50 protein-coding genes, 1 tRNA gene and 1 pseudogene (1 of these 52 cut by a window edge) are annotated in these 57,439 nt (G+C 64.4%); 21 read left to right on the top strand and 31 right to left on the bottom strand.

Annotation, left to right across the window (positions count from 1 at the left end; translation table 11 throughout):
* The 8 genes from OKW78_RS10465 to OKW78_RS10430 all read right to left on the bottom strand — a co-directional run.
* Positions 1-741, bottom strand: partial view of an aminopeptidase gene (locus OKW78_RS10465; protein ID WP_281195108.1) — the 5' portion only. 393 nt of this gene lie to the left of the window's left edge; the window shows 741 of its 1,134 coding nt (coding positions 1-741); its start codon is at positions 739-741; its stop codon lies off the left edge, out of view.
* Between the two features lie 148 nt (positions 742-889).
* Complete coding sequence (locus tag OKW78_RS10460; RefSeq protein WP_281195107.1) at positions 890-8,860, bottom strand: hypothetical protein; 7,971 nt, start codon at positions 8,858-8,860, stop codon at positions 890-892.
* Positions 8,861-8,862: 2 nt separating this feature from the next.
* Positions 8,863-14,073 carry a hypothetical protein gene (locus OKW78_RS10455; protein WP_281195106.1) on the bottom strand — a complete coding sequence of 1,737 codons (5,211 nt, stop codon included), beginning with the start codon at positions 14,071-14,073 and terminating at the stop codon, positions 8,863-8,865.
* A gap of 228 nt (positions 14,074-14,301) precedes the next feature.
* Positions 14,302-16,101, bottom strand: coding sequence for an oligoendopeptidase F (gene pepF, locus OKW78_RS10450; RefSeq protein ID WP_281195105.1), 1,800 nt, complete (start codon positions 16,099-16,101; stop codon positions 14,302-14,304).
* 89 nt (positions 16,102-16,190) lie between these two features.
* A complete protein-coding gene (rimI, locus tag OKW78_RS10445) occupies positions 16,191-16,664 on the bottom strand; it encodes a ribosomal protein S18-alanine N-acetyltransferase (RefSeq protein WP_281195104.1) in 474 nt (157 codons plus the stop codon).
* 73 nt (positions 16,665-16,737) lie between these two features.
* Complete coding sequence (locus tag OKW78_RS10440; RefSeq protein WP_281195103.1) at positions 16,738-18,366, bottom strand: PAS domain-containing protein; 1,629 nt, start codon at positions 18,364-18,366, stop codon at positions 16,738-16,740.
* Between the two features lie 82 nt (positions 18,367-18,448).
* Positions 18,449-20,926 (bottom strand): RND family transporter, encoded by a 2,478-nt coding sequence (locus OKW78_RS10435; protein WP_281195102.1) that lies wholly within the window; start codon positions 20,924-20,926, stop codon positions 18,449-18,451.
* On the bottom strand, positions 20,927-22,633 hold the full coding sequence (locus OKW78_RS10430; RefSeq protein WP_281195101.1) for a COG1361 S-layer family protein: 1,707 nt from the start codon (positions 22,631-22,633) through the stop codon (positions 20,927-20,929).
* 239 nt (positions 22,634-22,872) lie between these two features.
* Here OKW78_RS10430 and OKW78_RS10425 point away from each other — a divergent pair, with 239 nt between their 5' ends.
* Both OKW78_RS10425 and OKW78_RS10420 read left to right on the top strand, forming a co-directional pair.
* Positions 22,873-23,481 (top strand): TetR/AcrR family transcriptional regulator, encoded by a 609-nt coding sequence (locus OKW78_RS10425; RefSeq protein ID WP_281195100.1) that lies wholly within the window; start codon positions 22,873-22,875, stop codon positions 23,479-23,481.
* A gap of 71 nt (positions 23,482-23,552) precedes the next feature.
* A tRNA-Arg gene (locus tag OKW78_RS10420) sits at positions 23,553-23,625 on the top strand.
* Between the two features lie 101 nt (positions 23,626-23,726).
* Here the strand turns inward: OKW78_RS10420 and OKW78_RS16940 are convergent.
* Positions 23,727-23,975, bottom strand: a pseudogene (locus OKW78_RS16940) (type II toxin-antitoxin system RelE/ParE family toxin); the annotation flags it as partial.
* Positions 23,976-24,004: 29 nt separating this feature from the next.
* Complete coding sequence (locus tag OKW78_RS16920; protein WP_321169331.1) at positions 24,005-24,214, bottom strand: ribbon-helix-helix domain-containing protein; 210 nt, start codon at positions 24,212-24,214, stop codon at positions 24,005-24,007.
* Positions 24,215-24,372: 158 nt separating this feature from the next.
* Here OKW78_RS16920 and OKW78_RS10410 point away from each other — a divergent pair, with 158 nt between their 5' ends.
* The gene (locus tag OKW78_RS10410) at positions 24,373-24,849 is read left to right on the top strand and encodes a DUF892 family protein (RefSeq protein WP_281195098.1); all 477 of its coding nucleotides are present in this window, start codon (positions 24,373-24,375) and stop codon (positions 24,847-24,849) included.
* Positions 24,850-24,932: 83 nt separating this feature from the next.
* A complete protein-coding gene (locus OKW78_RS10405; protein ID WP_281195097.1) occupies positions 24,933-25,388 on the top strand; it encodes a low molecular weight phosphatase family protein in 456 nt (151 codons plus the stop codon).
* Positions 25,389-25,438: 50 nt separating this feature from the next.
* On the opposite strand, the gene hcsS is transcribed toward OKW78_RS10405, so the two are convergent.
* The 4 genes from hcsS to arsD are packed head-to-tail and all read right to left on the bottom strand — an operon-like array spanning position 25,439 to position 28,337.
* Positions 25,439-25,660, bottom strand: a complete 222-nt coding sequence (hcsS, locus tag OKW78_RS10400; protein WP_281195096.1) for a halo-CC-star protein HcsS — start codon at positions 25,658-25,660, stop codon at positions 25,439-25,441.
* Entirely contained in the window at positions 25,651-26,067 is a 417-nt protein-coding gene (hcsL, locus tag OKW78_RS10395; protein WP_281195095.1) for a halo-CC-star protein HcsL, read from the bottom strand. The genes hcsS and hcsL overlap by 10 nt, the downstream gene beginning before the upstream one ends.
* Positions 26,064-28,004, bottom strand: coding sequence for an arsenical pump-driving ATPase (gene arsA / locus OKW78_RS10390; protein ID WP_281195094.1), 1,941 nt, complete (start codon positions 28,002-28,004; stop codon positions 26,064-26,066). Before arsA ends, hcsL begins: the two co-directional genes overlap by 4 nt.
* A 3-nt stretch (positions 28,005-28,007) precedes the next feature.
* Positions 28,008-28,337 (bottom strand): arsenite efflux transporter metallochaperone ArsD, encoded by a 330-nt coding sequence (arsD, locus tag OKW78_RS10385; RefSeq protein ID WP_281195093.1) that lies wholly within the window; start codon positions 28,335-28,337, stop codon positions 28,008-28,010.
* Positions 28,338-28,648: 311 nt separating this feature from the next.
* On the opposite strand from arsD, the gene OKW78_RS10380 reads away from it, so the two are divergent.
* Positions 28,649-29,044 carry a metalloregulator ArsR/SmtB family transcription factor gene (locus tag OKW78_RS10380; protein ID WP_281195092.1) on the top strand — a complete coding sequence of 132 codons (396 nt, stop codon included), beginning with the start codon at positions 28,649-28,651 and terminating at the stop codon, positions 29,042-29,044.
* Between the two features lie 13 nt (positions 29,045-29,057).
* On the opposite strand, the gene OKW78_RS10375 is transcribed toward OKW78_RS10380, so the two are convergent.
* The 3 genes from OKW78_RS10375 to OKW78_RS10365 are packed head-to-tail and all read right to left on the bottom strand — an operon-like array spanning position 29,058 to position 30,598.
* Positions 29,058-30,059, bottom strand: a complete 1,002-nt coding sequence (locus OKW78_RS10375) for a permease (protein ID WP_281195091.1) — start codon at positions 30,057-30,059, stop codon at positions 29,058-29,060.
* Positions 30,056-30,454: a metalloregulator ArsR/SmtB family transcription factor gene (locus OKW78_RS10370; RefSeq protein ID WP_281195090.1), complete on the bottom strand. Its 399-nt coding sequence runs from the start codon at positions 30,452-30,454 to the stop codon at positions 30,056-30,058. The genes OKW78_RS10375 and OKW78_RS10370 overlap by 4 nt, the downstream gene beginning before the upstream one ends.
* A 6-nt stretch (positions 30,455-30,460) precedes the next feature.
* Positions 30,461-30,598 carry a hypothetical protein gene (locus OKW78_RS10365; RefSeq protein ID WP_281195089.1) on the bottom strand — a complete coding sequence of 46 codons (138 nt, stop codon included), beginning with the start codon at positions 30,596-30,598 and terminating at the stop codon, positions 30,461-30,463.
* A 267-nt stretch (positions 30,599-30,865) separates the two neighbouring features.
* Here OKW78_RS10365 and OKW78_RS10360 point away from each other — a divergent pair, with 267 nt between their 5' ends.
* Positions 30,866-31,315, top strand: coding sequence for a RidA family protein (locus tag OKW78_RS10360; protein ID WP_281195088.1), 450 nt, complete (start codon positions 30,866-30,868; stop codon positions 31,313-31,315).
* 104 nt (positions 31,316-31,419) lie between these two features.
* On the top strand, positions 31,420-31,749 hold the full coding sequence (locus tag OKW78_RS10355; protein WP_281195087.1) for a helix-turn-helix transcriptional regulator: 330 nt from the start codon (positions 31,420-31,422) through the stop codon (positions 31,747-31,749).
* Between the two features lies 1 nt (position 31,750).
* On the opposite strand, the gene OKW78_RS10350 is transcribed toward OKW78_RS10355, so the two are convergent.
* A complete protein-coding gene (locus tag OKW78_RS10350) occupies positions 31,751-32,359 on the bottom strand; it encodes a molybdenum cofactor guanylyltransferase (RefSeq protein WP_281195086.1) in 609 nt (202 codons plus the stop codon).
* A 158-nt stretch (positions 32,360-32,517) separates the two neighbouring features.
* On the opposite strand from OKW78_RS10350, the gene mobB reads away from it, so the two are divergent.
* A complete protein-coding gene (gene mobB, locus OKW78_RS10345; RefSeq protein ID WP_281195085.1) occupies positions 32,518-33,249 on the top strand; it encodes a molybdopterin-guanine dinucleotide biosynthesis protein B in 732 nt (243 codons plus the stop codon).
* A gap of 38 nt (positions 33,250-33,287) precedes the next feature.
* On the opposite strand, the gene OKW78_RS10340 is transcribed toward mobB, so the two are convergent.
* The 4 genes from OKW78_RS10340 to OKW78_RS10325 form a co-directional block, all read right to left on the bottom strand.
* Positions 33,288-33,941: a helix-turn-helix domain-containing protein gene (locus tag OKW78_RS10340; RefSeq protein WP_281195084.1), complete on the bottom strand. Its 654-nt coding sequence runs from the start codon at positions 33,939-33,941 to the stop codon at positions 33,288-33,290.
* A 91-nt stretch (positions 33,942-34,032) separates the two neighbouring features.
* The gene (locus OKW78_RS10335; RefSeq protein WP_281195083.1) at positions 34,033-34,368 is read right to left on the bottom strand and encodes a carboxymuconolactone decarboxylase family protein; all 336 of its coding nucleotides are present in this window, start codon (positions 34,366-34,368) and stop codon (positions 34,033-34,035) included.
* A 77-nt stretch (positions 34,369-34,445) separates the two neighbouring features.
* Positions 34,446-34,847, bottom strand: coding sequence for a helix-turn-helix domain-containing protein (locus tag OKW78_RS10330; protein WP_281195082.1), 402 nt, complete (start codon positions 34,845-34,847; stop codon positions 34,446-34,448).
* Positions 34,848-34,944: 97 nt separating this feature from the next.
* Positions 34,945-35,427, bottom strand: a complete 483-nt coding sequence (locus OKW78_RS10325) for a halocyanin domain-containing protein (RefSeq protein ID WP_281195081.1) — start codon at positions 35,425-35,427, stop codon at positions 34,945-34,947.
* Between the two features lie 208 nt (positions 35,428-35,635).
* Here OKW78_RS10325 and OKW78_RS10320 point away from each other — a divergent pair, with 208 nt between their 5' ends.
* The 6 genes from OKW78_RS10320 (at position 35,636) to OKW78_RS10295 (ending at position 42,601) form a co-directional block, all read left to right on the top strand.
* Positions 35,636-35,881: a 4Fe-4S ferredoxin N-terminal domain-containing protein gene (locus OKW78_RS10320; protein ID WP_281195080.1), complete on the top strand. Its 246-nt coding sequence runs from the start codon at positions 35,636-35,638 to the stop codon at positions 35,879-35,881.
* Positions 35,874-38,597, top strand: coding sequence for a molybdopterin-dependent oxidoreductase (locus tag OKW78_RS10315; protein ID WP_281195079.1), 2,724 nt, complete (start codon positions 35,874-35,876; stop codon positions 38,595-38,597). Before OKW78_RS10320 ends, OKW78_RS10315 begins: the two co-directional genes overlap by 8 nt.
* Positions 38,597-39,451, top strand: coding sequence for a 4Fe-4S dicluster domain-containing protein (locus OKW78_RS10310; protein ID WP_281195078.1), 855 nt, complete (start codon positions 38,597-38,599; stop codon positions 39,449-39,451). The genes OKW78_RS10315 and OKW78_RS10310 overlap by 1 nt, the downstream gene beginning before the upstream one ends.
* A 3-nt stretch (positions 39,452-39,454) precedes the next feature.
* On the top strand, positions 39,455-40,753 hold the full coding sequence (gene nrfD, locus OKW78_RS10305) for an NrfD/PsrC family molybdoenzyme membrane anchor subunit (protein WP_281195077.1): 1,299 nt from the start codon (positions 39,455-39,457) through the stop codon (positions 40,751-40,753).
* A complete protein-coding gene (locus OKW78_RS10300) occupies positions 40,750-41,430 on the top strand; it encodes a molecular chaperone (protein ID WP_281195076.1) in 681 nt (226 codons plus the stop codon). Before nrfD ends, OKW78_RS10300 begins: the two co-directional genes overlap by 4 nt.
* A 112-nt stretch (positions 41,431-41,542) precedes the next feature.
* Positions 41,543-42,601 carry an Mrp/NBP35 family ATP-binding protein gene (locus OKW78_RS10295; RefSeq protein WP_281195075.1) on the top strand — a complete coding sequence of 353 codons (1,059 nt, stop codon included), beginning with the start codon at positions 41,543-41,545 and terminating at the stop codon, positions 42,599-42,601.
* Between the two features lie 73 nt (positions 42,602-42,674).
* Here the strand turns inward: OKW78_RS10295 and OKW78_RS10290 are convergent, their stop codons facing one another.
* Positions 42,675-43,073, bottom strand: coding sequence for a molybdopterin-dependent oxidoreductase (locus OKW78_RS10290; RefSeq protein WP_281195074.1), 399 nt, complete (start codon positions 43,071-43,073; stop codon positions 42,675-42,677).
* Positions 43,074-43,630: 557 nt separating this feature from the next.
* Here OKW78_RS10290 and OKW78_RS10285 point away from each other — a divergent pair.
* The 5 genes from OKW78_RS10285 to arsB all read left to right on the top strand — a co-directional run bounded on the left by OKW78_RS10285 (position 43,631) and on the right by arsB (position 49,405).
* Positions 43,631-44,221 (top strand): arsenate reductase (azurin) small subunit, encoded by a 591-nt coding sequence (locus OKW78_RS10285; RefSeq protein WP_281195073.1) that lies wholly within the window; start codon positions 43,631-43,633, stop codon positions 44,219-44,221.
* Between the two features lie 2 nt (positions 44,222-44,223).
* Positions 44,224-46,809, top strand: a complete 2,586-nt coding sequence (locus OKW78_RS10280; RefSeq protein WP_281195072.1) for an arsenate reductase (azurin) large subunit — start codon at positions 44,224-44,226, stop codon at positions 46,807-46,809.
* Positions 46,806-47,477, top strand: coding sequence for a peptidylprolyl isomerase (locus tag OKW78_RS10275; protein WP_281195071.1), 672 nt, complete (start codon positions 46,806-46,808; stop codon positions 47,475-47,477). Before OKW78_RS10280 ends, OKW78_RS10275 begins: the two co-directional genes overlap by 4 nt.
* A 198-nt stretch (positions 47,478-47,675) precedes the next feature.
* Positions 47,676-48,131: a RidA family protein gene (locus OKW78_RS10270; protein ID WP_281195070.1), complete on the top strand. Its 456-nt coding sequence runs from the start codon at positions 47,676-47,678 to the stop codon at positions 48,129-48,131.
* A gap of 95 nt (positions 48,132-48,226) precedes the next feature.
* Complete coding sequence (gene arsB / locus OKW78_RS10265) at positions 48,227-49,405, top strand: ACR3 family arsenite efflux transporter (protein ID WP_369335036.1); 1,179 nt, start codon at positions 48,227-48,229, stop codon at positions 49,403-49,405.
* Between the two features lie 445 nt (positions 49,406-49,850).
* On the opposite strand, the gene OKW78_RS10260 is transcribed toward arsB, so the two are convergent.
* The 3 genes from OKW78_RS10260 to OKW78_RS10250 all read right to left on the bottom strand — a co-directional run bounded on the left by OKW78_RS10260 (position 49,851) and on the right by OKW78_RS10250 (position 51,627).
* Positions 49,851-50,186, bottom strand: a complete 336-nt coding sequence (locus tag OKW78_RS10260) for a hypothetical protein (protein WP_281195068.1) — start codon at positions 50,184-50,186, stop codon at positions 49,851-49,853.
* On the bottom strand, positions 50,183-50,503 hold the full coding sequence (locus tag OKW78_RS10255) for a helix-turn-helix domain-containing protein (RefSeq protein ID WP_281195067.1): 321 nt from the start codon (positions 50,501-50,503) through the stop codon (positions 50,183-50,185). Before OKW78_RS10255 ends, OKW78_RS10260 begins: the two co-directional genes overlap by 4 nt.
* A gap of 113 nt (positions 50,504-50,616) precedes the next feature.
* Positions 50,617-51,627 carry a site-specific integrase gene (locus tag OKW78_RS10250; protein WP_281195066.1) on the bottom strand — a complete coding sequence of 337 codons (1,011 nt, stop codon included), beginning with the start codon at positions 51,625-51,627 and terminating at the stop codon, positions 50,617-50,619.
* Positions 51,628-52,765: 1,138 nt separating this feature from the next.
* Between OKW78_RS10250 and OKW78_RS10245 the strand changes: the two genes are divergently transcribed.
* Positions 52,766-53,161, top strand: a complete 396-nt coding sequence (locus tag OKW78_RS10245; RefSeq protein WP_281195065.1) for a hypothetical protein — start codon at positions 52,766-52,768, stop codon at positions 53,159-53,161.
* A 217-nt stretch (positions 53,162-53,378) separates the two neighbouring features.
* Here the strand turns inward: OKW78_RS10245 and OKW78_RS10240 are convergent, their stop codons facing one another.
* Both OKW78_RS10240 and OKW78_RS10235 read right to left on the bottom strand, forming a co-directional pair.
* Positions 53,379-53,579 (bottom strand): hypothetical protein, encoded by a 201-nt coding sequence (locus tag OKW78_RS10240; protein ID WP_281195064.1) that lies wholly within the window; start codon positions 53,577-53,579, stop codon positions 53,379-53,381.
* Positions 53,580-53,909: 330 nt separating this feature from the next.
* Positions 53,910-54,293, bottom strand: a complete 384-nt coding sequence (locus tag OKW78_RS10235) for a hypothetical protein (RefSeq protein WP_281195063.1) — start codon at positions 54,291-54,293, stop codon at positions 53,910-53,912.
* Between the two features lie 615 nt (positions 54,294-54,908).
* Between OKW78_RS10235 and OKW78_RS10230 the strand changes: the two genes are divergently transcribed.
* On the top strand, positions 54,909-55,112 hold the full coding sequence (locus tag OKW78_RS10230) for a hypothetical protein (protein WP_281195062.1): 204 nt from the start codon (positions 54,909-54,911) through the stop codon (positions 55,110-55,112).
* A 1,138-nt stretch (positions 55,113-56,250) separates the two neighbouring features.
* Here OKW78_RS10230 and OKW78_RS10225 read toward each other — a convergent pair.
* The 3 genes from OKW78_RS10225 to OKW78_RS10215 form a co-directional block, all read right to left on the bottom strand.
* Positions 56,251-56,580, bottom strand: a complete 330-nt coding sequence (locus OKW78_RS10225) for a hypothetical protein (RefSeq protein WP_281195061.1) — start codon at positions 56,578-56,580, stop codon at positions 56,251-56,253.
* A gap of 70 nt (positions 56,581-56,650) precedes the next feature.
* Positions 56,651-56,791: a hypothetical protein gene (locus OKW78_RS10220; protein WP_168654270.1), complete on the bottom strand. Its 141-nt coding sequence runs from the start codon at positions 56,789-56,791 to the stop codon at positions 56,651-56,653.
* Positions 56,792-56,816: 25 nt separating this feature from the next.
* A complete protein-coding gene (locus tag OKW78_RS10215; RefSeq protein ID WP_281195060.1) occupies positions 56,817-57,305 on the bottom strand; it encodes a type II toxin-antitoxin system death-on-curing family toxin in 489 nt (162 codons plus the stop codon).
* Positions 57,306-57,439 lie beyond the last annotated feature (134 nt).

The following is a 57,439-nucleotide window of genomic DNA, read 5'->3' as shown; positions in this document are numbered from 1 at the left end:
CATCGGCACGTCGAAGAAGACCTCGCCCTCGGCGTCGTAGGGGGCGGTGAACACCTCGCCGCTCGGCAGGTTGTGGGAGTCGTACGCGACGGACGCCGCGGAGTTGACGGCGGTCCGGCCCGCGATCGACATCCGGAGGTCGGTGTCGGGGTCGTCCTCACGCTCGGTGACGATCCGGACCTCGTCGCCGTCGTCGAGGACTCCCTTCATGTGGGCCATCTCTCCGGCCAACTCCTCCCAGTCGCGGAGGATCGCGTCGTAGACGAAGTCCTCGTACTCCTCGTGGGCCATCCCGGCCTGCTGGGCGAGGCTCCGGGTGGGGTGGACCGTCGACACCCAGTCGGTGTCCATCCGCGCCTCCCGGACGCCCTTTCTGGCTCTGGCGTAGGCCTGACGCGTCTCGCGGTCGACGTCCGCGGTCGCGGCCGTGTTGCGGCCGCCGCCCAGCCGGAGGTAGACGTCGGCAGCCTCGAAGATCGCCAGGTCGACCGCGGAGTCCTCGTCGAAGTCGGGCGTCCCGCCCTCGGCACCCGCCTCGGCTCCCTTCAGGTAGGCACGGGAGACCTCGTCGGAACCGTACAGCGTCGTCACGGTCGCGCCCCGTTCGCCGAGCGCCTCCGCGACCGCGACGCCGAGGTCGTGGGCGTCCTCGGCGACGCTCACGACGACGTGTTCTCCCGGGTCGACCCGCGCGCTCCAGTCGACGAGCACCTCCGCGTGTTCGCGTACGCGTTCGTCCATGCGTGGGGCTCGCGTGCCGGGAATATAACGGATCGGCTCCGCCGCTACTCTTCGGGCAGTCCGAAGCCGAAGCCGACGCCGCCGGCGACGATCCAGTCGACCTCGGCTCCGTGAGGTGTTCGAGCGCGTCCGCGGCGGCCTCCCCCGCTCACTCCCCCGACTCGTCGGCCGTCGGCGGCAGTGGGACGTCGATGGCCGTCTCCTCCGGTTCGTCGCTTCCGTTCCGGGTACGGACGTCGTCGTCGATCGAGCGACGATACGTCAACCGCAGACGTAGCGTGCTCACGTCGTCGTCGACGTCGGGAAACAGCACCGTTCCGGTGCCGTCCGCGCTCCGGACTACCCGCACGTCTTCACACGAATCGAAGGCGTCCGCGGGCGGGACGGTTCGACGGTGTCCGACCGTTCCCCGCGGGCCACGCAGCCTGAACGCCGTCGGCGTCGGCGGGAGCCGGCCGGCCGCGTCCCCGTTTCGCGCTCGACCGACCACGCCTGCCGGCAGGTCGGCGTCCGTCGGCGGCTGCTCGGCGATCCGGACGCGGGTGCCCGCCGGAAGCGCCGGTTCCGACTCGAAGACGTGGTACGGCACCCAGCCGTCTCCCGGTGCGGTGACGCGGACGTCCTCGAACCGCGCGCCGACGTTGGCCCGGCAGTAGACGCCGACCCTCCCGGCGTCGATGACCGGGTCGGTGACCGCGAACAGCCGTTCACCGTCGAGGTAGCCGACGATCTCGTCGTCCACGCAGTCGATCGTGAGGAGGTACTCGCGACCGACCTCGTACGGCTCGTCGTCGGCCCACAACACCGTCGTCTCACCGTTCGAACGGCGGGTGAGTCGACGGTATCCGCGCTCGTGGTCCATCGAGAACCGATAGAACTCGTCGTGACCACGGTACCGGAAGACGGCACCGATCGCGTCGTCGTCCTCGGAGCGGAGGCGAACGAAGAGCCGGTAGTCGCTCCACGCGTCGTCGCCGGTCACCGCGTACGTCCCCGGCTGTCGGAAGCGGTTCCCGACGAAGCCGTACAGGTTGCTCGTCTGTTCGAGCGTGCCGTCGCGGGTGCGCCAGCGCGAGTGACGGGTCGTGTACGGCGGCTCGTCGACCACCTGCCAGCCGGCGACGTCCTCCCCGCCGGAGGCGTACGGTTCCTCGGACGCGTCGCTCTCGGCGGTTCCGTCCGCGTCGACCGGGTCGTCCTCCGCGAACGCGTCCGCCAGGAGTCGTGCGTCGGCGACCGACGAGTGAACCGACAGCGACGTGAACGTCGCGTCGTCGGCGGTGGTGAACACCCCAGCTGTACCGCCGCCAGGGAACTCGTCGTCGACGCCGAACAGCGGAACGTCGTCGACGGAGACCCACAGCGTCGTGTCGTCCGCACGAACGCGGAGCGTCAGCGGACCCGCCTCCGACCCGTGCTCGAACGGCACTCGCCGAAGGGCCTCGACGCCGTCGCCGGTCCGACGCTGGAGGGCGACCTCACCGTCGCCGACGGCGACCGCGTGGTAGTGGGTCTCGTCGTGGAGGCGGAAGAGGAGCCCAGCCCGTCCGGACGCGCCCGGCGAGACCGTCGTTTCCCACACGCTCGGTGTCTCCTCGACGGGACGAACGAGCCCGGTCCAGCCCTCGGTGCTCGCCGAGAGGCCGTCGTCGTCGACGGTCCACTCCGCGTCCGGATCGGGCGTTCGGGCGTCGCCTTCCGCCGCCGCCGCGAGCGACGCGACCTCGGACGACGTCGACGCGGTCCGGACCGACCCCTCGGCGGGGTCCTCACGCGGGGGTACCCGGTCTCCGGGCGCTCGAACCGCGGCGGCCGCCTCGATAAGCTCGTACTCCTCGTCGGTGAGGCCGACGTCGTCGACGAGGTCCGGATCGACCGCCGCCGCCTCCAGCGCGGCCAGCGGGTTCGCGGGGTCCACCTCGACGTCGGCGTTTCGACCGCGGAGCGCCCGCCCGATCCGCTCGGAGACGGCCGAGAGCCGGTCGTCGTCGATCGCCGGGTCGAACGGTCGCGACGCGGATGAACCGTCGCTCGGGTCGCTGTCCGGGGCGTCCGGGTCGCTGTCCGGGGCGTCCGGGCCGACGTTCGGACCGTCCGGATCGACGCTCGGATCGAAAAACGGGCCGTCCGGGACGGAGCCCGGGATCGGCCCGTCCGGGTCGACGTCGGGCGGCAGGATCTCGCCCACGAACCCGTCGAACGGGTCCCCCGGCGTCGGCAGGTCGCCGACGTCTCCGGGCTCCGGGGTGGGGACCCGTCGGTAGGGGGCGAGGACGCTCCGGTCGAGGAACTCGTCGTCGATCCCCTCGCCGACGGGCTCGGGGGTGAACCCCTCCTCGCCGGTCAGCCGTCGTTCGACGACGTGTCCCTCGGGAGGTTCCGTTTCGGCGAAGAGCACTTCGACGCTCCCGTCCCCGTCCGCCGTGGCTTCCCCGTCGTCCGCGCTCGACTCTGGCGCCCCGTACCGCACGTCCGTCACCTTCGTCACGTCGGGTTCGGTCTCCGGCGGGAGCGCCGTCTCGCTACAGCTCACCGCCGCGGTCGTCCGCGTCCAGTCGATCGGTTCCGGGCTGCGCACGAGGAGCGCGGTCGGCGCGTCCCCGTCGAGGAGCCACGTGGCGTCGAGCCCGTCGATCGACGGTCGATCGCCTGGCGTCAACGCGTGGAAGACGCGATCGTACGCCCGGGCCTCCGCCTCCCCCGGCGGGTCCGGATCGGCGTCCGGAAGCGGGACCGCAGCCTCGGGCGTGTCCACGGGAACCGCCTCGAGCGCGGCTTCGGAGGCGACCTCGAACGTCTCCCCCGGGAAGCTGTGGACCTGATGGACGAAGTCGGCGAAAAGCGAGGTCGTGAACGGGAACCGGTACGCGACGGGTGACCCGGTGTCGAATCCCTCGACGAGCACCTCGGGCACGACGAGGCCCTGAACGTCCGCGAGGCGGACGGCGACGCCGCCCGGCCCCAACGGGTCCGGATCGTCGACGACGAACGTCGGCTCGTCGTCGACGAAGACGTCCACCCGACGGCCGATGACCTGTATGCGGAGGCCGACGTCCATGCCGTCCTCGATCGGCGGCGCGTCGGTCGACGCGAGCGTCGTCGACGCGTCACCGTCGAGACGAACGAGCCGGTAGACGTCCTCGTCCGCGTCGACCTCGAACCGATAGCCGCGGCCCGCGTCGGGGGCGTCGCGGACGACGACGCCGGCCGTGCCGCTCGCGCCGCCCGTGAACCGGAGGTTCGTCGTCACGGCGTAGTCGTCCCACGTCGCCGGCGACGAGTCGCCGGGCGCGTCCGTGAGACGCACCGTGGCGTCCGCGCCGACGGCCGACGACAGCTCCACCCGGCGTTCGGGAGCGATCCGCCAGGTGCCGTCGTCGCCCAGGTCCGGAACGCCCGCCAGCGTGACGGTCCCGTCGGTCGCGTCCACGCCGACGATCCGATAGGTTCCGTCGGGGCGCTCGCGGTCGCCGCGGAACCACACGGCGTCGTCGTTCGGCGAGAGGACGCCGAGGTCCGCGTCGTCGTCGAGGGCGAGGGTCGCCTCGCCGTCTACCGTCGACGTCACCGTCGCGGCGTCGCCGTCGCGGCCGTCGTGGCCGTCGGTGGTCACGTCGGCGGTGCCGGTCACGGACCACCGATCGCTCCCGCCGTCGAACGTCTCATGCAGGAGTGCCGGAACGAGCCGGGCCTCGAGCGTCGCGTCCGGGTCGAACACGAGCCGCGGGTCCCGCTCCTCGAGGACGTCCTCGTGCGGAAGCGTCTCCTCGTCGACGCCGCCACACTCCTCGGCGACCCTGGAGAGCCACGTCCGGTCGTGTCGCTTCAGCGCGCGGCTCCCCGCCTTGCCCCATCTGGCCGAGCCGAGCCGCCCGTCGACGTCCCGGACCGGCCGGTCGTCCGCGTCGTACACCTGGAGTCGAAGGTCGCGGTCGGCCATCGCGTACAGCGTCTCGACGTACGCCTCCCCGAACCTGACGCCGACGTCGTAGGCGCGGTACACCGGCCGTGGCGTCGACGGACGCTCCCCGTCGGGGGTCACGCTCTCCGGGACGCTCCCCTCGACGTATCGCGAGAGCGTGTCGAACGAGCGCACCTCGTCCACGTCGGTACCGTTCCCGCCGTTGCCGCCGGGTGTCAGGGGCGTGCTCACGTCCGCGAGCGCCGGCGGCCCGCTCGTCTCGAAGTACGCGACCTCCCGCATCGTCCCGTCGTCGGGCCAGCGGTGCTCGAAGTCGGCGAGCGGTCCGCCGGCGACGCCACGGGCCTCGACGACGGTGTCGACCACGAGCCGATACCGCTCGTTCGGCTCCAGTACGTGTGGCTCGTCGCTCCATCGATCGAGTCGGTCCCGCACGTGTGCGGCGCCTTCGACGCCGCCGGCTCCCAGGGTTCCGATCGGGACGGTCGCCTGACAGACCTCGACGATCCCGAAGGTGCCGGTCGAGGTCAACACGACCCGGTCGATCCCCGGCTCGGTGTCGAACGTGACCGTGTGTCGCTCGAAGCCGATCGGTTCGGCCTTGGCGACGTGGTCGTCCTCGTCTGGCCGGAGGTCGAAGACCTCTTGCGGGACCGAACGGATGTCCGTGTCCTCGACGACCCCGTGACCGTACGCGGTCGCGGTGAGGTGTGTGTGATCCCGCCGGAGCACGAGCGTGACCTCGACGGATCGATGGCTCCCGTCGAGATCCACCACCACCGACCGCGTCGCGCCGCCGCCGTCCTTTCGGCTGGGGCCGGCGTACGTCAGCGCCTCGAACGTACCCTCGTCCGTCGGGAGCGTCGCGACCGACGGGAGCGCGCCGGTCGTGTTCGAGACGAACGCGGGCCATCCCTCCTCCTCGTGGGTGACCGTCACCTCGTCGGCCGTCTCACGGACCAGCTCCTCGCCCACCTCGGTGCCGGCGAGCCGGAAGCACCGGCCGTCGGCGTAACACGGGTACGTACCGAGGAGGCGGTCGATCCCCTCCTCCCACGCGCCGCCCGTGTTCCGCCCGTAGTCGTACGGGTTGACGGACCAGAGCCGGAGTTTCGTGTTCGCGGTCGGCGGCGTGCCCGCCTCGTCCGGGGCGCCTCCCGCGCCGATCCGCGTGTCGGGCAGCGGCGCCCAGGAACCGAAGACGGGGCCGTCGTCGACCCACCCGCCGGCGTCGGCGTCCCACCGCTCCAGCGAGACGTCCTCCAGGCCGTAACGCGCCTCGACGGGGCCGTCGTCGGTCGGGTCGCCGACGAGCCGCCACTCGGGGCCCGCCGTCGACGCGTTGACGCCGACGTCGCCGTCGTCGATCACGGACTTCGAGAAGGTCAATTCGGGCCGCACGTCCGGGGGGACGACGGGGACGTCCTCCGGCGGGACGGTCCCGTCGTCGGGCGGCGTCGGCAGCCCCTCGTCGTAGCCGAGCAGCCGGTCGCCGTTCTCGCCGCCCTCGCCCGCCGTCGCGTAGTCGGGCGTCAGGAGCGACTCGGAGCGCGGGAGCGGCCACCGCGTCGTCACGCGTTCGTGGCCGAGCGCGACGCCGTCCAGCGGGGCGGGCACCGGCGGCGGACTCGGCACGGGCCCCCACTCGAGCGAGACGCTCGCCTCCGGGTCGGGCAGCGGCCAGGGCGTCTCGAGCGCGACGCGCACGTCGCCGTGTAGGTGGAACGGATCGAGCGCCTCGGCGCCGAGCGCGGCGTCCGCGGTGATCGACGCGCCGACGCCGAACGCGGACAGCTCGACCGAGCCGTGGAGAAGCACCTCACCAGAGAAGTGGGTCGGCTGCCAGCTGAGCCGGACGTGTCCGGCGACCCACGCCTCGAAGGAGACGGCGAGCGGGCCGAACTCGAACGATTCGTCGTAGCCGGCGCGGGCGCCGGTGGCGACCCGGTCGGCGTCGATCATCAGGTACCCCTCCGCGGTGAAAAGCAGCGCCTCCGCCCGCACGCGGTCCTCCCGCGGCTCGCGCCGACCGAGGTTCAGATACCAGGCGGACGGGTCGGCGAAGTCGTAGTGCGCCTCGACGCCGGCCCGCACGTCGAGGAGGGTCGCGTCCGCCGACCGCTTCGTGAACGCGGCGTCGATGCCGAAGGTCACGTTTCCGGCGTCGCCGTCGAGCACCGCGAGCGCGCGTAACGCGCCCTCCGCGTCGACGTCCGCACCCGAAGAGAGGACGTCGGCACGTCCCTCGAGCATGATCACGGGGCCGGGGAACGCGATGACGAGCAGCAGGTCGGAGCCGAGCGCGAAGCCGTTGTCAGCGCTCGTGCCGAGCGTGACCCCGGCGCCGAACGCGAACGCGCCGGCACTGGGTCGCCACTGGGCGTCGAAGTCGTCGACGCGGGGCTCGCCGCTCGCGTGATACCAGCTCTCGTCGGCCTCGCCGCTCAGGGCGTACCACTCGCGGTCGCCGCGGTGCGGCTCCATGTTGTGCGCGTACAGCCCGCCCATGCCGTAGATGGACAGCCCGGTCGAGAAGAGGGGAATACCCGCCGGGAGGCTCGCGTCGAGCGAGACCCCGAGGAAGGTGAACGCCTCCCCGTCCGGTCCGGTCTCGCGGCCGACGATCAGCGTCGCCGAGATCGAGGTGTCGAGGGCGAGCAGGTCGAGGTCGACGTCGCCGTAGTACCGTTCGTCCGCGGGGTCGAAGGCGATCGATCCGGAGAACGCGAGGGCGTCCGGCACCTCGAACTCGACGCCGATGCGGTCGAAGGTCATCTCGACGCCGTCGCCGTCGGGGTTCCACGCGACCCGGAGTCCCTCGGTCGACGCGCCGGCGGGGATCCCCTCGACGATGGCGATCGACCCACCGAACGCGACGTACCGCCAGCCGTCGTCGCGGGTGCCGAACCCGAGTTTCGTCACCTCGATTTCGATCCCCTGGAGCTCGGTCGACCGCTGTGACGGCAGTTCGATCCAGCTCCCCTCGAAGTCGACCTCGCCGTCGCTGTCGATCGTTATCTCCGGCACTTCGATCGTCGGGAGGTCGAGGTCGTCGACGCCGGGGTCGACGTCGGGGCCCCCCTCGCCGACGAGCGGTCGAAGGGTGCCGGCGACCGAGACGCCGACCCCCTCCGCGTCGCCCGCGACGACCAGCCCGAACGAGTCGACGTCGAACGCGGCGACGCCGGGCACCTCGAGCGAGACGAGGTCCTCGTCCGTGACCTCGCCGACCGACTCGGTCCCAGGGTCGGGGAGACCGACCAGCCGCGCCGTGAGCGTGCCGTCCATGTCGAACGCGAGGTCGACGACGACCCGTTCGTCGAAGTACGGGACGAACAGCTCGCCCGCGATCGAACAGGTCGACAGCGCGGTCTGGACGAACTCCACCTCGACCGCGGTGACCGCGAACGCGAGGTCGCCGAGCGACCCCGCACCCTCGCCGGTGTACGTCTCCGCGTCGGGGTCGAAGGAGACGTCGGGTTCGTACCCGATCGTCCCGCTGAGGCCGCCGGAGCCGATCGCGGTCCCGCGTAACACGACGTCTCCGGACACCGGCCAGCGATCGGGGAAGGAGACCGACGCGTCGCCGACGAAGAGCCCGACGAAGCCGTCGTCGACGGACGAGCCGTCGAAATCGTCGTGGTCTGCGATCGCCGGGGAGAGCCCCGTCGGCGAGACGTCGAGGACGACGTCGGTCGCCTCGATCACGACGCCAGTGTGTCCGATCTCCGCGGGCGGCAAGTCGACGCCCTCGAAGCCGTTCACGTCGAGCGACCACGCGTGGTCGACGACGACGTCGACGGTCGTCGTCACGTCGAGGTGCTCCGGCCTCGTGCCGTCCTCGTCCGGTGTCGGCCGGAGCACGTCGCCGTCGACCCGGGCCGTGAGTCGGACCGATTCGATCGTGAGCTCCCACTCGGCGTCGACGATCAGGGTGGCGTCGACCGTCGTCTCGCCGGTTCCCGGCTCGCCGAGAACGAACGTGACGCCGGCGCTGCCGGGGATCGAGAGGGCGGGCTCGCCGGCGACGAGCAGCGAAACGCTCGCCTCGCCGTCCTCGTAGTCGTAGTCGTCCACCAGCACCTCGCCGAGGAAGTCGGGCAGGTTGTCGGTCGAGACGCCGATGGGGTCGAACTCGTCCGCCATGAGCTCGTCGAGCGGTTCCGCGTCGGCCGTGGATGATCGTGTCGTCGGCATGGTCACACCTCCGTCAGGGTCAGATCGTCACGGCCGCCGGTCGGCCGCAGGACGAGCAGTCGGTAATCGTACGTCGTGTTCGGGTCGCGACTCCCGTCCTCGTACGTGGTCCGGTCGAGCCAGGGGCTCACGGGACGCCAGTCGTCCCCGTCGCCGCCGTGGGGGCGGCGGTGTAGCTGATAGCGGAGGTCCGACGGCGCTCCCGTGGCGGGGCTCCACGACAGCGTCACCGCGCCGTCGTCGACCGCGGGGTCCTCGTCGTCCCACGTCGGCGGGTCCGGCGGCGAGCGATCGAACGCCTCCGCGGACGCGACCGCGGTCGGCTCCGTGTGCGCGCCGGACTCCCCGACCCCGACGACCCGATAGTACGTCGTCGTGAACGGTTCGACGTCGGCGTCGACCCACGCGAGCACGCCGTCCTCGACCGCGACCGCGCCGGCGGCCGCCGAGTCCCGTGGCGCGGCGGGGTCCGCAACCACCTCGGGTTCGTCGGCCCGGCGGAGATCCGTCGCCCGCTCGCGGTCACGAGACCGATAGACGAGCAGTTTCTCGAGCGTCGGATCGTCGACGCCCGCGATCCGCAGGGTGATCGCCCGGTCGTCGGGCGCGTCCGAGTCGGCGTGGCCGGCGGCGGCCTCGACGATCCGCGGTCGTCTCGGTGCCACCCCGCCGGCGGACCGGACCGGCATCGTCGGGTAGCTCATCGGCGGACCGTCGGTCCCGCCGGCGTCGCTGCGGTTCCCGGCGTCGTCGACCGTGCCGACCCGATAGCAGTAGACGTTCCGTGAGCCGCCGTCGAACCGGTCGACCCAGGCGCACAGGTCGTCGTCCGGCTCGTCGTCGGGGTCGCCGTCCGGACCGACGCGGTCCGGGTGGTCGCTCGGCGCGAGCGCGTCGACGGTTCGCTGGGAGAAGGCCGCCTCGTTGCCCGGAAGCGCGGCGAGCGTGGCGAGCGTCGCCGGTCGGAGAAGCGCGGCGTCGGTGGACTCCTCGTCCGCGTCGCCTCCGTCGTCCGCGTCGCTCCCCCCGTCGTCCGCATCGCCTCCGTCGTCCCCGTCGCTCTCCTCGTCAGCACCACCCGGGTCGCCCCCGTCGTCCAGGTCGACCGGCCTCCGGAGGCGACGATACGCCTCCATCGCCGACTCCACGACCCCCTCGTCCGGATCGGCCGCGTCGTTTCCGTCGCCCGAAACGGCGTCCTCCGCGAGGGTCGTGAAGGCGTTCACCTCCGCGGCGATCGTTTCGCGTGCCGTCTCGGCCGCCTCGTCGTCGCCGCGGTAGGCGGGCGGGAAGAAGCGGTCGTGGGCCGGGTCGTCGGGGTCGAGCGAGCGCTCCGGGGCGTCGCCGTTGCCGGTGCTGTCGCCGTTCCCATCGCCGTCGTCCGCGGCGGCGAGCCGTCGTCCCCAGTCGGTCGCGAACAGCGTCTCGTCCAAGGCACGGAAGACGTGATAGCCGTAGTCGTCGCCGGCGTCCGCGTCGGGCTCCCACCGGACGGTGTACGCCGACTCGCCGTCGTAGTCCGGTTCGGTCGCGTGATGGAACGAGGCCGGCTCCACGGCAACCGACGGCGTCGCCGGCGTCTTGTGGAGAACCCTGGCGATCGTCGCGGTCGCGTCGACGGCGCTCTCGTGTCCGGCGTCGTCGACGGCCGTCACCGCGACGTCGGCGTAGACGGTCGGCATCGAGAGTGACGGCGCGAACGCCTCGCCCTCCCCGCTCGCGGGTGCGTCGACGAACGCCTCGTAGACGCGCGTCCCGTCGTCCGTTCCGGTGAGCCCGTCCGTGCCGACCAGCGCGCTCGCGTCATCGTACGCGACCGTCGCGACGTTGGCGTCCCAGCTGTCGGGGTCCCGCTCGTCGTCCCACAGCGGGTGATCGATCCGGTACGGCAGGCGCTCGCCCGGCGTGGACGACGCGACCTCCCGGTCCAACACCAGTTCCGTCGGCCCGTCGACGCGCGCGACGGTGTAGACGACGTCGTCGTCGACCGACCGGAACCGCTCGCCCTCCAACGCCTCGGTCCAGCCGGTGTCGTGACCGTCGACAACGGTTCCGGTCGTTCCGTCCACCGTCGCCGTCGACGCCGGGTCGACGGAGACCGTTCCGGCGTCGTAGTGGGCCGGCACCGAGACGGTACAGCGGTCCTCGACCGCCGGTTCCGATCGATCGACGTCGAGTGCTCCCCCGACCTGTGGGAACATCGCGACGACATCGGCTGCGCGGCCGCCCGTTTCGGGGACGAGTCCGTCCGCCTCGCCGCCATCGGTTGCCGTCCCGCCGCCATCGGTTGCCGTCTCGCCGCCGTCCGTCTCGTTCGAACCGCCGTCGGTCGCCGCTTCGTCCCCGCCCGGAACCGGCGGTCGAACCGTGAGCGTCACGCCATCGGCCGCCGCCGTCGCCGCTCGAACCGGAAACGCGGCGTCGTCGATGAGGAGCCTCGTGCCCGCGAGCGTCCCGGGATCGGGGTCGAACGCGTCGTCGAGATCGACCGTGACCTCGTAGCCGGTCGCGGTCGGATCGACGTCGAGCACCTCCCCGAGGAAGGCGTTCGTCCGGCCGGGCGAGACGTACAACTCGAAGGCGTCGACGTCGTCGGCGAGGTCGGCGTGTCCCGCCGGCCAGGTCCACCGGACCCGAATGCCGACCCGCTCGGGATCGTTCGCCCGCCAGGTTCGATACGCCTCGTCCCCCCTGACGTGGCGGTTCGCCGGGAGTTCGTCGGGGTCGGCGTCGACCAGTTCGCCGGGGTCGTCGTACGCGGCCGGATCGAGCGCGGCGGCCTCGACGGCGGCCGGCGACGGGGGCGAAGAGTCGTCCTCGACCCGGATCGCCAGGTCACGATGCGTGCTCTGCGCGGGCGTCGGCGGCTCGAGCGGCGCCGACGGGTCGGTCGTGTACCACGTCGCCGGCTCGCTCGCCTCGCTGAACCGCCCGAACACGTCGACGCCGACGACGCGGTAGCTGTGCCAGCCGTCGGCGAGGTCGCCGTCGGTCCCGTGTAACCGGACGTTCGGCCACCCCTCCGGCGTTCGCGGCGGGCCCGCCGGCGCGGTCGCGAGTATCGGCGTCGCGTCCGCGAGGAGATCCGCCCTCGAGCTCGCCGTGATCGGGTCGTAGCCGGCGAGGTCGGAGTTCTCCTCCAGTCGCCACGGCTCGTCCCCGCTCCACCGCCAGAGGTGGTACTTGACGGGCGTCGCCACGTCCGGGGCGGTCGCGTCGAGGTCGTCCATGTCCCACCGGAGCCCGACGGCGTTCGCGGTGTCGGCCGTGACCGGCAGCTCGAACGCCATCGGTTCCTCGGGCGCCGGGAGCGGGTCGCCGTCGCTCCGGCTCACGTCGAAGGCGATGTACCGATCGAGGCCCGGCGTCGTCGGCGAGGAGGGAAGCCCTTCGAGCGCCGGCATCGCGTCCGCCCCCGTTCTCAACGGTGGGATCGCGTCGGCGTGATCGGCGACGATCATGTAGTCGTACGAGACGTCGTCGTCGATCGTGTCGTCGATCCAGTAGAGACCGAGCGCCTGTGCGGCCGCCGGGTCGGTGGCGGCCGTCAGGACGGCGTCGAGCGGGTTCTGCGTGGGAAGCGACGCCGCGGCGGCGTCGGTCGCCGCCGGGTGGATCAGGTAGCGGCGGGGCAGCGTCGCTCGGAGCCCGACCCGGCCGCGAAGGTGGAGCCGTTGGTCGGCCTCGTCGACCGACCCGATCCGGTGGGTGTGGTCCTCGTAGACCACGCAGTCGACGGGGTCGCCGTAGTACGGGCCGCTCACTGGCCGATCGAGTGTACATATCTCGAGAGTCCGATCGCCGACCCGGAAGTGCGCAACGTCGACGATCCGATACAGCTCACGGTCGTCCTCGATGCGGATCCGGCGGCCGACCGTCGCGTCGTCCCAACCGGCGTTAGCGGTGAACACGTACGGCCGGCCATGGACCACGACCACGTCCGTGTGTGACCCCGTCGAGAGGCGGAGTCGCGATCCCACGAGGTCGGTCGTCCAGTCGGTGTTCCAGCCGTCGACCGCCGACCCGTCGGCGGTTCCACCGAAGACGGTCGACCCGTCGCCGTTCACGACCGCTAGGCCGTCCGGAGCGCGAAACGCCGGCAGCGTCCGGTTCGCCATCCCGCCCCCACCGCCACCGCTCCCGCCCCCACCGCTTCCGCCCCCACCGCCGGAGCCCCCCTCGTCGACCAGAACCGAGAGCGTGTCGTGGAGCGAGGCGAACTCGTCGGCGAGGAGGTCGTACGCCAGGTCGCTGCCGCCGGTCCCGCGGTACGGCCGGGAGAGGACGAGTCTGGTGGACCCGTCGGGCGCTTCGCCGACGTCGGTGATCCCGTACGCGGTGGAGTCGCCGTCGATCCGCAGACAGTCACCGACGAGGTCGTCGTCGGGAGACAGATCGCTCGCGAACGCGTACGAGGAACCCGCCGAGACGGTGACCGTTCCCGTTCCGGAAGCGGACTCCTCGCCGTCGACGAGTCGATCGGGCGGGCCGTACTCGATCCGATCCCTCGCGATCGTCCGGGCCTCGTCCAGGTCGCCGATCGTCGTGCCTGCGCTGACGGGTGCGTAGTCGGGGTGAGAAAGCGGGAGACGGATCGGAGCCGGTGCGTTCGGAACGAGGCTCCATCCCCGACCGAGGGTCGAGGAGACGAAGTGCGGCGCGACTTCGGTCACGAACACGGGGGTTCGTTTCGGCTCGCCGCCGGTACAGGAGACGGCGTCGATCCGGTCGCCGGAGAGCCTGACTTGCCCGCCCGTCGTCTCCGTCTCGTCGACGACGCGGTCGTCGGTGAGCGCCCGTACGACGACCGGATCGCTCCCCTCGACGTCGACGGATACGTCGACTGCGTACGACGGCTCCGGCAGCTCGATCGGAACCGGATCGCTTCCGACCGGCATCACCGCATCACTGCCGTCGTGCTGGACGTGAAAGACGCGCTCGTGTTCGGGGAAACCGAACCGATGGCCCGCCTCCGTGTGTGCCTCGGTGAGGGGCTTTGCGGGGTCGTGATCCAACGCGGCGGTCAGCCGAACTCGCGGCCGCCGGGGCGCTTCCCGATGGCGACGCCTGAAGAGGTAGTAGCCGCCACGGGGGAAGCCGCGGTGTGGGGGAAACGCCCATCGGAGGTGAATCCCGGGGGAAAGGTCGGGATACTCGTCGCGGGGCTGTGCGTCGCCGTCAACGCCGAGGGGTGTCAGTGCGAGGTGTGTCATGGGCCGGATCGCTCGGCATCGCCCGGATACAGCGATCGGGCGATCCCCACGGGCCGAGGACCGGACGCTGGAACACGAAACGACGCCTACGTTCTTCCTTCCGAAACTTTCGTGATAGTTGTCACGAAACGAGGGTTTAAATTCTTCGGTCAGTGGGGTGGTCGTATCCGTCGGTCGTCACGGAGAGGAGGACGCCGCCGGCCGAACGGTACTCGGTCGCCGTCTCGGCTACGCCAACTCGAGTAACGCCGCGACCTCGTCGAGGTAGTCGTCGTAGATCCCCACCGCGGACTCGATCGGGTCCGGCGAGGCCATGTCGATGCCGGCGAGTTCGACGACCTCGAGCGGGTAGTCGGAGCCGCCCGCCTCCAGCATCTCGCGGTAGTCGGCGGCCGCGGGCTCGCCCTCCTCGAGCACGCGCTCGACGATCGCGGCCGCGGCGGAGATGCCGGTCGCGTACTGGTACACGTAGAAGTCGTAGTAGAAGTGGGGGATCCGCTCCCACTCGCGTTCGATCCCGCCGGCCAGTTCGGCCGGCTCGTAGTAGTCGCCCTTCAGATCGGCGTAGAGCTCGTCGAAGACGTCCGGGGTGAGCGCCTCGCCGGCCTCGACGCGCTCGTGGATCCGCTGTTCGAACGTCGCGAACATCGTCTGGCGGAACAGCGTGGAGCGGAACCGCTCGAGGTACTCGTCGAGCACGTGGGTCCGGAGCTCGTCGTCCTCGACGGTCTCGAGCAGGTGGTGGGTCAACAGGGTCTCGTTGACGGTGGAGGCGATCTCGGCGACGAAGATCTCGTAGCTCGCGTCGTGCCACGGCTGGGCGTCGCCGGCCAGCTCCGAGTGCATCGAGTGGCCCAGCTCGTGTGCCAGCGTGTACATCGAGGCCACGTCGTCCTGGTAGTTCATCAGGATGAACGGCTGGGTGTCGTAGGTGCCCGAGGAGAACGCACCCGAGCGCTTCCCGCGGTTCTCGTAGACGTCGATCCACCGGCTCTCGAGCCCCTCGGCCATCCGCTCCTGGTACGCCTCGCCGAGCGGTGCCACCGCCTCGATGACCCACTCGACGGCCTGGTCGTACTCGATATCGGGGCCCTGGTCGCCCGTCAGTGACATGTAGAGGTCGTGGCTCTCCAGCGTGTCGACGCCGAGCGCCGCCCGTTTCAACTCGGCGTGTCGGTGGAGCGTCGCCAGGTTGTCGTCGACCGTCTCCACGAGCGTGTCGTACACCTCGACGGGGACGTTCGAGCCGTCGAGGGCGGCCTCGCGGGCGGTGTCGTAGTCGCGGATCCCCGCGCTCGCGACGTGTTCGCGGACCGCCTTCTCCAGGCTCGTTCCCACGGTGTTTCGCACGTCGGCCCACTCGTCGTAGAACGTCTCGTGGACCCGCCGGCGGAAGTCGCGGTCCGGGTTCGTCTGGAGCTTCGTGAAGTTGGCCTGGGTGATCTCCACCTCCTCGCCGTCGGGATCCTCGACGACGCCGTAGGTCATGTCCGCGTTCGTCAGCATCGAGTAGATCTCGCTCGGGGCGCTCGTGACCTCCGAGAGGTCCGCGAGCACCTCCTCGACCTCCGCCGACCGCGTGTGCGCTTTGGTCCGCAACACGTCGTCGAGGTAGTGTTCGTACTCGGCGAGGTCGGGTTCGGTTTCGAGGAACGCCTCGACGTCCGACTCGGTCAGCGACTGGAGCTCCGGTCGAAGGTACGAGATCGCGCTCGAGGCCTCCGACTGGAGCGAGGACGCCTTCGCCGACATCGCCTGATACTCCTGATTCCGAGTGTCCTCCGCGCTTCGGAGCCGGGCGTACACCGCGACCGCCGACAGCTCGCGGAACACCTCCTCGCGGAGCCGAAGCAGTTCGAGGAGGGTCTCGGGACTCTCGGTGACGCGGCCCTCGTAGGCTCCGAGCTCGTCGATCCGTCCCTCGACCTCCTCGTATGCGGCCGCCCACGCCTCGTCGTCGGCGAAGACGCTCTCGAGGTCCCACTTGTACGCCTCGTCGATCTCGGACCGCTCGGGAACCGAACTCATACGCTCCCGTCGATCCCCTCGGCACTAAGCCTTGTCAAGACGGAGTCGGGGACCTTCCGATCGGGATCCCCCGCGAACCCGATCGCGTGTCACTCGCCTCGGACCCACTCCGCGAGATCGACCACGAGGACGAGGGCGTCCTCGCCGTCGCGGTAGTATCGCTCCGCCCGGCGAACCGGCTCGAACCCCTCGGTCGCGTACAGCGACCGCGCGGGGTCGTTCCCCTCGCGGACCTCGAGTTTGGCGACCGCCGCTCCGGCGGCTCGGAGCCGAGCGAGCCCGGCACGCAACAGCATCCGGCCGACTCCCTGGCCCCGGGACTCCGGGTGAACGGCGAGGTCCTTGACGTGGCCGATGTCGCGGCCGGCGTTGGGGGTGACGTCCGCGACGAGGTATCCAACCACGCACCCCTCCCGCTCGGCCACGAGGAACGCCGGCTCGTCGATCAGGCGCTCGAAGGCGTCGTACGGCCAGGGGTCCGAGAAACACTCGCGTTCGATCCGCAACACCGCCAGGAGGTCCGCACGCTCGACCGGTCGGATCGTCACCTCGGCGGGGGTCACGTGTCCGCTTCGGGAGCGCCCGAAATAAACGCGACGGGCTGGCCGCCGTGACGGGTTCACCGCTATAACGGGCTCACCGTTCGATCCACGGCTCCGCGGTATCCACGGTCGCCGGCGTCGGCGCGCGAACGACGAAGCGAGCCCCGTCAGGGATCCGGTCCGCGACCTCCGGATCGGCTTCGATCGGCGACGCCGGATCGACGATCGCTATCTCCCAGCCGTGTGAGTCGACGATCTCCCGAACGATGTCGAGGCCGTAGCCGGTCCCGTCGGATCGCGTGGTGAATCCCGACTCGAAGACGTCCGCTCGATGCTCGGGCGGAATCCCGGGCCCGTCGTCGGCGACGACGATCCCGCGGTCGACCGCGCTCACGACCACGGTGAGAGCGTCGTCTCCGGCTTCCTCCCGGCTTTCAGTCGAGCCATGCTCGACGCTATCGCCGGACTCCGTCTGGCTTTCCGTGGAACCGTGTTCCACGCTATTCCGAAACAGGTTCTCGAACGCCTGTCGGAGCCGGCCGCGGTCGCCGCGGATCCGTGAGCCGGCGAGGACGACGAGTTCCGCCTCCTCGCTGCCGGCGGTGCCCCACGCGTCGCGGGCGACCCCCTCGAGCGAGAACTCGGTCGGCTCGTCGATCCCCGATCCCTGTCGAGCGAGCGTCAGAAGCTCGCTGACCAGCTGTTCGATCCGCTCGGCCGCGCGCTCGCCGCGCTCCAGAGGTTCGGCGTCGTCCTTCAGCCGCGCCATCTCCATCGACGCGCGTATCACGGCGAGGGGGTTCCGGAGGTCGTGTGAGACGATGCTGGCGAACCGATCGAGCCGCTCGTTTCGGTCGGCGAGCCGACGCTCGCGCCGCTTCCGCTCGGAGACGTCTCGCGAGTTGATGACCAGCCGGCCGACCGCGGCGTCGTCGGGGAGCGCCCGGGCCCGCGACTCGAGCCAGACCCAGTCGCCCCCGGCGGTTCGGTACCGGTACTCCATCGCGTCCGCGCGTTCGGGGTCGGCGATCGCCTCGTAGAACGCCGCGGTGATCCGGTCTCGGTCGTCGGGGTGGACGTACCCGAGCGGGGACCGTCCGACGAGCGAGCCCTGTTCGTAGCCGAGCACGTCCTCGACCGAGGGACTCTCGTACCGCACGCGGCCGTCCGCGTCGACGACGGTGACGATGTCGGTCCCGTACTCGAGGAACTCGCGGAACCGCTCGGGAAAGGTCCCGTCCACGTCGACGCGACGGACGGTGACGACGCGTCCGCCGAACTCCGGGGCGAGGTCGTCGTCGACGACCGACTCGACCCAGGCGTATCCCCCGTTCGCGCGCCGGAGCCGATGCGTGACTCGCCGCTCGGACGCGACCGCGGAGAGGGCGTCCGAGACGTCGGCCCGCTCGTTCGGGTGGACGTACTCGAGGAAGTCGCTTCCGCGGATCTTCCCGCGGTCCTCGCCGAGAACCGACGGCATCGACGGCCCCGCGAACAGCACCTCGCCGTCGACGGCGACCGCGGCGAGGAATCGGTCCGGGTCCGAAGCGAGCACACCCGGCGTGTCGATGCGGGCCGACCTCTCCGTGTCGCTCGCGGGCGTCCGGTTCGTCGGATCCGGCCGGTTCCCGCCCCGGCGTCGCGAGCCGTCCGCGGTATCGACGTCGGCATCGACGCTCGACGCGACGCGGGCGGGTCGTCGACCGGAGGGATACGGCTCCATCTCTTCCTCGGGAGTTCGACCCTCGAGAAGTAAACCCGTTCGCCCCGATTATCTGATTTGATACCTAAGGGGGGGGAGCCGGTCACGCCTCGACGGCCGGCTCGGTCGATTCGGCGGCCGACGAACCGGACCGGAGGCGGTCCCAGAGGAACAGCGCCGGCGGGAGCGCGACCACGGAGATGACGAACGAGTAGAGCACGCTCAACGCGATCAGCGCACCGAAATCGCCGAGGACGGGCGTGATCGCGAGCGCGAGCGCGCCGGTGCCGAGCGCGGTCGTGAGCATGCTTCCGGTCAACGCGCCGCCGGTTCCGGTGAGCGTCGTCCGCAGCGAGGCCGCCACGTCGTCGTTCTCGCGGTACTCGTCGATGAACCGGGCGGTGATGTGGACCGAGTAGGCGATCCCGATCCCGATCGCGATGGAGAGGATCGTCGCCGTCAGCGCGTTGAGCGGATAGCCGAGAAAGCGCATCGTTCCCACGAGCGACGTGACGGCGATCGTGATCGGGAACACGTTCACGATCCCGAGCATCGGCATCCCCTCCAACACGCCGTAAGTGATCACGAGGAACACGCCGCTCAGTCCGACCGCGAGCACGAGCCCCTGTATCGCGGAGTCGAAGATGATCGCGGTGATCGCGTCGAAGACGACGATCTGTCCCGTGGCGGTCGCCGCGTATCGATACTGCTCGGCCTGTTCGCGGCCGTCCGCGGAGACCTCGCTCTGTGTCGCGCCGCTCTCGACGGTGTACTCGACCTGTGCGCCCCGGCGGTCGTCCGTGAGGTACTGGCCCGCCCGCGATCCCGCCGAGGAATCGAACAGCTCCGCGTAGATCCGGTCGAGGTTGCGGTCGGGGATCCCGTCCCCGTCCAGGTCGTTGCGGGCGACGAGCGCGGCGAACTCCTCGTCGCTCTCGGCGTGTGACCGGATGACCGTCACGATGCTCGTCGTCTCCGCGCGTCCGCCCTCACCGACCGCCAGCGTGTCCGGCGGGTCCTCGGTCGGCGCGGCGAGCGCCTCCAGCGCGTGGTCCTCCTCGAAGGACCCCTCGACGTAGATCGTGAGCGACGCGTCCTGGCTCGCCGCGAACTCGTCTTCGAGCAGGCTCAGCGTCTCGGTGACCGTGTACTCGTCGGGCGCGAACGGCTCGGGGATGTACTCGACGTACCCCGGCTCCTCCTCGGGTGGCAGGAAGTCCTCCTGTTCGAACGTGGTGTCGACGCCCGCGCCGTACGCGCCCAACCCGCCGCCGACGAGCAACAGGAGAACGACGAAGATCGCCGGCGCGCGCTCGCCGACGGTGACGGAGACGGCCAGGAGTCGGCCGAGCGCGGACTCCTCGGAGGCGATCGGCGTGGTGCCGAACTCGGGAACGCCGTACCGCTCGCGGAGACGGTCGAGCTCGAGCTTCGCGGCGGGCAAGAACAGCCCGAAGATGAGAAAGGTGAAGACGATCCCGACCGCCGAGACGATCCCGAGGTTGCGGATCGGGTCGAGATCGGAGGTCACGTTCGCGCCGAAGCCGAACACCGCGGTCACGGTGACGATGACGAACGCGATCGCCAGCTGGTCGGCGGCGGTCCGCATCGCGGGCACCGCGTCGTATCCCTTGACGGTCTCCTCGCGGTATCGGTTGATGAAGTGGATCCCGAAATCGACGCCGACCGCCAGAAGCAGCACGGGGACGGCGATCTGCTGTTGGTCGAACGGGATCCCCGAGAAGCCGAGGAACCCGAACGTCCAGATCAGCGTCATCAACAGCGAGAACAGCCCGAGCGCGAGGTCGATCGGGTCCCGATAGGCGATGACGAGGAACCCCAAAAGCAACACGAGGACGATGGGCATCACGATGAGCAGCGAATCGGCGATGATCTGCCCCGTCTCGGCGTTGATGATCCCGGACCCGAACGTCCGGATGTCCGCGGGCTCGTCCGCCGCCAGCGACTGCACGTCGGTCTGGATCGACTGGAGGTCGTCGAACCCCTCCGGCACGTCGTGTGAGACGACCGTGATCGTCGTTGAGGCCGACACCGCGGTCGGGTTGAAGTCGTCCGAGACGGTCCTCGAGAATCGGGGCTCATCGCTCAGCTCCCGGACGACGCGTCTGAACTCCGTGTCCGTAGTCCCCGCGACCGCCTGCCGCATCTCCGCCGGCGTCTCCGCGGACGGATCGATCGACCGGGCGATGACCGTCGCGGGGCCGTTGGCCGATTCCATTCGGAGGTCCTCACGGGCGTCGATCCGCTCCAGCAGCCGCAACATCGCCAGCGTCTCCTCGCGGGTGAGCACGTCGTTTCCGTGATGGATCAGCTGGGTCGACTCCGTCTCCGTCTCGAAGGGTTCATCGAACTCGCTGTTTATCGCGTCGAGCGCCTCCTGCTCGGGGAGGTCCTCGGAGAACCCCTCCGTCGGCTCAGTCTGCGTCTCGATGGCGCTCATGCCGCCGGCGAACGCCGCCGTCAGGAGGAGGAACGCGACGACGACGGCTCGCGGCCGCGAGACGATGACCCCGTTGAGTCGCGTGGTGGCGTTCTCGACCCACCGGCCGGCTCGGCTCATCTACTCCCTCTGTGTCAGGTAGATCCCCGCGCCCAGGACGGCGACGAGCACGAGAACCCCGAGCACGAGCGGGACGGTGCCGATCCCCGAAAGCGGCGAGCTCTCCTCCGCCTCGACGACGGTGACCGGCACGCGAGTCGTGTCGGACAGCTGGCTGTTACCGTCCGCGTCGTCGTACCGGAAGTCGAACGAGACGGGATACGTCTTCGCGACCCCCGACGACTCCGCGGAGAGGTCGAACGTCATCGTCGTCGACTCTCCGGGCTCGAGCGACGCGGTAAACGCCTCGTCGTTATCGCTCTCGAGAGGGCTGTCGGCGAACAGCCGCGCCTCGACGTCCGTGACCGTCTCGTCGAGGTTGTTCGTCACCTGGACGTCCATCTCGACGCTTCCGCCGGCTTCGATCTCACGCTCTTCGACCTCGAGACGGAACTGGTCCCGCTGTGGTTCGACCGAGTAGAGCAGCTCGACGTCCTCGTAGGCACGCGGTTCGTTCTCGTCGTTGCGGTACTGGACGACGAGGTCCGACGATCGGTCGATCGGCTTCGCCTCGCCGTTGATCTCCAAGGGGAACCGGAACGACCCGGACTCGCCGGCGGCGAGCGTCCCGACCGCCACCGCGGACTCGCGCGGGAGCACGTTCGCCGACTGGCCCGCGAACCGGACCACGACGTTCCGCGCCTCGTTCGGTCCCTCGTTCGTCACGGTCCCGTACACGTTCCCCTGCTCGCCGACGTAGAGGTCCGACTCCACGTCGTCGACGCCGAACCGCTGTTCCGGTCGCGGCGTCACGCCGACGGAGGGGCCCTCGTCCGCGCGTTCGTACCCCTCCGGCGTCTCGAAGGTCACCGTCCCGTCGAGGAGGTACTCGCGCACCGACGCCCCCGGCGTGAATCCGACGTCGTACCGGACGGTCCGCGTCTCGTTCGGCGCGAGCTCGTCGATCCTCGCCGTGTCGCTGGAGCCGCCGCCGATCCCGACCTGCGGGCTCGAGGACTCCAGGACCACCGTGAGATCGCGCGCGGCGTCCGCGCCGACGTTCCGGACCTCCGCCTCGACCGTTCCGCTATCGCCGACCGACGCGTCGGTCGTCGCGTTCGTGATCTCGAAGCGTGCGTCGTCGTCGACCTCGACGTCGACCTCGGTCGAGAGCGTTCGCTCGCGGTCGATGGTCACCCCGCCCGACTGCTGGTAGGTGTAGGAGTACTCGACCTCGACGTCGATCGTGTAGGTGCCCTCGTCGACGCCTTCGGGGACGCTCACGGCGATCGGGGCCTCGCCCGGTCGATCCTCGGTGACCGAACCGATCGCGAGCGTCCCGGTCTCGACCGTCAGCGGCGTCTCCTCGGCGTCCGCCTCGACCCGGACGTTTCGCGCGGTCGTGACCACGGCGCGCGCCTCGGACGTCCCCAGGTCCAGATCGCCGTCGTTGGTGACCTGGAGCAGCACCGTGTTCGTTTGGCCCGGAGTGAGCGTCGGCTCCGACGTGCTGACCGCCAGATCCGGGGACCCGCGGATGAGCCCGCCCGACTGCTGGGGCGTCACCGCCGAGTCGCCGGCGTTCGTGACCCCTCCTTCCGAGCCCGCGTCGAGCGGGACGGACGCGGTCGCGCCGCTGCCCGTTGCCGCCGCGACGGCGAGTCCCGCCGTCCCGCTCGTCAACAGCGTCACCGAGACGAGCGCGACGAGGACCGTCCGTGCGTTCATGCTCCCCTCCGAGCGCCGGCCGCGGGCGATCGGCGGCCTCTCCCTCGATGCAGTCTGGTCCGATCGGCCGGTCGGTCCGGGCGATATCCCCGGGTTTCGGACCGAACGCCGGCGTGATCCTGCGTCTGCTTCACGGTCGTACGTGAATCCACGAATCAATAACACCTTTGTTTTTGGATTCGTATTGCCGCCATGAGCAAACGGAAAGACCGTCCAACCGTCCGGACGAGGGCACGTTCATGAGTCGATTCTCCGAGTCCGAGCGGGACCGGATCCGCACGCAGCTCGTCGAGGACGGTAGCGAGCTGTTCGCCCGGTTCGGGTTCGATCGAACCCGGATCAAGGACGTCACCGAATCGGTCGGCATCGGCACCAGCACCTTCTACCAGTTCTTCGACTCGAAGGAGGCGCTGTACGTCGCGGTCCTCCACGGCGAGCGGGAACGACTCGAATCGCGCATCGACGAGGCGGTCTCCGAAGCCGACACGCCCCGCGAGGAGGTGGAGACCATGCTTCGGACGACCCTTCGGGAGGTCCGGTCCAACTCCCTCGCCTCCCGGCTGATCGTCGAGGGGGAGCTCCAACTGCTCTACGAGCAGCTCTCGGAAGCGGAGCGGCAGTCGATCGGCCCCGACGCCCGCGAGACCGAGCTCCCCTACGCCAGCCGCTGGGCGACGATGGACGCGGTCCGGTACGACGACCCCGACCTCATAAGCGGGCTCCTCCGGTCGCTGATCTTCGTCACCCGCGCGCAGGACTCCCCGATCGGCGCCCTCGCCGTCTCGGAGTACGAGGCGGTCGAAACCGCCCTGATCGAGACGATCGTCGACGGGCTGTTCGTCGAGTGATCCATCCCCCGGCCGCCGTTCTCGACGGGAGTCAGAAAGGTTAAACGCCCGCCCGAACGACGGACTCGTGAGGGCGCGTAGCTCAGCGGACAGAGCACTTGGTTCCGGACCAAGATGCCGCGGGTTCAAATCCCGTCGCGCCCGTAGCAGCCTAATCGCTGTACAGCGTCGGGGTGGTCCTGTTCTTCAGAGGTCGAGCGTTACGCTACGTAACGAACGCGAGAATAACCGTGGGGAAGCGAAGCTCAATCGTCGCCTCTGTACGCGTTTCCACCCCGCTTTCTGATCGCAACCACGTACAGTATTCGTTGGTCACCATCGGCACGACATCCGAGGCGGAACTGTCCAACTCGGAGCTTCTGATGTGGGGCTCCCGCGAGCGGCTCGAGATGGTCCGTTGGCTCCCGCCACTGATCGGTGACGACCTCTTCAAGCTTCGAGATAATTCGATCGCGAGCGTATTCGTCGAGTACGTCGAATTGTCGCCTCGAGCGATCAGTGAGTTTTCAGTCTCACTCCTCGCTCATTGCTCGTTGGCATCGTCACGTCCGTACTCCGCTTTGATCTCCTCGCTGGAGTGGGTTCGACCTTCCTGAATGTCAACCTCACTCGCAGCGATCGCTTTGAGATCCGCACGGTTGAACTCGGGATGTTTCACCGCGTCACGAAGGACGTCGCGAACGAACTCGCTACGGCTGTTGTATCCGAGGTCTTCCCACGTTGCGTCGACGATGAAGAGTTATCCATGTCCGAACTCGCGACCCTACTCGAATCCGAGTCGATCGATACGAACGAAATTCAGGCCCACATGCGTGCGATGATCACTGAACGAGAAGACGAAACCGGGAGTTCAGCGAGCGAAGCCGAGGAACTCCGCTCGGAGCATCAACAATGACTATCGAGACGAAAGAAGATCTGTTCATTCGGGAGCTGCGGAAGTTGTACCACGCCGAACTGGAGATCCTCGATCTCCACCGTGACCTCGCTGAAGCGGCTGCCAGTCCAGCAGTTGTGGACATATTTTCAGACCACCGTGAGGATACAATCGAGCAAATAAACCGCATCGAGGAGATGTTCGAGACCATCGGTGCCGAGCCCGCCGCGCGTGGCAGTCCGATTATGGAGGGGCTAGTGGCCGAGAAAGACGAGTTCGTGAGCGAAGTCACGAGCGAGGAGTTACGCGATCTCGACGCTATCGGCATCGGGACGATCAACGAACGGATCGAGATCACGCTGTTGGACCGGCTGATTCTGCTGGCAGATGACCTCGACCTCCCAGAAGGGCTGATCGCGTCACTTGATGATAATCGGTCGGAGGCACGGGCAGCGCTGTTAGAGATGCAAACGATCCTCGACCAGAAACGATGAGCGTAGAGTGACAGACGGTAGAAACCGTTACTCCAGATCAATCGGAAGTAACGGCTATACCGATCCCTCTCGCTTATACTGGTGTGACTGAATCCAATGAGCAGACGGGCCATCAGATCGCGTTCGTTTGTGTCCAGAACGCCGGACGGAGTCAAATGGCGGCGGCATTTGCTGAGCGAGAGCGCGACCGTCGCGACGTGAGCGATCAAATTACGATAGTCACCGGCGGCACACAGCCCGCCGACCATGTCCACGATGTCGTCGTCGAAGCAATGAGAGAACGAGACATCGATCTCAGCGGCCGAACGCCGCAAGAAGTCACACCCGACGAGCTACAGGCGGTCGATCTGGTCGTCACGATGGGCTGTTCGGCGTCGGACGTGTGCCCGGCGACGTGGAACGGTGAGAACCGCGACTGGGGACTCGACGATCCACATGAGCGTCCGATCGAGGGGGTGCGCGAGATTCGCGACGAAATCGAAGCACGTGTCGGTGCGCTGTTCGACGAACTCCTGTCGGAGACGCCGTCCGCGGAGTGAAACGCGACCGCGGAGGGCCGACCGGCGGGTATCAGACTATCTGAGCCCCGTTAACAGCAGCCGTCGTCGTCGCCGCAGACGCTGCCGTAGTCGATCCCAGTCTCGTCGCCGATCGCCTCGTTACACTGCATCACCATCGTCGTGAACGCGAACTCCGATGACGACTCTTTCGCCGCCGCGAGTTCCTCGCCGAGCACCTCGGCGGCCGCGACGACCTCGTCATCCGTGACTCCGTCCTCGACGGCGTCCTGATCGGGAGTACTCAACAGCACCCACCTCCGGTGGACCGCGCGAACTCCTCGCCGATCTCGTCGCTGATGGCGTCGTTCGTCTGCTGGAGAAGCTCTATCAGATCGGCCTGTGCGGCCTGCTGACGCCGGATCGTCTCGTTGTCCGACATTTCGGTCTGGAGCTGTTTCAGCTCTGCCATCACTGACTCGTCGAAGCCGCCGCGTTGCATCTGTTGTTGCTTTCGCTGGTACTCGCGGAGTAGCGCCATCGCGTCGTCGTCCGCCTGTAGCACCTCGTCGGCCTCGACGAATCGCTGATACGTCTCCGACCCGTCGAGCGCGTCGAGAAACTCGCGGAGCGCCGCCTCGACGTTCGCCTCTACGTCCTCATCTGTGGACGCGTCCGTGACGCTCTCTGTCACGTCGTCCGAACCCTGCGCGTCGCTCACGAGGGCGTCACCTCCGGGGCGTCCGCTTCGGTGACGTCCGCCAGCCCGGTGATCTCCTCGCCGAAGGCGCTCAGCTCGTCGAGCCCGATCGGCTCGTCCTGTCGGAGCGGCGCCAACATCAGCGGCGCGTCGAACCGGTCCCGGATCTCGTCGAGGTACTGCGCCTGTTGAGCGCGCCGGTTCGCGAAGAAGGCGTTGTCGCCGTACTCGTCGGGGAGGAGGTAGTTGGCGACGACGAGCGAAGTCTCGATGCCGACTTGGTCTTTCAGGTCGGCGGCGGCCCGATACGCCTCCATCATGGGCGTATACTCGGGATACATCACGAACGCGAAGGTGCTCTGTTCGGGGTCTTTCATCGTCTCGATGACTTCGTCGTACTGATCGCCCTTCGCGGGCGCGGCGCCCTTCGTCAGCGAGCCGAGATCCATGAATCCCTTCCAGTCGGAGGGGAGTTCGAGCAGACGGAGCGTGTGCCCCGTGGGGGCCGTATCGAAGACGACGACATCGTAGCCGTCCTCGTCGAAGTAGCTCACGAACTTCTCGAGTGCGGCCATCTCCTCGGCGCAGGGAGACTCCAACTCCTCTTCGACGTTCGCGATCGCGGCGTCGACGTCGATCTGGGTGTCCTCCTTCTCCTCGTACATCTCCGTGACGTGGTTGAGGACCTGCTCGCGGTACTCTTCGAGCGCCTTTTGTTGGTCGATCCGTGCTGCATCGAGGTTGGCTTGGCCGACCGAGGTAGGTTCGTGACCGACTGGCTCGCCGAAGATATCCTCGAGATGCGCGGCCGGATCGGTCGTGACGACGAGTGTCTCGTGGCCCGCCTCGGCGAGCTTCGTCGCCGCCGTCGAGGCGACCGTGCTCTTGCCGACGCCGCCCTTGCCGGTGAAAAAGAGGTACTGCGTCTCCTCGCCCGGCATCAGTTGATCGACGACCGCGTCGGGGTCCGCCATCGAATCGAAGTCGACCCCGCCGTCGGCGTCCACGCCGGTCGCGGTCCCGACGTCGACGGTCGCTTCCGCGCCGTCGTAGAGGACGCCACCGACATCTGCCAGCAGATCGAGACCGGCGATCTCTCCGGGCTGAAGCGGGTACGTCGCAGTCACGTCGGCGTCGAACTCCTCACGGGCGCGGCCGATGACGGCCTGCTCGTCCGCGCGCTTCCCCTCGAAGAAGGGATCGTCACACACCGACTGGGGGAGGTAACCGTTGAGGATCAACAGCTGCGACTCGATCCCGAGCTCGGCGAGGTCGCTCGCGCTGCGTTCGATCTCGTCGATCGAGGAGTCCTCCGGCTTACCGACGAAGGCGAATGAGGTGCGGTCGTCGTCCTGTAGCGTCTCGATGGCGCGCTCGTAGTCCCGCTTCTTATCCTCCATCGAGGCTGCCGGACCGATGCAGGTCGAACCGCCCTTCTCCAGTTCGGCGTTCCAGTCGGAGGGCAACTCCATGAGCCGGATCGTGTGGCCCGTCGGTGCCGTGTCAAAGACGACAACGTCGTACTCGGGGCTGTCCATGAAGTCGACGAAGTTGTCGAAGGCGGCGATCTCCTCGACGCAGGGACTGTTGAGTTGCTCTTTGACCGTCTGTATCTCTTCCTCGCCGAGCAGTTCACGCATCGGCTCGATCGTCTCCTGTCGGTACGCCTCTGCGGCGGCGTCCGGGTCGATCTCGATCGCGGAGAGGTTGTCGATCCCGTCGATAGCGGTGACCTCGTGGCCGATGGTTTGCCCGAAGATGTCCGAGAGGTTCGGCGCGGGGTCGGTGGTAACCAGCAGCGTCTCGTAATCGTTGTCGGCGAGCCACGTCGCGGTCGCACAGCTCACAGTGCTCTTGCCGACACCGCCTTTCCCGCTGAAGAAGACGAACTCCGTCTCATCGCTACTCGGTTCGACGATGTCACGCGCGCTCGTCGTTGTTGACTGTGTTTGTGCCATTCGTTAGGCCTCCTGTGGCGTGAGGCTCCCGTCGATAGCCGCGGTCAGTTCGTCGTACGAGAGGTACTCGCCCTCGGCGACGATCTCGTCGTCGACGACCGTGATCGGGAGGACCGACGGGCCGTTCGTCTGCACGCGGTCGTAGATCCGCTTCGTTTCGAGGAACTGGTCGATATTGTGCTGCATGTTCGCCCGATTCACGTCGAGATCATCGAACGCGTCTTCGAGCTGGTCGAGCGCCGCGCTGACCTCGACAAGTTCGTCGTCAGGGTCGGGGCCGCAGACGCCGGTGGAGCAACACATCGCTTCTTCGTACAGGATGAGTTCGGTCATGATGGAGTCGGATCGTCTGAGCTATCGTTCGCAACGAGGGCGCTAGTGACACACCAACCACGAACGATTCAATTGAACAAACTCTCAAGTAATTATAAGCCCTTCGATCGGGTTACTCTCTGGTAGGTATCACTTGTTGCCAGCTTAAGCGTCTCCAGACAACTATTCTGTCCTTTTAGTGTATCTAGAACAAGAAATTTATGTGGGATAGAATCAAAATAACTGAGACGATACTGGACTGTTCTCGTTGATCCGGAACGCGACGTATTCCAGTCCATAACGCTTAATCCCGTATCAGTTCAATTGTGGGTATGTCATCGACCGAGCGTCTCCAACGGTACGTCGCCGACGAGTGCGGCTCCTGTACGGACGAAGATCTCTCCGAGCGGCTGGCGGAGCTGGAGGAACTGAATGAGAGTATTGGCGGCTCCGACCTCGAGACCGACGTCGAACTGCTGTCGGCGCTCGGGAACGAGACGCGGTACAAGATTGTCCGAATGCTCCACGCGGCCGACGACGACGAGCTGTGTGTCTGCGAGCTCTCGCCGCTCTTAGACGTGAGCGACAGCGCGATCAGCCACGCGCTCTCGAAGCTCACCGACGCCGGCCTCGTCACGCGCCGGAAAGAAGGCAAGTGGCGGATGTACCGCGCTACGCCGCGCGCGAACGCCGTCCTCGTCGCGCTCGACGGGTCACGGTCGCTGTGAGAGGGGTCTCGGCTCAGAGCAAGCCGGCGAAGACGGTGTTGAACAGCACACCGACCGTGATCCCGATCGTCACGACCGTCGTCGCGTAGATCGCGAGCAGTCGGCGTTCGAACAGCTTGTTCAACAAGATCAGGTTCGGGATGCTGATCCCCGCGCCGCCGATGACGAATGCGATCACCGTCCCGATCGGGATGCCCGCCTCGGTGAGCGAGTGCGCAATCGGTAACATCCCGCTGATGCTTACGTAGATCGGCGCGCCGGCGAGCGCGGCGACCGGCGTCGCGAGCGGGTTCCCCGGACCGGCGATCCGCTGGAGGAACTCCGCGGGCACCGCCCCGTGGATCAGCGCGCCGATCGCGATCCCGACCGCGATGTACGGAAGCGTGTCGCGGAAGAAGGAGAGTGCGCCCTCCCCCGCCGCAGTCACGCGTTCCGTGTGGGTTCGATTTGTCGCGGTCGTCCCGCACTCGCTACAGCCGGACGCGGCACCAGCTGCCTTCGAGGTGTCAGAGGCGGGAGCACCGCCATCTGTCGCGATCTCGCGGCCCCCCGCCGTAATTCGGACGTCCTTGATGTGCTTGTCGAGGTCGAGAGTACCAATGATCAGGCCCGCGACGATCGCTGCGAGCAGGGCGGTCGTCACGTACGCGACGGTGACGCCGGTCCCGAACAGGCCGAAGAGCAGGAACACGGCGATCCAGTTGACGATCGGCGAGGCGAGTAGGAACGAAAAGGCCATCCCCGTCGGCGCGCCGGCACCCAGCAGGCCCGCCAACACGGGAACGGTCGAACACGAGCAGAACGGGGTCACCGCGCCGAGCCCCGCCGCGAGGACGTTCCCGCTCCCGTGGTCGCGCGCCCGGAGCATCTCCTCGACGCGCTCTGGGGGGAGATACTCCTGTGCGAGCCCGACGAGGAACGACGCGCCGATGAACAGCGGGGTGAGGACCATCGCAAGGTGGAGGAAGTAGTCCCACGAGTCGAGCAGCGCCGCTTCAGTGCCCGGCGGGATCATCGGCTCTCACCCAGCGCGGCGGCCAGATCGAGTAATTGGAGGCTCGCTGTGTCCGCGATGCGGTAGTACGTCCACTTCCCGTCCTTACGGGTGTTGACGATGCCCGCGTCGCGGAGCGTCCGGAGGTGCGAGGCGACCGTCGACTGCGGCGCGTCGAGCACGGTCTCCAGTTCGCAGGCGCAGAGCTCGCCCTCTCGGAGCGCGTGAACGATCGCGAGCCGCTTCTCGTTGGCCAGCGCCTTGAACGACGACAGCTCCGCCTCGACGACCGCGTCGTCGGCCCGCCGAGTCGCCGGGAACGGCCCGTCACAGCAGGCCTCGCCCTCCGTCCGTCGGAGGGTCCCGCTCGCGGATTCAGAGTCCCCTCGACCTGCCGCGTTCGGTCCGTTCGACATCGTCGGTCAGTCCTCCGCGCGGTCGGCGTTCTCGTTCGGCGCGTCCTCGTCAGCCTCGTCGGCGTCTATTTCCTCGATCTGCATGTCACAGCAGCTCTCCCCGTCGTTCGACTCGCCACCGAGAAGCCGGTTGAGTATCGGCATACAAATCGATATAACACGATATAACTTAACTCATTTGGTCGATCGCTTAATCGACTCTCTAAGTTCGATGAGAGCGAAGTATGTTCAACTGAGATAGAACCGAAGGTCCGCATCCGAAGTCCATCGACATCACGACCCCATATGAGATATTTCGGTTCATACAGGCTTCTTTATTCGAGTTCTATGGAGATGGGCTGTGTCTGCCGTTGCCAGCAGACACCGTCTGGATCGAAACGTTCTTTTACATTTGAGAGAATACTAAATCGTATGTCGAGACAGATGACCGAACGTGGTGACCGAATGCATCGTAAAAATAAGATGGATATCGACGAGTCGCTGAGCGAGGAGAGCAAGCGCCAACGTGACGGCATCGAGAACATCGGTGCGTTCGGAATGCGGACCGGCGAGTCGGATCTGATCTTCTTTCAGGGTATTCTCCCAGAGATCAATGGAGACGTGAAGGGATCGGAGCCGATCGGCGAGCAGATCGAGACGTGTCTAGACCGGCTCGAACTGATGCTCGAAAACCGCAACGCGTCGCTTGACGACGTGATGAAAGTCGAGATACAACTCGCAGACGCAGAGACAGCGGCCGTCGACCGAGCATACGAGTCGCGGTTCGATGACGTTGCGTTCCCGCCGCGGACTGTCGTCGGTGTCTGTTCGCTTCCCGGCGGGGCAGACGTCCAACTTGACGTGATCGCGGCCGAAGAATAACCGCTGTCTGCCGTTCAGTTCCGTCGGAGGTCCCGTTTCATTCCACTGCCGGTCGTCGAACATCGACAGAACAATTAATCCGATCGCGGCGAAACACGTCGGCAATGGCCAACTCCTCGTCCGATCCGATTTCTGGGACAGATCTCGACACGCTGATCGACGATACGGCGACCACCGTCGACGTTAAGACGTTATCGGCGTTCGGATACGAAACCCGGTATCGACTCGTCCGACTACTCGTCGAGGCGGACGGCGCGGTCAGGTTCGACGAAATCACACCCTATGTGTCGGTGAGCGATAGCGCCGTCAGCCACGCGTTAACGCTTCTCTGTGACGCCGGACTGGTGGAGAAACGGAAGGACGGACGGTCGCGTAGTTACTCGGCGACGGAACGGGCGGAGGCACTTGTAGACGCTCTCATCCGAACGCGATAGGTCAGCGATCGCGTGTTCCGGGATCGAGTTGAGCCAGATCCCCGGGGGTGTTGACGTTCACGAGTTGTTCCCGTACGGTAGCGGACAGTTCACGAACGTCTATCGTCGTCGTTTCCAACCGGGTGAGGAGTTCCATCGGCCGCCGCTCACCGGTTTCGAGAAGTGACCGGATCGCTTTGAGGGTCGGTGTTGTCCTATACCGTCCACAGAGCGGTTGGAGTTGTGCGTCACAGTCTACCGGTACGATCGCATCGCCTTCGTCTGTCGCGGCGAGCGCAGCGAGGAGACGGCGATCGACGAGTGGGAAATCGCACCCGACGACGAACGTCCACTCGGATCGGCTTCGTTCGAGGCCGTCTCTGATCCCCCCGAGCGGACCGATCGACTCGGTATCGATAGTCCAACTGAGCGGCGTTTCGATCCCGGATACGGCCGTTTCGATTCGGGGACGCTGTGTTTCCCGACAGCTGATCAGGATCCGATCGGTCGACACATCAAACGTATCGATTACCTGTCGTATCAGCGACGAACCGTCGAACTCGGCGAGGGCCTTGTCGACATCGCCGAACCGCACCGATCGCCCGCCGGCAAGGACGAGTCCCGTGGTCATCGGTTCGGTCCGCGGAGCGAGTGAACGCCTATCCAGAACAGGACCATTAATCGAACTGATACGCTACTCCGTGATGAATTCGTCGGGGATTCGGGAGCCCTGACAGCGTCCCCGTATCTCTCCGGACGCTATTTATCGATCTACGAACGAGTTGGTGTATGAAAGTACTCGGTGTCGCCGGACCGTCGGACTCTGGAAAGACGACCGTCGTCGCGGGACTCGCGGCCCGGCTCAGCCACCGTGGGACGGTGGGAACGATGAAACGGCTCACCCACGATCCGGACATCGATACCGACGGGAAGGATACCGCCAGACATCGGGAGGCCGGATCGGCGCGTACTGCCGGAGTCACCGACGACGGGGACTGGTTCAGCACCGGTGACAGGTGGACGCTCGAAGATATGCTCGACGACTTCGCACGCGAGTGCGACTACGTTCTCGTCGAGGGGTTCAGCGAGAGTCGCCTTCCGAAGGTGTCACTCGGTGATCGATCGACCGCGCCTCCGGTGGTGACGACGGCCGCCGACGCCGACGACCTCGATCTCGGCGAAGTAACGGATATCATCGAGACGCTCCCGTCGTACGAGACCCCGGCGTCCCTCGTGGTGGAGCTTCGTGGCTCACTCGAGTCGGGCGATCGAGAGGGCATCGCGACGAGCACCGTACCGGTGGCTGAACTGGCTCTCACCGACGATGTGACGACGCGAGTCGATGCGGCCAACAGGCGCCTCCGTTCGGTGGACGGCATTCGCGAGGCCCGCGTTCACCATCAGCAGTCGCTCTTCGACGAGCTTGACGACGTTGTTCATCTGGTAGTGCTGGCGGACGACACCGCGAGAGCGAACGAGGCGATCGGCGAAGCGATTGAACGACTCTTCACGGCGGCCTGACAGCCTCGCGTCTGTGGCTCTATCGGAAGGAGGACGGCTTACTGAAAGGCGGCGAGCGCGAGCTTCGATTCGACCGAGTTTAGCCGCTGGGACATCGCCGACTTCGTGATGTCGAGCTCCGCGGCGAGCTCGCCGACGCTCGTCGCCCGTGGCGTCTCGTAGTAGCCTGACGCGACCGCCATTGCGGCCGTCTCCTGTTCGGTCTCGGTCAGCGTAGAGAGATCGAGCGTGATACGGTTAGATTGGTCGCCCTCGACGGAGTCAATCCGCGTGAGCTTCCGCAACGAAAGGCTCTCTGTCACGTCTCCGAGGTCCTCTATCAGCGCGGAGAGACGGTCGCGATCGGGGAGATACGTCCGGATGACGACTCCCTCGTCGGTGACCTCTGTGACCTTCGGAATACAGTCGTACTCGAAGAAAATCGGGCAGTAACACTCCGGGGTGATCTCGGCTTTCGTGTGACGGACCTCTGTCTCGGTCGTACCCGCCGTCTCGTCGTCGGGCTTGCGCGTCGCTTCGGTGTGACACTCACCGTTAGCAGACTGCCGGTCGATCCGATCCGCGTTCGGACCGACCTCTTCGAGCGGACAGGCGACCGTACCGGACGCGGACAGGTCGAACTCGACGTAGAGGCGACGAGCCTCCTCTGTGCCGTCGCTTCCTCCGGTCGACGGTCGCTCTGTCGTTCTCATCAATTGCGGGTTCGACGAACGGCTACAAAAAGGTGTCTCGGATTATCGGGCTCTAGAAGGACTGACGGCACGGATCGGGTTGATCCGTCGCTCACTCCTCGTCGACGAGATCGTCGATCCACGTCAGCACTGCCATCGCTTTCGGGAATCCGATCGTCGGAACGGCCAGAAGGGCGACGTGCCGAAGCGCCTCGGGATCGACGCCCTCCTCGAGTGCACGCCGGACATGCGAGTGGACGGCTCCTTCCGATTCGGAGCCGGCCGCCAGTGCAAGTTTGACGAGGCGTTTCTCCTCTCCGTCGATCGGACCCGCCTCGGAGCAGGCTTTCCCCAAATCGGCGTACTCGTCCCACACCTCCGGGTGTTCGGCCGCGAGATCGCTCGCCGTGGACGGGAGTTCGTCGGTGTCTTGGATAGCGTCAGGCATACGATTGGATTCCAAGACCCAGAATAAAAACCCAGATGAGCGTTACCACGGAATGACGATGCGAGCTGCTCGATTGATCACTCAGTGGAGTCGAACGCTGTCGTCGAGTCAGACGACTGCTCGTGGGACATTCCCTCCACTACCCGTCGGACGATGGTCGTCTCGGCGCCTCGAAGCCGCTGTGAGACGGCAGACTTGGAAACATCGAACTCGGCCGCGAGATCCGTGAGCGTCGCCTCCCGCGGATCGGAGTAGTAACCGGCTTCCACGGCTCGTAGCAGCGTCTGTCGCTGTACCGCGGTCATCTCCTCAAGATCGACCGTGACCGTCGACCGCTCTTCGTCGCGGACGTCACGGACCCGTGCTCCGTCGACGTCGAGATCCGCGATGGTACCTAGCACGGCCGCGACGTCGACACCCGGATCGATCTCTATCGAGACCGTGTGCCCGCCGTCATCGCTCGCATCGTTCGTGGCCATCGGTGTGTTCGTGTTATCGGATTGTTACACTGAAACAAGCAAACAGCCAGCGGTGAAATATGTAGTTCATTAAATAATATGAAGGTTTGAACCAGTGTCACTCGCCGTCGACGATGATGGCACCGACCATGTCTAGCCCGCGGTGCGGTCGACAGTGGTATCGCACCGTCCCCGGCTCGTCGAACTCCCGACTGAAGGCGTGGTCGGCTGTAGCCGTCAGTTCGCTCTCGAACTCTGTGTCGACGCCGACGACGTTGTGCTCCGTGTCGTCCGGGCCCCACTCCCACCGAATAGTCGTCCCCGGGTCGATCCGGACCGCGGTAGGAACGAACGCTAGCGTCGCCGACTCGGGACCGACCGCAACTCGAACGGTCTCTCGACCGGTGCGGTCGGCCACACCGTTGTACCCGTTAGCGTCATCTAGCCACGCCGCCCGCTCCGAGGCGGATACCGTCTCTGCCGCTGGATCACCTTTGGTATCGTCGCCCAGACAGCCACCGATCCCAGCGACCGTGCCGGTGAGAACGGCTCCAAGAAATTCTCTCCGGGTTCGTCGATTAAGAGGTTCTTCAAATTCCATGTGAGAACAGACGACGCTCCGCACCGAACTCCTGTGGCTGTAATATGAAGTAGATTTTCCCTAAAGAGGGTGTTTGCGAAGAATCGTCGGAAATCGACCACTTATTTTTTCGTCGCATTTGAAATCGTTCGATGAATGTCTGTTCAGTACTTAAATCGCTGTAATATGCAGGGCCACCCATTGGTCGGCTGGGATCGAATCGGTAGATATGGAGCGAGACCATCGAGATCCACCCGATATCGAAGACGCCGAGTTCGACGGCTGGGCCGAGGAACGGCTCGGTGACGTCGAGTACGACACCGAACTGGGCAAAGAGATGGGTCGGGATGCGGTCCGTCTCGCCCGTGGAGAGTTGACAGAAGAGGAGTTCCACGAAAAGTACCACGAGCAGGTGAAAGACGAGTTCGGCGTCGACGACCGACCGACGAAACCGGAGGGGTTCGACGATGAGTAGCGACGGGCTCGATCTCACGAGACGGGACGCCTTGAAGGCCGGCGGCGTCGCGGCCGCGGCACTCGGTATCGGCGGCAGCGCGTCGTTCCTACAGGAGGCCGACGCCCAGTCGGGCGAGTTGGAGTACGAACAGGTCCCGACCGCCTGCTGGATCGGCAAGCAGGACTGTGCCGCCGTGGCAAAGAAGGTCGGGAACCGCGTCATCAAGTACGAGGGTCATCCCGACGAGCGCCGGACGGGCGGCGGACTCTGTCCGAAGGGACAAGCGCAGATCGCGCAGGTGTACGACCCCCATCGGATCAAGGCCCCGCTGAAACGAACGAACGGGAAGGGCCAACACGGGGAGTGGGAGGAGATCAGTTGGGAGCAGGCGATGGACGAGATCGGCGACGATCTCACGACGAAGCTCGAGGACGACCCGCGACGAGTCGTCTTCCAAGTCGGCCGGAAAAAGTCCCCGCAGTGGCAGGAGGACGCGTGGGTGACTGGCACGAGTAACAAGTACGGTAGTATGGAGAAATACGGACATGGAGCCACCTGCTCGGACTCGGGATACCGCGCCCAAGAGCTGATCTTTGGGACGCACGGCGTTTCCGAGACCGACTTCGAGAACTGCGACTACTTCCTCGCATGGGGGTTCGGCGCCACGACCTCCGGTGGGGCGCACACGTGTAACATCACGTGGACCCGAGAGGTCGCCGACGCGAAGGAGGGCGGGATGCACACGGTGACGCTCGACCCGCAGACGCGCGGGATGGGAAGTTACACCGACGAGTGGGTTCCGATCGAGCCGGGCACCGACATGGCCTTCTTCAACGCGATGAACCACGTCCTCGTCCGGGAGGGATACGTCGACGAGGAGTACCTGATCCGGGCGACCAACGCCCCGTGTCTCGTCGCGACTGAGGGGGATCAAGAGGGACACATCCTCCGGACCGACGCCGCCGAGGACCCCGGTGAAGCGTGGAAGTGGCCCGACGGCGAGTTGGTGTACGACGAGGCCGTCGAGGAGCCGGTCCCTCACGAGGAGGCCGACGATCCGGCGCTCCGCGGAGCATACACGGTCGACGGCGTCGAGGCGAAGCCCGCCTTCCAGCTGTTCGTCGAACACCTCGACCAGTACGACCCCGAGTGGGGAGAGGAGATCACGGGGATCGACGCCGACACCATCGAGCGGATCGCGATCGAGTGGGGCGAACACGCGAAGATCGGTGCGACGGTCGAGGTCAACGGCGAAGAGGTGCCATACCGGCCGGTCGGGATGCACGGCTACCACGTCGCCCAACAGGAGATGGGTACGGTCACGACGATGGCCCACTATCAGACGGCGATGCTGGTCGGCGCGATCGACGCCGTCGGCTCGACCCGCGTCCGGAAGGGGAAGTACAGCGAGCCGAACGACGGCTACCTACCGGGATTCCGCGACTTGGCGTACCACCCCGAGAAGATCACGCCGAACCCGGACGGTCCGGACCTCGGCGAGAGCATGTTCCACCCGATCAGCTCCGGCGGGTACACGCAGACGTGGGTCAGCCTGAACGATCCCGAGAAGTACAACCTCCCGCACGAGCCGAGCGAGATGGCTATGATCGTCCAGATGGCCAACCCGGCGCTGTCGGCGCCGCAGACCGACACCGTCGTTGAGGCGCTCAGCAAGCTCGACACGACTATCGTGGTCGACCCCTTCATGAGCGAGACCGCCGACGTTGCGGCCGACTACGTGCTGCCGGCAGCGACCGCGGACAAGCTCCAAGGACCGACCGGCGGGTGGAACGGCACCGGCGAGATCGAGCACATCCGGTTCCCCTCGATGGATCCGCTGTTCGACAGCAAGCCGGATGCCGAGATTTTCATCCAGCTCGCGAAGGCCGTCGATGCATACGAGGAGTACGTCGCCGACATCAACGCCGAGCTCGGACTCGACGGGACCGAATACGCCTACTCAGGTACCGACGAGGCGCCGGACGACCCGCACGAGTTCCTCCGCGACGGGCTCGACCGCTGGGCCCGCACGAAGGGTAAGAGCCTCGAGTGGTTCCGCGAGGGCAACGTCATCAACACCGAGTGGGAGGTCGGCGGTGGCAACCGATACGCGTACACGTGGGGGAGCGACAACGGGTACGGCGAGTACAACCCCTACGACGTCAAACACGACCTCTACAGCGAGACGCTCGTTCGAATGGGCGACCGCGTCGACGAACTGATGGCACAGGAGGGATTCGACGAGTCCGACTTTCCGTACATTCAAGACTACAACGGATTCCCGACGTGGCGGGAGCCGACGGCCTTCAAATCGCCGGACGAGTACGACCTGACGACCTACACGTTCCACCAGATCGAACACAAGCAGTCGCGAACGGCGAACAACAAGCTGCTCAACGAGATCGCGCCGGAGAGCCCGATCCGGATCAGCGCGCAGGACGCCGAGCGCCTCGGGATCGAGAACGGCCAAGAGGTCGTCATCGAGACGCACAACGCGATGACGGGCGAGACGTACCGCGGCCGGGGCAACGCGATGGTGCTCGAAGGCGTCACGCCCGGTACGGTCGGGCTGCCGCCGCACCACGGCTCGTGGAAGGACCCCGAGAGCGAGGCCCTCGACGAGGGGCCGAACGTGAACAAACTGTTCCCGAGCGGACCCGGCTACGTCGGACTGGACAACGGGCAGGCGTTCCAGATCCGTGCGAAGGTCGAGCACGCCGGAGGTGATGACTGATGACACAGCTCGGAATGGCGATCGACTTAGAGCGTTGTTACGGCTGCCGGGCCTGTATGGAGGCCTGTAAGGTCGAGAACAGCACGCCACGCGGGGCGTTCTGGATGCACGTGTTCCGGTACGAGAAGGGCGAGTACCCGGACACCCAACAGCAGTTCATGCCCCGCCCGTGCCAGCACTGCTCGGAGCCGTCCTGTGCGTCGGCGTGTCCGACGTCGGCGCGGTTCAAACGCGAGGAGGACGGGATCGTCCTCACCGACTACGACCGGTGTATCGGCTGTCGGTACTGCGAGATCGGCTGTCCGTACGGCGTGAACTACGCGCAGTTCATGCACCCGGAGGATGCCCAGTACGGTCACGGACACGGCGAGAGCAGCGGCGACGACGAGTTTGGTTCCGGCGCGATGTCGGACGTCGTCGACAGCGCAGAGGGAAAACCCCCGTGGCACGACCCGGCACACGAAGAGGGGATCTCGCCTCGGGGAACGAGTGCGTCCGGTCCGCAGCCGGAGGGGGTGATGAGTAAGTGTACCTTCTGTGCGCACAGACAGGAGGACCCCCAACAGCAGGGAACGACGGCTTGCGCGCAGACCTGTCCGGTGGACGCGATCAAGTTCGGCGACATGGAGGACCCGGAAAGCGAACCGCGCCAGCACCTCAGCGAGAAGTCCTCGTCGTCGACGTTCCAGTTGCTCGAGGATCGCGGAACCGAACCGAACGTCGTGTATATCGGCGATGAGCCGGGCGACGACGCCCGTCCGGTCGAGACGGCGGAGCGGTTCAAGGACCCGGAGGAGGCCGCGGAGGTCGAACGGAATCCGCCGGAAAGCCGCTCGACGGACGTGGAGGTGTAATCCATGAGTACACCAACCAAACGCGATGGCCTTGTGGCACCGCTCCGAGAGACGAGCACGGCCTATTACGCGCTCGTGGCGGTCGCCGGGCTCGTCGTCCTCGGAATGCTGTACAGCTTCGTGACCGTCCTCACCGAGGGACACAGCGTGACGGCGTTGAACAACTGGGGGACGGACGGTGGCGTTCCGTGGGGGCTCGACATCGGCGCGTTCAGCTGGTGGTCCGCCATGGGCGTCGGCGCGATCGCGCTGTCGGCGATCTTCCGTGTGTTCGGGATGGAAGAGTACGAGCCGTATGCTCGGATCGGCGAACTGCTGACGCCGCTGGCGTTCGGCGTCGGGTTCCTACACGTCGTCTTCGACCTCGGCCAGCCGTTCCGGGTGTTCAACACCATCCTGTACCTCCCGCTCCAGTCGCCGATCGCGTGGGACGTGATCCTGCTCGGCGGACTCGGACTCCTCTCGGTCGCGTACCTCGTCGTCTCGATCCGAGAGGACCTGTACGTCCTCTCTGAGCGGGAGGCACTCCCGTCGGCGCTCGCGCCCGTGTACGACCTCCTGTTGACCGGGTACGAGCCGACCGACGATAGGTCGGGCCGGCCAACCGTCTGGTGGCTCGCGGCGTTTATTCTCGCGTTCATCCCGATCGTCGGCGGGGGACTCGTCCCCTTCCTGTGGGGACCGCTCGGCGTCAATATCAACTGGTTCGGCGCGATTCAGGGGCCGACGTTCCTCGCCCAGAGCATGACCACCGGGGCGGCGGCCGTGCTGTTCGTCGCCGCCGTGTTGCGGTACGCCTACGGCCTCGACGACGTGTTCACCGACCGGACGATTCGGACATTCGGCGTCTTCACGGGCGCGTTCGCGTTCACCTACATGCTGGGGGTCTTCTACGAGATCCAGACGGGGTCGTTCGCGGCCGATATGGCCGACCCGAACGTGACGGCGCTCATCTTCGGCGGACAGCTGTCCCCGCTGCTGTGGCTGGCGATCGCAGCGATGATCGTTCCGACGGTGTACCTCGTACTCCAGCAGGTGACCGGTCGATTCAGCCTCGTCGGGACGACCGCCTTGACGGGCGTGCTGCTGGTCGGCATCCTCCACCAAGAGACGTGGTTGGTCGTCGGCGGGCTGATGTATCCCGATCTGATGTACCCCGTCGGCGAGTACGTCCCGTCGATATACGAGTGGCTGAACCTGATGGGGACGACCGGACTGGTCGCACTCGCGCTGCTGGTGTTCACGAAGACGCTCCCCGTCGTCTCCGTCGGCGAATCAAGGGAGGTGCAAGCGGAATCATGATCCGCGACGAGACGACCGCGGCGACAGAACCGGAACGCTCCGCCTCCGAATCCCCGACTGGAGCGTCGGCCGTGCCGGATGCCCGCGTCTACCGCGTGCTCGGCGAGCAGTTCCTCTCCCGGCCCGATCGGGAGCGTGCCGACGCCGTTGGCGCGTGGGCGTCCGAGTGGCGGGTGACCGCCGAGTCGCTACCGCTGGAAATCGAGGCGGCACTCGACCGCATCGAGAGCGGAAGCGACGCCGACGAGGAGACACTCGCGACAGCCTACACGCAGACCTTTCGCGGGATCTCCGAGCGCGTCCCGGACCCGCCGTACGAGTCGCTGTACGTCGACGGGCAGTTCTATAGCGACACCACCACCGAGATCCGACAGGGATACCGCTGGGCGGGAGTCGACGTCGCCGACGCAAACGGCAACGAGCCGCCGGACCACCTCGGTATGGAGCTCCAGTTTCTCGGGGAACTGCTCGCGATGGACGATACCGAAACGGACGCAGACGAGCCCGACGTCGAGGATGCCAAGTGGTGGCTGCTCGACGAACACCTGACCGAGTGGGTACCGACGTATCACGCTCGAATCCAACGGTCAGACCCGCACGAGTACTACGCGGGTCTCATCGACCTCACACTCGCGATCGTGACCGCGCACCACGATCGACTCGCGGTGACGCGGTGATTCCCCTGCGCCGACAGTTTCGGGGGCACCGCCTGAACGGAGATTACCGCGCGGACGACTGCCAGCGCACAACCGATTCGCGAACGACTAACGACGGACACAACACGAGCCCATGACCGAACAACTACGCGACGCCCTGGGCCGGATCGACGACCCGGCCCTCAACGACGACATCGTATCGCTCGGCCTAGTCGGCAACATCGAGATTACCGATGGGACCGCCCGCGTGCCACTCGCGTTCGGCGCGCCGTACTCACCGACAGAGACGGATATCGCCGACCGGGTGAGGGAGACCGTCCGCGAGGAGGGATACGAGGCGGACCTCACGATCGAGATCGATGACCAGACGCCCACTGGTGTCGTCGACGACGCACCGAACATCATCGCCGTTTCCTCCGGCAAGGGCGGCGTCGGGAAGAGCACCGTCGCGGTGAACCTCGCGACGGCGATGGCCGAACGAGGGGCAAACGTCGGGTTGTTCGACGCCGACGTGTACGGTCCCAATATCCCGCGGATGCTCGGCGTCCACGACCACCCGGGAATGGCGGAGGACGACGAGACGATCATTCCAGTCGAGAGCCACGGACTCAAGCTGATGAGTATCGGCTTCCTCGTCGGCGAGGACGACCCGGTCATCTGGCGGGGCGCCATGGTCGACAAGGTACTCACGCAGCTGTGGCACGACACTGAGTGGGGCGACCTCGACTACTTCGTCGTCGACCTGCCGCCGGGAACGGGCGACGCACAGCTGACGATGCTCCAGCAGATGCCGGTGTTGGGCGCGCTCGTCGTGACGACGCCGCAGGACATCTCACTGGACAACGCTCGAAAGGGCGTCCGAATGTTCGACAAACACGACGCGTCGGTGCTGGGCGTCGTCGAGAACATGAGCGGGTTCGTTTGCGACGAGTGCGGGACCCGACACGACGTGTTCGCGACCGGTGGCGGGCGGCGGCTCGCCGACGAGTTCGATCACCCGCTCCTCGCCGAGATTCCGCTCGATCCTTCGATTCAAGAGGGATGTGAGATCGGCGAGCCCATCGTCTCCGACGGCGACTCGGAGCCGGCGCGAGCGTTCCGCGAACTCGCCGAGCGGACGATGGATCAGGTCGGTCGGGAGCGACGCCGCTCGCACGCCGAGGGTGCCGTCGAGATCGAACTGGAGCCGTAGTGTGGGAAGCGTCGGCGAACGTCCGAAAATCGGATACGGGTCAACGTGACGCCCCCGTCCGTCGTCCTGCGATTCAATCGCCGGTCGTCGGCTCGTCACCTTGCTGTCCGATCCCGAATACCTCTAGATCTTCCGGATCCTCGCCTCGAGAAAGCGTCGCCGGAACGATCTCCGAGACTCGCTTCACCGTCCGGATTCCCTCGATGCCGGGACAGACGAGCCGCGGGCGCTCTGCGGCGCCGAGCGGCTCCCCGTCGATCGCGACTGCCAGCAGCCCGTCGAGCGCCGTATGAACGTCGAGACAAGCACGATAGCCGTCTGTGGTCTCGAAGATCAGGTGAGTGGTCTCCGGCGGGAACTCCGCCTCTTCAACAAGGGCTGCGACCGGTGTCCCGCGCCAGTCGGCGGTCCACCAGTCGCCCGTCGCACACCGGATCTCGACGGCGCGCTCGATGGTTTCGAGTGGCTCCATATCGACCTCTGAGAGCCCGATCGGTGGTCCCGCGCGGAACTCGTCTGTAACATGGCTCATGTCGGACGCGTTAGGGTGTCTGCGCGTCGGCGTGATCGGCGGTCGAACGTGACTCGTCGACGACGCCGCGTCGAGCCGCCGTCCGGACTCACGGATTCGGGCGCGTCGTCTTCGCTCGCCATATCGCGAAGTCCACGATTCTGGGATATATGCGTGTCGGAGGTTCTCATGATGCGGTCCTCCGGAGTTGAATATTGTATCTGATCGCAAACGTAGCTACAGATCAAATGATGTTCGTTCCGCGAGCAGTTCCTCCGTGGATGGAGCCCCTCACAGAAATAGTGTTTACGCTGATTTAGATCGGCTGGATGGTTCTCTGATTAAATGAAAGTTCAATCGTTGGGAGGAGATGACGTGGCGGACAAGAATCTCTACAATTGTTCTTCCCACAGTTTCAGTGTTATTGCGAATTATTCGGTGTTTTATGAGTTACCGTCGGAACCCGTGATAATAAGAGAAAGCTACAAGTGTATGACTGCTAAATCGGGGGCTGGACTATGAATAATAATGAAGGTTTGTCGACGAGCCGCCGTCGACTCCTTGCGACCGTGGGGACGGCCGGCGCGGCGTCCGTCGCCGGCTGTGGATTCCAAGCCCCTCGAGCGGATGATTCCGAAGACGGACCCGCCGAGTCTCCGACCTCGCGGGTCGACGGTCTCGAACGGTACCCGCGTGTTCGGGTCGGGAGCGTCGACGAGCTATCGGACGGTGACGTCGAGACGTTCTCCTACCCGCTCGACGGTACTGAGAACTTCCTCACCCGCATCGGGGGCGAGGCGTGGGGAGGCGTGGGATCCGACGGCAGGATCGTCGCCTTCAGCGGTATCTGTACCCACATGGGCTGTCCAGTTCAGGGACAGGTGAAACCCGCACAGGAGATGGCCGGTCCCTGTTCGTGTCATTATACGAGCTTCGACCTGTCGAAGGGCGGACTCGTCGTCAGCGGTGCCGCGACGACCGACCTCCCCCAAGTGCGCCTCGATGTCGAAGACGGTGACATCTACGCGACGGGGATCGACGGGCTCGTGTACGGCTACCGAAACAACCTGCGGGACGGTACCCCGATCGACGACGCCACGGAGGAGTAACCATGGCAGCAGACAACCCGAACACCAGCGAGGTACCTATTCCTCCCACGGACGCGGAGCGCAGCACGCGGTCGTGCCGGTACTGCATCGTCGGCTGTGGGTACGAGGTCTACAAGTGGCCGGTCGGCGAAGAGGGCGGTCCGTCCGCCGACGAGAACGCCCTCGGGATCGACTATCCCGCCAGCTACGGCGAGTGGCCCTCGCCGAATATGCACGAGATCATCAAGGAGAACGGACAGGAGTACCACGTCCTCTTCAAGCCGGACACCGAATATCCGGTCAACGAGAGCGGTGCGCACTCCGTCCGCGGGGGCACGCAGGCGCAGTCGCTGTACTCCCCCAACAACGAGGATTACGACGACCGTCTGAAACAGCCGCAGATCCGGATCGGGGGCGACCTCGTCACCGTCGACTGGGACACCGCTATCGAGGCGTGGGCTCGCGCCACCGAGATCGCCACCGAGGACGGGGAGAACCCGAACGGCTACGGGCAGAAGCTGTACTTCTATCAGTTCGTCGAGAATACCTTCGCCGGGACGAAGCTCTGTTACGACGTCATCGGCTCCCCCAATTGGGGCGGCCACAACCGGCCGGCGCTCACGCCGGAGTGTCCCGGACTGGTCAACGCCGGCCTCGCGGAGTGGTCCTACGCCTACGAGGACGCCGCGGAGGCCGACACCATCGTACTGGCGGGGGCTGATCCCAAGGAGAATCAGGACGTCATCTTCAGTCGATGGATCGACGAACAGGGCGACGCCGACATCGTGTTCATCGATCCGCGAAAGAAGTTCACCGCGAACTACGCCGAGAACAACGGCGGGATCCACCTCCAAGTCAACGAGGCGACGGACCCGATCCTCCTGAACGCCATCGCCCGCCACATCGTCGATCAGGGTTGGCACGACGAGGAGTTCATCGAGGAGTGGGTGATGGACAATCGGGAAACGATCGACGAGGAAGGGTGGTACCAAGAGGAGCTCGGCCTGACGCCCGAGGAGTACTACGACCTCTTGGACGATCCTCGGTACGCCCCCGAAAATGCCGCCGAGACGACCGGCGTCTCGGCCGAGGAGATCCGCGAGGCCGCCGAACTCATCGCCCAGCCCGACGCCGAGGAGACGAACACGCTGTTCATGCTGGAGAAGGGCCTCATCTGGGGCTGGTCCCACGAGAACACCGGCGCGATGGCGAACCTGACGCTCATCACCGGCAGCGTCGGTCGACCCGGTACCGGTATCACCCGCGCCGGGGGCCACCAAGAGGGCTTCTGGACGAACGGTGCCGAAGGCGACGTCATCGCCGAGCGTTCGACGCAGACCTTCGACGGCGAAAAAGTGGAGGGTGCGACGGTCGCGCCGAACACGGTCGAGCGTGTTAGAGACGGCGAGATCAGCCACTGGCACGTCATCGGTAACGATCCGGCTCGCCACTCGTACGCGACGCAAGACCTCCGGAACGCGATACGGGAACGGACGAGCGGCGCGCAACCGCAGAGCGCCGACATCGACGAGATCGAACGCGCGTTCCGCGAGCGCATCGAGAACGGCGGCATGGTCGTTACCCATCAGGAACTGTACGCTAACACGACGACCCAGTACGCCGACATCGTCTTGCCGGCGACAGCGGTCGAATCCGGCGAGGGCGGCGATTATCATCGCTGGAACGGCGAACGTCGTTTCCGCCAGTATCAGGGCTTCATGGAGGGCCCCTCCGGCGCGAAGGAGGATTGGGAGATTTTCGCGATGATGGGCCAACGACTCGGTGCCGACGACATGGACTGGGAGGACTCCCGAGAGATATTCAACCTGATCGCCGAGGAGTATCCGGGCGCCGGGGGTGATCACTCCCTCGAAGGGATCGCACCCGCCGCCGAAGCGAACGACATGACGCCGGCGGAGTATATGGAGACCGTCGACGAAGGCGTCCAGCAGCCCATCTACGAGGAGAACGGTGAAGTGCAGGGGACGCCCCGGATCCACGCCCCAGACGGCGAACGCGAGGTCATGGATCACCGATTCCACACGAGCACGGGCGAGGCAATCCTCCAGCGCGTCGACTGGGATCGGGTCGTCGATCCCGACGACGGGACGACGATCGGCGACGTCTACGACCAGCTCAGCCCCGGCGAGGACGAGATCTGGGTGACGAACGGGCGGCTCCAGCACCTCTGGCAGAACATGTACACCCACCAGCGACTGGAGTACATCCAGAAACGCTTCCCACAGAACATCCTCCAGCTTCACCCCAACGACGCGGCCGAACGGGGGATCGAAGCCGGCGATCTCGTCGAGATCGTCAACGACGACGTCTTCAACATCCACGGCGAGAACACCGAGGGCAGCTTCACGGCGGTCGCCTATGTCGTCGACGAGGACGACGCGGCTCAGGGGCAGTCCGTCTCGGAGGGGCTGGCATACACCTACTGGCTGTATCCGGACCAAGTCAACAACGACGTCAACCCGGCGTACCTCGATCCCGCCAACCCCAACCCCGGCTACAAGTACGGGAAGGGGCGGATTAGACGCCTCGGCGAGAGCGAGGTCAAAGGCGAAATGAGCTTCAAGCCGATGAACATCGCTCCAGAATGACGAGCACAGAACACGCGGAGGGGCTCGCAGACGGAGACTTCGTCCGGATCGAATACACCGCCCGCGCCGCCGAGAGCGGTCACGTCGTGGACACCACGGATCCCTCGGTCGCCGCCGCCGCTGACATAGATGGCATTGACGCCGAGGGACCGATCGTCATCGTACTCGGTGAAGGACACGTGTTCGAACCGATCGAGGACGCGATACGAGCGGTCGGAGTCGGCGGGTCGACGACGGTCACCGTGGAGCCGGACGACGCATTCGGCGAGCGTGACTCGGGCAAGCGCGAAACGGTACCGTCCGCGCTCGTTCCGGCAGACCAGCGCGAGGCCGGTCGAACCATCTCCGTCGCCGGCCGCGAGTGTGTGATCGAGTCCGTCGACGACGAGACCGCACACCTCGATTACAACCACTCGCTGGCGGGCGTTACGTTAGAGTACGACCTGTCGGTCGGCGGGCGGGTCACGGATCACGACCGAGTCGGGGCGCTCAGCGCGCTCCACGGGCTCGACGCCGAGACGACGCTCTCAGACGGCCGCCTCGTCGTCTCGATCACCGCGGCCGATCCGTCGCGAGAGCGCGATCGGCGACGCCGGGCGTTCATCCGTGACGCGAGACGGCTCCTCCCCGTTGATGATGTGTCCGTGACAGCGTCGTATTCGACGTAACCGTCTGCGTCGTCGGACGATCGGTTCCGCTCCAGTCTCGTTCAGCGGTACCCGCGGTAGGTTGTTTCCGTTCTCTATTGCGCGTTGTTTCGACACCAGCAGAGCTGTGTTCTCGCTCTGTCGTTCGAGACATGGCCCCGTTGTCGACGCTTGAGTTTCTTCGAAGAGTTTTAATATATGAATAACTGTTCATCTATCATGGGTCAGAAGACAACCGAGATCGGATCGGAGTCGAAGCACGAGAGCGAGATGAACATCGATCCGGCGTTAAGCGAGGAGAGCAAGCGACAGCGCGAAGGAACGAGTAATATCGGAGCGTTCGGGAAGCGAACCGGGTCGTCAGACCTACGCTTTTTCGAGGGTATCCTTCCCGAAGTCGATGGCCAAGTATTGAGTGATCACTCAATCGAAGAGCAGTTTTCGACCGCACTCGACAACCTCGAATCCGCGCTCGCCGACAATCGAAACGCGACGTTCAGCGACGTGATGAAACTTGAGATCCAGCTCACGGACCCGAGCGCCGCGGAGGCGGTCGATCACGTCTACGAGTCGCGGTTCGACGACGTTGACCTTCCCCCGCGGACCGTCGTCGGCGTCTGTTCGCTGCCCGGCGGCGCAGACGTACAGCTCGACGTGATCGCCGCCGAAGAGTAACGGCCCCTGCCGAAACCTATTATGACCGCTCACCTGTTTACACGCCGGTATCGTCCATCGTTCGACTCGTCCGACACCACGGGGGTGACAGAATCGTGAATGAGGGCGCCCACGAACACGGACCGAACTGCGACTGTGAGTCCTGTGGAGATCCGCGGTCGATGGACTTCCTCGACAAGTACCTCACCGTTTGGATCTTCGGAGCGATGGCAATCGGGATCGGCCTCGGCTACGTCGCGCCGTCACTCACTGGCCCGATTCAGGACCTTCATCTCGTGGAGATCGGACTCGTGTTGATGATGTACCCGCCACTGGCGAAAGTCAACTATAGGCAGCTCCCCGCCGTTTTCAAGAACGTGAAAGTGCTCGGATTGAGCCTCGTCCAAAACTGGCTCATCGGGCCGACCCTCATGTTTGCACTGGCGATTGTGTTCTTCAGTGGATTCGTCCCCGGACTGCCAGCACGTCCTGAGTTCTTCCTCGGGTTGGTGTTCATCGGGATGGCCCGCTGTATCGCGATGGTGCTCGTCTGGAACGAACTCGCGGAAGGCTCCAACGAGTACGCCGCGGGACTCGTCGCGTTCAACAGCGTCTTCCAGATCCTCACCTACGGCGTGTACATCTGGTTCTTCGCACTGTTCCTCCCGCCGCTTCTGGGCATGGAATCGCTCGTTGCCGGTATCTCGGCGTTCGACATCACGCCGATGCAGGTGTTCGAGGCGATCGCGATTTTCCTCGGGATCCCCTTCGCCGCCGGCATTCTCTCGCGGTTCGTCGGCACGCGGACGAAGGGGACCGAGTGGTACGAGGAGACGTTCGAGCCGACGATCAGCCCGTTGACACTGATTGCGCTGCTCTTCACCGTGATCGTGATGTTCGCGATGCAGGGCGAGCGCATCGTCGCGCAGCCGAGCGACGTCCTGCTCATCGCGGTGCCGCTAACGATCTACTTCGTCGTGATGTTCTTCGTGAGCTTCGGCATGGGTCGCGGGATCGGAGCCGATTACTCCACGACGACCGCCATCGGATTCACCGCCGCCTCCAATAACTTCGAGCTCGCGATCGCCGTCGCAGTCGCGGTGTTCGGCGTCGGCTCCGGTGTCGCGTTCGCGACCGTGATCGGCCCGCTCATCGAAGTCCCGGTACTGCTCGCACTGGTTCACGTCGCGATTTATTTCCAAGATCGATTCGACTGGGGTGGGTACGAGACGGGACAACTCGAAAGCACGAGACCACCGGACGAGCCCGTTTCCTCACAAGTGGACGACGACTGAGAAGACACGATTCACGCTGGTCAGGTTGGTTGATGGCGGTAGCCTCAGTGGGACCGAGATACAGCCTCACCCTCGTACACCACCACTCGGTGTTTAGAACGGCTAGGTGAGTATCGATCGACATCACCGACGACGGCGTGACTGTCGTCGCTCGTCCTACGGGATCAAAATATCGAGGATGTACCTCTGGCTTGTACCGGGTGTCATATGTCCTCTCTTCGGAGCGAGGTAACTACTCGCCAGTTTTACGAATGTACTGTATAGACCAACCTGAACCGTCGATCTTCCTCGAATCCTCTGTTTAAAATACGCGCCCTACATTTTGCACGGCGCTCAGAACGTTATCTCAAATTGGTAGAATTCTCGCTGGTCAATTCGCAACTCTCATCGACCGTCTGTTTCAGGCGAGAGTATATCTGAAGAATAGCATTTCAACAGAGCCAATTCATCGGACACCGAGATAAGCTGCGGCTTCGGTCGCGATTTTCTCCGTCGTTGCCTCAACGAGGCGTCCTTCTTCGTGCTCCATATCTGCATGTCGAATTGTGGTGACTGTCCACGGATTAACGTAGCTCTCTTTCGGTAACCCTCCCGAGACGAAGTCATCGTCAGTAAGCGGAATCGCGACTGCCCGTCGGGTCGTTGTAGCCGCGGCATAGAGCGCTTCCTCATCGTGGAATGGGTGTGTGCGATCACTCAGACAGACGTACGGGCGGTAGTCGTGATCCGCGAGCAGATCTGGGCCTTTAACGACTGTACCGCGTTCGTACACGTCCGTCATTCCTCGCCGCCGTAGTAATCGTCCGTCGTCGAAGCGGAGCTTGCGTTGGTCTGTGCAGCGTAGGATGCGAGACGGTCGTCCTCGACGATGGCCCAGTATCGGCCACGATGGCGAACGAGCCCACGATCCTCAAGACGGGACAGCACGGCGCCGACGCTCCCACGCTTGATACCCGTCGCTTCGTGGAGCTCCGTCTGCGTGAACGCCTGATCACTATTGCTACCGAGGAATCGTAGCAGTCGGTACGGCTGCGTCCCTTCCTTGAGATCGAGTGCTTCGGTTGGGTCTTCGTTGAATCGATCGATGCTGATTGGCATGTGCAATAGTACGTAATATAATGTAATAAACGTGTGGGGCGAAATCCATTAGATCGACGGAGACGGACGTGGGTTGACCAGTGGTGGTTCAATAAGGAAGATGAGGCCTCCGCTCAGATATTGTTGAGAAACTTCCGTCGCTGTTCCATTTTCTCGCGCTGACTACGCCGGTCGTAGTGCTCGTCAAGAACCTCACGCGTGACATTCGCACGATCCCCGACGACGTCCTTCGGCACCTCGTTGTTGAGGTGATGCGTAATTCCACCCCGTCGTAGTGCATGGGGACTCACACTTGAGGGACAATCGAAAGCCGCCGTATACGCCGTTGCTTCACAGCTCTCGACATCCCGGTCGTGGGGACATGTACCCGCCACGATACAAGGACGAGTTGCTCGGTAACAGTCTCCGCGTAGCGTCGTGCGGTGTGCCCGGCCCTTCGACGTGGACAGTAGCGGCCGTCGACCGAACTCGTCCTCGCTCTCCGGACGCTTGTCAGCGATCCAGTCGTCAAGCAGTCGGCACACATTGTTCGAGAGGGCGACGAGGCGTTCACCGTTCTCTCCGTTCTTGATTGTCGTGCCAGTCTCAGGCCGATGAACGACGGCAAGCGACTGACTCTCCGGATCGTAGTCGTCCACGTCGAGTGAGTGGATGGCACCAATTCGCATCATCGTGTGCCACATCAGCGAGAGCGCAACGTGCTGACGCGAAGCGTACTCGTACTTTGCGAGATAGTCGAGGATCTCCTCGGCACGATCGGATTCGAGCATTACGTCGCGGACGTTTTGTCCGTCGCGGAGGACCGGCGACCGCACCTTCGTGTGGAGGTCGCGCTCCACGGCGTCGACCGACTCGGCCCATTTGACGAACACGCGAAGCGTGTCCATCTGAGTCTTCTCTGTGGCGGGTGCGAGGTCACCGTCGCGACGCCGCCACAAACGGTACTCGTGGAGCAATCTCCCGGTGAGATCGTTCAGATTGTCTATCTCTTCCTCCTCACACCATCGTCTGAAGTGACCGAGGCGGGAGCTATGCGAGTACAGCGTTGCCTTTGCCACCTCGGTTTCGCGATCGGCGAGGTACAGTTCTACTCCGGTTTCCGGGTCGAGTGGTTCGAGGCTCATGCTCTTGGAGACGCAAACCACGATCAGACCCCGATCTGAAACCCCTGAAATCAGGCTACACAGCCCTGAAAGGTCGATCCGTTACGAGCGTGAACGCGCGCCCGTCGCGCCCGTATCGTTCTAATCGCATGACTGCGTCGGGGTAGACGCCGTAATAGTGCGAGGCGCGTGCTTTCGTTCGATAGCTGGCCGTCCACTGGTGCATCGGTGGGGTTCGCGTACATCCAAACTGGCACAGGGAGAGAAAATCAATCGCCGATTGACTCATTTCTCTTGCGTGATCGGAGAGAATGCCCGAATTCTATCAAGATTCGACTATTGAATAGAGAGGGTGATTCTGTTGAATTCGGCTCTGTTGAAATCCTTCAAATCTAGCAAAAGTGGTGTGCTAAATACAGGGTGCGAATCGGTCGCTACCAACTAATGGCGAGACTGATTCAGTTGCCACCCTGAGATGAGAATCGCAAGTAACCATGCGGCAGAAGAAATCACGCCGAGAGTTCCCCCCTCACCAATAATTACTCTATAAACTTGTGTTGAGCCTGCGATACACGCTGCGACCAGGAGGAGCAACCAGCGGCGTTGAGAGACTTCCTCTGCCATCCTTGTTTAGTGTCCAACTCGGTAGAATATATAAGTGGACACATCCGACGGTGAATACACTCTCTATATTCAGCACGATCGCAAAAACGCATCACTTTCTAAGGGTTTCAACAAACCCGTTGAATTCTATTCCTCAGACACGATATCGTCTGAAATGGTCGGTCGATGAGGAGTACGAATGTACCGAAGGAGTATTCCCGTAGAGATGAACCAATAAAACATGAAGCGGTCATTTAGACGCGATACAATTATTTTCATTAGCTTATTCGTGGCAGGCCTCGTGGCTGTCGGAGCTCTTGGAGCAGTTTTACTCGGAGGTAACCCTTCTGTATTTCTTCGTGACAAGTTCACTGACCCTGTCTGGCTATTCAATTGTGTGTTTCTGATTGCTATCTGGGTTTGGATGTATCCAAAATTACAAAGAAACCACGATAGACAAACAAGCTAGATCGCTGCTGGTATGTCACCTACTTACGCTAAGTGATTCGGCTTCCCCCCAGAAAGGATTTATACAAAACGAGATTTCTCTGACGATATGGTTCCCTCGCTCTCAGCCGCTGCGCGACAATTCCTTGTATTCGTATTTATAGGGATGTTCGCTCTGTTGAGCCTTCTCCGACTCATGGAAGATGGTTTCATTCCATGGGGTTCTATTGTGGGCATTGGAGTCGGTGCTGCACTCCTTGCCGGTCCGGTTGTCTGGGTTATGCGTGACCGATACTCGGAACAGAGCCGAGAGCGTTTGACATTGGTGGCGTTTGGTATCGCTATGATCGTATTTCCTCTCACGCTCGGGCTTTCGCTTGCGTTCGGGGTCCCTCCATTCATACCACCATCTGACGCCCTCATTGTCGGAGGTTACGTTGGAGTCCTCTTTGCTCTCATAGTGGAACACACGATTGTCCCTGAACGGTTGCGTGCTGTCAATTAGAAATCGGACTGCTGATTCCTACATACACGTACTATATTCAGCAGTTATTCTCTGACGGCTTTGTTGAAATCCACAGAAAGAGATATCTGAACTGGGTTCTGGTCCGTACAGGGAAATTACGGATCGCTCAATACAGGTCAAGCACGTACCGTTTAATGTGGAATATGTTCATCAACAGATCCTCATTTTCTATTTGGTTACCGCAGTGGGGTTTGACTTATGATCCCCGATCATCAAGAAAGCGGTTGACGAGTAGAGGAACAAATATCCCGACTACAAAGAGAACTGTAGCGTTAACCCATGATGGGTACTCTGTGAATCCTACGAGGGCGAAGAATATGACGAGGGCTGACCCTCCAAATACGTAGAATACCTTATTTTCACGGGAAACCATGCTCAGAGGATGCTTCTGAGGCATATAGTTCCACCTATTGAGTGAACCTTCTTCAGTCGATACGCAGCTCCCATCGACCGGCTGTTTCAGGCAAGAATATGTCTGAAGGATAGGATTTCAACAGAGCCCGTTGAGACTTCTTCGGATTAGTATCCCTGATCAGTTTAGAGCGATAGCTGGTTCGTCTGTACTGAGCGATCCACGGTCAATGCTTCCGGGTTTTCGCGGATGAATCAACCTTCGCCGACGCTGTTGAGCGCGCTGTTCAGCTCGAAGAGCTCGCGGACGACATCGCTGTCCGCGACCCAGTACCGACGCGGTGACGTGTTCGGAACTTCCTTGATGAGTTCGAGGTTAATTGATAACTGAGGGCCCATACCGAAGCACGAGACCGGGAAGAATTACGCCAACGAAGATGAGGGCCCCAACCAACACGGGAAACGGGAGCGTAGTGAACGTGCTCAATCCGAAGAAGAGCGCCATAGCGGTGAACACGAAAACCGAAATCACCGCGTTCTCTTGGGAGAAGAGCGGCTCACTCCGTATGATGATGACCATCGAAACAGCGAGTAACACGAGAATCGCCGCCGCTGCAGCGTTGAACACCCGCATCGAATCGACTGCGAGCCCGTAATACAGCCCGACACCAGCGATCACGAACGCGATACCGAGAGCTGAAAGGCCAGCTAATACGATCGGTGACCGGCGGGTGTCGTCGTCGTTTAACTCGGAGGGCATACACCTCGGTTGTCGTCCGAGCGAATATACGCTTTGACCGCTATGGCTGTTGTATGGAGATATTCACCGCGTACCATGGCCTTCAGCTCTGTTGAGATCCCATTCTTCAGATATATACTCGCCTGAAACGGCTTGTCGCTGAAGAGTGTATACTGAGCGACTGCTTAGTAGCATTATTGGAGGAATAAATGAGCTTGTTCTGTATCTAAACAAGCTGAATTACCTAAAATAGAGATTCCCTGACGCTATCAGAGCCTATGTTATTTGTATCGCAGCATCTGAGCTCATTCGTCTGATTGATAGTAGAACCCGAATATAAAAGCTGAGAATCCAAAAATTAGCCAGAATATGAGACTGGGATTGAAAAATAAATCCACAGAAAATTGTTCTGAGGGCAAAACAGTATACCAGATCGGCACACTGACAACCAAACCTAATATTGCGACGAGGATGAACTTGGAATTGTCATCCATGCTATTCAATACAGATTCAGGCCGCTACTACTTATTTGACTCTGTTGAAATCCTCAATTGATGATATGTTCTTTGAGACGTGCTGAATACAGAGCGCGTATCTGTTAGACATAGTTATTTGATGTCATTGAGAGTACAGAGTATGAGTGACACGAATGCTGAAACTGATACGGAAGCTGAACTCAGTCGCTGGGACTGGGTTAGTATTCTCATTGGCCTCGCTCTCCTTGTGTTAGGGCCGGTATCGTTCTTCGTTGAAGGAAGTCTGCTCGGGATACTGTTCACCCTTGGGGGTGTGATCATCCTGTTTCGGTACGGTCGCTGGCTGGTAGTAGACAAAAAGTGAGCTTTCACAACCAAATATGGAGACTCGGCTCTATTGAAATCCTATTCTTCAGATATATTCTTAACTGAAATAGCCGTGAGAACGCGCTTGCTAACGAATCGAATTGCTACCGTTTGTTCACAAACGACGAGCGATCTCGTATGCGATTGACGTTGGAAGAAGGATAGTGAATATTACAAGCGTGATTTCTTGTATTGTCAGACCAGATTGCGTGAGACCCGCGTAGAAGTAGAGTGCTCCGGTGGCAATCACACTGACAATAGCCGCAACGTATCGGGGATCACTCCATGAGGATGGGAACTCAGAGCCAGACATAACTCTGTATACCCGTATCTATACTATGGTTCTTTGTCTGTATTGAGCGATTCGGTCCTGTTGAAATCCCATTCTTCAGACATGTTCTCGGCAGAAACAGCCGTTCGATGAGACCTGCCTATCGCTTACGGGCTTAGAAATCTAATACGCGGAACTTCTTTCTCGTCACACAGCGACGACTCAGATATGGTCCCCCGTGAAACGGCGGTGAATATTCGATGAGTTTGCTAACAGTATACAGCGGACTGCTCATCCGCATGGGTCTGTACCTGCTCATCTTCTGGCCTACTGTCGGGTACTATGTATACTCTGATTCCGAGAAGAAGGAATTATCGAATCCAAGGCTTCGAGGCCTTGTCTTGGGATTCTTGGGAATACTTGGGTTACTCATTCACTTGGGTCTTGTACAGCGACGAACCTGACACTCACTAATCCTCGAAACCCACGCTACTGATAATTCGCTATCTGCTTCACTGTACTGGTCAGAATGGTAGGTAAATGTACCACCTGATCGGGATCTCGGTAGAGCCAGTCCCCGATTCGGACTCTCAAGCGTACTCACTCTTTCGGGAGGAACAGCCAGTCGATGGCTAGCATACAGATGAAGAAGGTCATTACGAACACGACGATGACTCCGACCACTCCGGGAAGACCTCCGAGTCCTACTGTGGGAACGAGTGACGCAGCAGCGCTCGCAAGTGCGAACGATACTAACAAGAAACCGAGGTTCTCGTTCCAAGTCGGTTCTCTGTTCATCATATATTCGGCTTTGTTAGATCAACAGATTTCTCAGAGTACTCGGCGTGCTCCTCGCGGGCAGTCGCTATTCGCCGACGCTGTTGAGCGCGCTGTTTAGCTCGAAGAGCTCGCGGACGACGTCGCTGTCCGCGACCCGGTACCGACGCGGTGACGTGTCCGGAACCTCTTCGATGAGTTCGACCTCAAACAAGAGGTCGGTGTAGTTGCCGACGGTCTGCCGCGTTACGCCGGCGTGTTCTGCGAGTTCGGTCTTGTTGAACTCGCGGTTCGGCGGGAGATCGAGCAACGCGTCTACGAGAATCGGAATCGCGTCGTGTTGCGTGAGATAGAGCCACCCGCTCGGGTGCTCTTTCCGGAGTTCCTTCTTCGCTCCGCGATCGTCCGCGTGCTCCATACTACTCGTGTAGAGAGAGTCCACCTGTGTGTATAAGTACTCCCACTAGCGTCAACGGCCAGTAACGGTGTTATTCGTCTTCGAGGGCGTCGTAGACGTCCCGATTCGAATCTCGGTCGTCCGCCGCGACCCGTCGAACCAGCTCTCGCCGGATGTCCTCCATCACGTCGTCGAGCGGTGATGTCGTTTCCGCTCCCTCTTCGGTGGCCATACCTACACGGACGCGTCGAACGCCGTTAATCGTTCGGGTCCGACGAATCTCCGGTCAGCTCCGCTAACCCGTACCGGACGAGTTCGTCTCGCCACGCTTCGATCTCACCGGCCAGATCGAGTGCGTCGGTGTGGGATCGGAGATAGTCGGTGGTTTCCGCCTCATCGACGGCCGCTTCGTCGGTGCCGAACGCTTTCAGTATCGTCCTCACCTCGTCGTCGTACTCGAACCGATACCCGTTGAGGAAGTAGAAGACGACCGTCACGTTGAGCGCGGTGCGTTTGTTCGCATCGACGAAGGGGTGATTAGCGACGAGGAGCCGCAGAAGATGATACGCCTTCTCGTGGATGGTGTCCGGCGCTGAGCCGAAGCTCCCCTCTTCGATGTAGTTCAGTGCGAACTCGATGTCACCGCGGTTCCGAACACCGGCGGGAGTATCGGGGTACTCCGCGACGATGTCGTCGTGGATGGTGACGACGTCTTCGACGGACGGGTACCACAACGAGTCGGCCATTCGCTCTGGCGTCGGTGCTACACCCGTGTAGATTTTGTCATCGCCGGCTGAACGATGTCAGATCTCACCGTTTCAATGACGTCGAATTCGGCCGCCTCACGTCTCAAAGGTCAAGTCGTTCGACAGTCGAAGTA

This window comes from Halorubrum sp. F4 (genome assembly GCF_027257195.1).
Taxonomy (GTDB): domain Archaea; phylum Halobacteriota; class Halobacteria; order Halobacteriales; family Haloferacaceae; genus Halorubrum.
This window is presented reverse-complemented; position numbering and strand designations above follow the sequence as displayed.

Excerpts from the sequence above, each read along its gene's own strand:
- OKW78_RS10435 (WP_281195102.1), bottom strand. The coding sequence starts at position 20,926 with ATGAGCCGAGCCGGCCGGTGGGTCGAGAACGCCACCACGCGACTCAAC.
- OKW78_RS10460 (WP_281195107.1), bottom strand. The coding sequence starts at position 8,860 with ATGCCGACGACACGATCATCCACGGCCGACGCGGAACCGCTCGACGAG.
- OKW78_RS10225 (WP_281195061.1), bottom strand. The coding sequence starts at position 56,580 with ATGGAGCACGCGGACGATCGCGGAGCGAAGAAGGAACTCCGGAAAGAG.
- OKW78_RS10280 (WP_281195072.1), top strand. The coding sequence starts at position 44,224 with ATGGCAGCAGACAACCCGAACACCAGCGAGGTACCTATTCCTCCCACG.
- OKW78_RS10285 (WP_281195073.1), top strand. The coding sequence starts at position 43,631 with ATGAATAATAATGAAGGTTTGTCGACGAGCCGCCGTCGACTCCTTGCG.
- OKW78_RS10325 (WP_281195081.1), bottom strand. The coding sequence starts at position 35,427 with ATGGAATTTGAAGAACCTCTTAATCGACGAACCCGGAGAGAATTTCTT.
- OKW78_RS10270 (WP_281195070.1), top strand. The coding sequence starts at position 47,676 with ATGGGTCAGAAGACAACCGAGATCGGATCGGAGTCGAAGCACGAGAGC.
- OKW78_RS10440 (WP_281195103.1), bottom strand. The coding sequence starts at position 18,366 with ATGGAGCCGTATCCCTCCGGTCGACGACCCGCCCGCGTCGCGTCGAGC.
- OKW78_RS10260 (WP_281195068.1), bottom strand. The coding sequence starts at position 50,186 with ATGACGGACGTGTACGAACGCGGTACAGTCGTTAAAGGCCCAGATCTG.
- OKW78_RS10425 (WP_281195100.1), top strand. The coding sequence starts at position 22,873 with ATGAGTCGATTCTCCGAGTCCGAGCGGGACCGGATCCGCACGCAGCTC.
- OKW78_RS10370 (WP_281195090.1), bottom strand. The coding sequence starts at position 30,454 with ATGTCGAACGGACCGAACGCGGCAGGTCGAGGGGACTCTGAATCCGCG.
- OKW78_RS10430 (WP_281195101.1), bottom strand. The coding sequence starts at position 22,633 with ATGAACGCACGGACGGTCCTCGTCGCGCTCGTCTCGGTGACGCTGTTG.
- OKW78_RS10380 (WP_281195092.1), top strand. The coding sequence starts at position 28,649 with ATGTCATCGACCGAGCGTCTCCAACGGTACGTCGCCGACGAGTGCGGC.
- OKW78_RS10300 (WP_281195076.1), top strand. The coding sequence starts at position 40,750 with ATGATCCGCGACGAGACGACCGCGGCGACAGAACCGGAACGCTCCGCC.
- OKW78_RS10455 (WP_281195106.1), bottom strand. The coding sequence starts at position 14,073 with ATGACACACCTCGCACTGACACCCCTCGGCGTTGACGGCGACGCACAG.
- OKW78_RS10245 (WP_281195065.1), top strand. The coding sequence starts at position 52,766 with ATGGTTCCCTCGCTCTCAGCCGCTGCGCGACAATTCCTTGTATTCGTA.
- OKW78_RS10240 (WP_281195064.1), bottom strand. The coding sequence starts at position 53,579 with ATGCCTCAGAAGCATCCTCTGAGCATGGTTTCCCGTGAAAATAAGGTA.
- arsA (WP_281195094.1), bottom strand. The coding sequence starts at position 28,004 with ATGGCACAAACACAGTCAACAACGACGAGCGCGCGTGACATCGTCGAA.
- mobB (WP_281195085.1), top strand. The coding sequence starts at position 32,518 with ATGAAAGTACTCGGTGTCGCCGGACCGTCGGACTCTGGAAAGACGACC.
- OKW78_RS10295 (WP_281195075.1), top strand. The coding sequence starts at position 41,543 with ATGACCGAACAACTACGCGACGCCCTGGGCCGGATCGACGACCCGGCC.
- OKW78_RS10360 (WP_281195088.1), top strand. The coding sequence starts at position 30,866 with ATGTCGAGACAGATGACCGAACGTGGTGACCGAATGCATCGTAAAAAT.
- OKW78_RS10290 (WP_281195074.1), bottom strand. The coding sequence starts at position 43,073 with ATGGAGCCACTCGAAACCATCGAGCGCGCCGTCGAGATCCGGTGTGCG.
- OKW78_RS10220 (WP_168654270.1), bottom strand. The coding sequence starts at position 56,791 with ATGGCCACCGAAGAGGGAGCGGAAACGACATCACCGCTCGACGACGTG.
- OKW78_RS10355 (WP_281195087.1), top strand. The coding sequence starts at position 31,420 with ATGGCCAACTCCTCGTCCGATCCGATTTCTGGGACAGATCTCGACACG.
- OKW78_RS10255 (WP_281195067.1), bottom strand. The coding sequence starts at position 50,503 with ATGCCAATCAGCATCGATCGATTCAACGAAGACCCAACCGAAGCACTC.
- OKW78_RS10310 (WP_281195078.1), top strand. The coding sequence starts at position 38,597 with ATGACACAGCTCGGAATGGCGATCGACTTAGAGCGTTGTTACGGCTGC.
- OKW78_RS10320 (WP_281195080.1), top strand. The coding sequence starts at position 35,636 with ATGGAGCGAGACCATCGAGATCCACCCGATATCGAAGACGCCGAGTTC.
- OKW78_RS10275 (WP_281195071.1), top strand. The coding sequence starts at position 46,806 with ATGACGAGCACAGAACACGCGGAGGGGCTCGCAGACGGAGACTTCGTC.
- pepF (WP_281195105.1), bottom strand. The coding sequence starts at position 16,101 with ATGAGTTCGGTTCCCGAGCGGTCCGAGATCGACGAGGCGTACAAGTGG.
- nrfD (WP_281195077.1), top strand. The coding sequence starts at position 39,455 with ATGAGTACACCAACCAAACGCGATGGCCTTGTGGCACCGCTCCGAGAG.
- OKW78_RS10235 (WP_281195063.1), bottom strand. The coding sequence starts at position 54,293 with ATGCCCTCCGAGTTAAACGACGACGACACCCGCCGGTCACCGATCGTA.
- OKW78_RS10410 (WP_281195098.1), top strand. The coding sequence starts at position 24,373 with ATGACTATCGAGACGAAAGAAGATCTGTTCATTCGGGAGCTGCGGAAG.
- OKW78_RS10215 (WP_281195060.1), bottom strand. The coding sequence starts at position 57,305 with ATGGCCGACTCGTTGTGGTACCCGTCCGTCGAAGACGTCGTCACCATC.
- OKW78_RS10230 (WP_281195062.1), top strand. The coding sequence starts at position 54,909 with ATGAGTGACACGAATGCTGAAACTGATACGGAAGCTGAACTCAGTCGC.
- OKW78_RS10365 (WP_281195089.1), bottom strand. The coding sequence starts at position 30,598 with ATGCCGATACTCAACCGGCTTCTCGGTGGCGAGTCGAACGACGGGGAG.
- arsD (WP_281195093.1), bottom strand. The coding sequence starts at position 28,337 with ATGACCGAACTCATCCTGTACGAAGAAGCGATGTGTTGCTCCACCGGC.
- OKW78_RS10250 (WP_281195066.1), bottom strand. The coding sequence starts at position 51,627 with ATGAGCCTCGAACCACTCGACCCGGAAACCGGAGTAGAACTGTACCTC.
- OKW78_RS10315 (WP_281195079.1), top strand. The coding sequence starts at position 35,874 with ATGAGTAGCGACGGGCTCGATCTCACGAGACGGGACGCCTTGAAGGCC.
- OKW78_RS10375 (WP_281195091.1), bottom strand. The coding sequence starts at position 30,059 with ATGATCCCGCCGGGCACTGAAGCGGCGCTGCTCGACTCGTGGGACTAC.
- OKW78_RS10330 (WP_281195082.1), bottom strand. The coding sequence starts at position 34,847 with ATGGCCACGAACGATGCGAGCGATGACGGCGGGCACACGGTCTCGATA.
- OKW78_RS10335 (WP_281195083.1), bottom strand. The coding sequence starts at position 34,368 with ATGCCTGACGCTATCCAAGACACCGACGAACTCCCGTCCACGGCGAGC.
- OKW78_RS10350 (WP_281195086.1), bottom strand. The coding sequence starts at position 32,359 with ATGACCACGGGACTCGTCCTTGCCGGCGGGCGATCGGTGCGGTTCGGC.
- OKW78_RS10340 (WP_281195084.1), bottom strand. The coding sequence starts at position 33,941 with ATGAGAACGACAGAGCGACCGTCGACCGGAGGAAGCGACGGCACAGAG.